Origin of the sequence: Mesorhizobium sp. Pch-S (assembly GCF_004136315.1) — a bacterium.
Lineage (GTDB): Bacteria > Pseudomonadota > Alphaproteobacteria > Rhizobiales > Rhizobiaceae > Mesorhizobium.
Window position 1 is genome coordinate 6,246,081 of the sequence record NZ_CP029562.1, and the last position, 53,562, is coordinate 6,299,642.

Consider the following 53,562-nt stretch of genomic DNA (forward strand, 5'->3'; position numbering starts at 1 on the left):
ACCGGCTTTGTCGGTTGCTGATGGAACTCGGCGCCTATGCCCGTTCCGACGCCGCCTATGCCGCGCGTCACATCACGCTGTTCGAGCGGCAGGTCGCCATTTATGTCGGCATCCTCGAGGCTGGCGCCATCACCGGCACGTTCAAGCTTTCCGATGCCAGCGACACGCTGGCACGCAGCCTTGTCATTCTGGAGGACGGTCTCGGCCTACACCTTCTCAACATCGTGCCCGCAGTCGACCATCCGACCGCGCTCCGCCTCCTTACCGCCTACGCCGAGACGGCAACCGGCTGCCGCCTCTCCTGACCATTCTCCAACAGCCAACCTTCAAGGAAGATCGTATGAGTGAGACCTCGCATGTCACGCCCGCAGGCAAACTGCGCGCCCGGGCGCTCGGCATCCCCTTCACCGGCAGCCCGGGTCGATTCAACGCGATCACCGATGTGCCGGAGGTCGAGGTCGGCTACACCACGCTGATATCCGGCGACGGCAACATGGAAATCGGCAAAGGGCCGGTGCGAACAGGCGTCACCGCCATCCTGCCGCTCGGCCGCGAAGGTGCCGGCCAGGCGATCGCCGCCGGCTATCACTCCTTCAACGGCAATGGCGAGATGACCGGCGTGTCATGGCTGGAAGAGTCCGGCGCACTCAACATGCCGATCCTCATTTCCAACACACATGCAATCGGCCCCTGCCATCGTGGCACCATAGACTGGATGGTACGAAACAAGCCGGAGGTTGCCAGCCAGTGGATGCTGCCGGTGGCAGCGGAGACCTGGGACGGCTACCTGAACGACATCAACGGCCCGCATGTCACCAGCGGCCATGCTATCGCGGCGCTCGATGCCGCAAGGAACGGCGCTATCGAGGAAGGTTCGGTCGGCGGCGGCACCGGCATGAACTGCTATGCCTTCAAAGGCGGCAACGGCACCGCTTCGCGCGTCGTGGATTACGGCCATCGCAGCTACACCGTTGGCGTCTTTCTGCAGACCAATTTCGGCTCCCGTAACGAACTCACCATTGCCGGGGTGCCGCTGGGCGCGGAACTCTGCGACGACAACCCGATGGAGGCCTTTGCAGCCAGCCTGCCCGCGGGGGCCGGCTCCTGCATCGGTATCGTTGCCACCGATGCCCCCCTTCTGCCCGGCCAGTGCAAGGCACTCGCCAGGCGCGTACCCCTTGGGCTTGCCCGCACGGGAACTGCAGGTTCGCATTTCTCCGGCGACATCTTCCTTGCCTTCTCGACCGGCAATCGGGATGCACTGAACGGCCGCTTTCCGAGGGGCGAACCTGATGCCGGCACCTACAGCCACATGGATTTCATCCCCTGGGGCCGCATGGATGATTTCTACACCGCGGTGGTGCAGGCTGCCGAGGAAGCAGTGGTCAACGCGCTGGTCGCCAATGCCGAGATGGTTGGTCGCGATGGCCATCGCAGTCCCGCCCTGCCACACGATCGGGTCGTAAAGGCGCTCAAGGCGCGCGGCGCAATCGCAAGCTGACGGCTGATCCGTCCCCGTCCCCATGGCAGCGCGCCGGTCTTCGTCGGCGCGCCAGCCAGCGGCAAGCCCAAGCCGAAGGTCGAGCTTTCGCGACAAGCTTCCGGCATTCTGTTAGCATGCCCGCAGCAACACCCGCTTGATAATTTGAACTTAAAAGTTCCGGGAAGGGAATATTAGCTCTCCCGTGATAGGGTGAAGCCAGCTTGGGGACCATTCCATGAACAAGAGCGATCCGGGCAGCCGCTTTTCAGCAGATGCGGTGCGCAAGTTCGAAGATCCGGACGCGGACAAGACGTCTTCCGCTGGCTTGAGCGAGCTTGCCCGTCAGGTGGCTGCGCAGTACCGCAGCGATACGATGTCGCCTGTCATGGTCATCGGCACGTTGCGGCTGATCGAATTTTCTTTGCTGTTCGTCTCCGGTATAGCCCTCTACGTCTTCTATGAAGGCTTTTTCCAGAACCTCGCCTGGCAATACACGCTGACTTTTGCCTCTGCCTCGTTGCTTGCAATCGTCCTCCTCGAGGTTGCCGACTGCTATCAAGTTCCCCGGCTGCTCAGGCCCGTCGCCAATTTGGGCCGCCTCCTGTCGGTCTGGGCCGGCACTTTCGCCGCGCTCGCCGTCGCCGCCTTCTTCCTCAAGATCTCAGAGGACTACTCGCGACTTCTGTTCGCCACGTGGTTCATCGTCGGCTTCGTGCTCACCTTCCTGATGCGACTGGTCACCGCACGCCTGTTGCGCCGCTGGGCGCGAGACGGACGTATGGAGCGCCGCGCCGTCATCGTCGGTGGCGGCAAAGCGGCAGAGACGCTTATCCGCTCGATCGAGAAGCAGCCGGACAACGATATCCGTATCTGCGGCATCTTCGACGACCGTGACGACAGCCGTTCGCCGCCGGTAGTTGCGGGCTACCCCAAGCTTGGCACCATCGCCGAACTGCTCGAATTCGCCCGCGTCGCCCGCATCGACATGCTGATCGTGTCATTGCCGATCTCGGCAGAGGCGCGCGTGCTGCAGCTTTTGAAGAAGCTCTGGGTGCTGCCGGTGGACATCCGCCTTTCCGCGCACAGCAACCAGCTGCAGTTCAGGCCACGCTCCTACTCATACATCGGCTCCGTGCCGATGCTCGATATTTTCGACAAGCCGATCAACGACTGGGATTCCGTCGCCAAGCGGGCCTTCGACATCATCTTCTCGATCCTCTTCATCGTCGCATTCTCGCCAGTCATGCTGGTGACAGCGATTGCCATCAAGCTCGACAGCAAGGGACCGGTGCTCTTCAAGCAGAAGCGCCACGGTTTCAACAACGAGGAGATCGTGGTCTACAAGTTCCGTTCCATGTACACGGACAAGTCCGATCCCAGCGCCAAGAAAACAGTCACCAAGAACGATCCGCGCGTAACCCGCGTCGGACGCTTCATCCGCAAGACCTCGCTCGACGAGCTGCCGCAATTCTTCAATTCGCTGTTCGGCACGCTTTCGCTGGTCGGCCCACGGCCCCATGCTGTCGCGGCACAATCCCACAACCTTCTCTACAACGAAGTGGTCGACGGCTATTTCGCACGCCATCGCGTCAAGCCGGGAGTGACCGGCTGGGCGCAGATCAATGGCTGGCGTGGAGAGATGGACACCAACGACAAGATCCGCATGCGTACCGAGTATGATCTTTATTACATCGAAAACTGGTCGATGCTGTTCGACCTGAAGATCCTGCTGTTGACGCCGGTACGCCTGCTCAACACGGAAAACGCCTATTGAACACGCTGACCCATGAGCTGCCTTCGGGAGCAGTCAATGCCAAGCTGATCGCCCTGCTGTCGTCAGGGGCCATCATCCTCGGCATTCTGCTTTCTGGCTTTGTCATCGAGGAACCCGCTCCGTACGAGCTTTACATGGCCGCGCTGATCGGCGTGTGGGCGCTGTTCGGCCTGTACATCTCGCGACCGGTCGTGCCACTGCTCGTCCTGCTGGTGTCGATGAACATCGGCGGTATGATCGCCATGACGCAGATGGCGGACCTGTCATGGACGCCGCTTTATCTGGCCGTTTCGCTGTTTCTTGCCTTCACCGCCGTCTTCTTCGCTTCCGTGCTCGAACGAAAGCCCGACCTCTACAGGCTCATTTTCCTGGCCTATGTGACCACTGCAGTCTTCACCTCGGTCCTCGGTATCGCCGGTTATTTCAAACTGTTTCCGGGAGCCGAAATCTTCACCAAATACGAGCGCGCGGCCGGCGCCTTCCAGGATCCGAACGTCTTTGGCCCGTTCCTTGTCCTGCCCGGCATCTACCTGTTCTACAGATTGCTGACCGGACCGGTACAGCGCATGCCCCTCATAGCGATACCGTTGCTGATCGTCGTCGGCGGAATTTTTCTGTCTTTCTCGCGCGGTGCCTGGGGCCTTTTCGGTGTGGCCGTCATCCTGCTGACCGGACTGGTGTTTCTGGAGAACACCAGCGGTCGCTTCCGCCTGCGCGTTGTGATCATGACCATTGCGGCGCTGGCACTGCTGATGGTTGCGATGCTGGTGGTGCTGCAGATTCCGGGCGTGTCGGAGATGCTGACCACGCGCGCAAGGTTGGCGCAGGACTATGATTCGGCACGCCTCGGTCGGTTTGCCCGCTATGGGATCGGCTTCATGCTGGCCCTGGAGAAACCGTTTGGCATCGGCGCGCTGGTGTTCGGCAAGATCTATGGCGAAGACACCCATAACATCTGGCTGAAGACGCTGATGGATTATGGCTGGCTGGGTTTTGTGTCCTACCTGACGCTGACGATCTGGACGATCGCGGCTGGCTTCCGCCTGCTGCTGCGCAACAGGCCCTGGCAGCCTTATGTGCTGTGCGCCTATGTCGTCTATGTCGGCCATATCGGACTGGGCAGCGTGATCGATATCGATCACTGGCGCCATTTCTACCTGCTGCTGGGCATGGTCTGGGGTGGCATCGCGCTGGAATACCGTTATCAGCGCGGATTGATTACCTTGGCCGATGCTGGTCCCACGCTGCCGAGCCGCCAGCGGGGCACCGGACAAATGGCCCTCCCCGCAGTTCGCTCGGTGTCGCTGCTGTCCCTGGCACCCGCGAAGTAGAAAGCCGGAGAGCCAGCCCTTGCGGACACCGGTGATCGCCGATGCGAAAACCGGAAATGGGGTCAAGTCTATCTGTTGGAAAAATGGTCGGAGTGGCCGGATTCGAACCGACGACCCCTTGACCCCCAGTCAAGTGCGCTACCGGGCTGCGCTACACTCCGAGCCGGTCGCGATGTACGTGATACCCCTGCGCCGGTCAACCTGTTTCGCAAGCGATTTTGCGAGGCGACAGCCAGGCCTCTTCACAGGAACACTATCTGCCGACATCGCTGTCGATCCGGCAGACTGTCACCGCACCTGATCGAGCAGGCGCTTGCACTCCAGCAGGTCGAACAGCGCCTCCTGCAACAATGCGCGATTGTCGCGCGAGAGCTTGCCGGAGCCGGCCTGCACGGGGCCCTCGTCGTCGGCCTTGCCGAGACCAAAGAAACGGCGATTTGGCTTGGCCGTTGGCTGGCCGACCAGCATCTCATCGTCGGTGCGCGGCTGCGCTGCCGGCGTCAGCGGCACTTCCTCGGCCTGCCGGCGCTGCGCGATCGCCTCGACGGCCGCGACGTCACCATGACCAACGGCGATCAGGAACTGGTTGCCGTTCTCGCGCAGCAGCTTCTGCACACCCTTGATGGTGTAGCCCTGGTCGTAGAGCATATGGCGGATGCCTTTGATCAGCTCGACATCCTGCGGCCGGTAATAACGACGGCCACCGCCGCGCTTCATCGGCTTGATCTGGTTGAAACGTGTTTCCCAGAAGCGCAACACATGCTGTGGCAGATCAAGGTCTTCGGCGACCTCGGAAATCGTGCGGAAGGCGTCGGGGCTCTTGTCCATGGGTGGATCCTCGCGCTGGGCATCGGATCGGACGCGTCGTCACGTGCGTTGGTCAATCCAATGCGCAAAGAACAGACGAACCGAAGATTCGACACTATCCCGTCGAATCGCGGTCCATTTCAGCGATTTATCACCCGACATTCAAGCCCGGCAGAAAGCCAGGGCCGGTTTTCAACCGCAGAGTCGGACTTTCGCCTATTTGCCTGATTTCGTCTTGCCGGCTTGATGAGAGCGCAGGATGCGGCTCTTCAGCACATTCGAGGCCTTGAAGGTCATCACCCGGCGGGGCAGGATGGGCACTTCCTCGCCTGTCTTGGGGTTGCGCCCGATACGCTCGTTCTTGGAACGGACATGGAAGGTGGCGAAGGATGACAGCTTGACCGTCTCGCCACGAACGATGGCCTCGCATATTTCGTCGAGCACCGCTTCGACCAGTTCGGCCGACTCTGTACGCGACAAACCGACCTTGCGATAAACGGCCTCAGCAAGGTCAGCACGTGTCAGTGTCTTTCCCCCCATCAGAGACCGTCCTATCAGCTTGTGCTCAAATGTATCGACTAAACGAGGCGGAGCCTAAGTAATTGACTCGACAAGGTCAAGAACCGAACCGTGCGGTTCGCTTCACCATCTGACGAGAACGGCACCCCAGGTGAATCCACCCCCCATCGCCTCCAGAAGCACGAGGTCGCCACGCTTGATGCGACCATCAGCGGCAGCGATCGAAAGCGCCAGCGGCACCGAGGCGGCGGATGTGTTGCCGTGTTTGTCGACGGTGATCACAACCTTCTCCTCGGCGATGCCGAGTTTCTTGGCGGAAGCGTCGATGATGCGTTTGTTGGCCTGATGCGGCACGAACCAGTCGAGGTCGTCTGCCGTGATCCCCGCCTGCGAGAACGTCGCCTCGATCACGTCCGTGATCATGCCAACGGCATGCTTGAACACCTCGCGCCCTTCCATCCTGAGATGACCGACCGTTCCGGTGGTCGAAGGACCGCCGTCGACATAGAGCTTTTCCTTGTGCGAGCCGTCGGAGCGCAGGCTGGCTGCCAGCACACCACGGTCGGCGATGGTACCCGCCGCCTCCGCTGCCTCCAGCACCAGCGCGCCAGCGCCGTCGCCGAACAGGACGCAAGTCGAGCGGTCGTTCCAATCGAGAATGCGCGAGAAGGTCTCCGAGCCTATCACCAGAACACGCCTGGCCAGTCCGCCGCGAATGTAGGCATCAGCCGTGGTAACCGCATAGACGAAACCTGAGCAGACTGCCTGCATGTCAAAGGCATAGCCATGGCGCATGCCCAGCCGCTGCTGGATCTCGACAGCCGTGGCAGGAAACGTGTTGTTGGGCGTTGAAGTCGCCAAGACGATGAGGTCGATATCGTCCGGCGTAAGACCGGCATCGGCCAGGGCCGCGCGCGCAGCCCCCTCGCCGAGCGAAGCCGTCGTTTCGTCGTCGGACGCGATATGGCGCTGGCGGATGCCGGTGCGCTGGGCGATCCATTCGTCCGACGTTTCGACCATGCCCTCGAAATCGGCATTCTTCATGATACGGCGGGGCAACGCCTGGCCCGTGCCGCGCACGACTGATCTGATCAAGCTGCTTTATCCTTCTTCGTCGACCGCGACGTCAGACTTTCTGGGTGCCGGAGACTGCGGGTTGCGGGCATGAAACAGATCGAGATCCGCTTCGATGCGATCCAGCAAACGATTGCGCACCATGTCGTAGGCCAGTTCCACCGCCGCGGCAAACCCTGCCGAATCGGCGCCACCATGGCTTTTTACCACGACGCCGTCCAATCCGAGGAAGACACCGCCGTTGGAACGGCTGACATCCATCTTTTCGCGCAGCAGGTCGAAAGCACCTTTTGCGAACAAATAGCCGATGCGCGCCATCAGCGTCCGCCCCATGGCGGCCCGCAGGTAGCCGCCGATCTGGCGGGCAGTGCCTTCGGCGGTCTTCAGCGCGATATTTCCGGCGAAACCTTCCGTCACCACGACATCGACCGTACCCTTGCCGATGTCGTCACCCTCGACGAAGCCGTGATAGACAAGCGAGTTCATATTGGCCTCGCGCAGCATGCGCCCAGCCTCCTTGACCACTTCCTGCCCCTTGATCTCCTCGACGCCGACATTGAGAAGGCCGACAGTCGGCCGCTCCACGCCGAAGACCGCTCGTGCCATGCCTGTGCCCAGAATGGCGAAATCGACCAGCTGATGGGCGTCGGCACCGATGGTGGCGCCGACATCCAGCACCACGCTCTCGCCACGCATGGTCGGCCAGATGGCGGCGATCGCCGGCCGGTCGATCGTCGCCATCGTGCGCAGGCAGAATTTCGACATCGCCATCAGCGCGCCGGTATTGCCTGCGGAGACGCAGGCATCGGCTGAATTGGCCTTCACCGCTTCGATCGCCTTCCACATCGACGATTTCCAGCGACCATGGCGCAAGGCCTGGCTCGGCTTGTCGTCCATACGGACGGCAACTTCACAGTGGAAGAATTCGCTCTTCTCGGCCAGGCCGGGAAATTTGGCCAATTCAGGCCGCACCACGTCTTCGCGGCCATAGATAATGAAACGGATGTCCGGGCGACGGGTGGCGACAGTCTGGAGCGCCGGAATGACCACACCGGGACCGTGGTCACCGCCCATGGCATCAATGGAGATTTTTATCACGCGTTGTTCATCTCGTGGGTTGGCTTGGGACCATCGTGACTTTCCGGCGAAAATAGCGGTTTTGAGTCACCGCACAACCGGCTTTTGTCGTCGATCCATGGCTTTCAAGATTTTCCGAGCAGGGATTTCAGCTTTTTCTGGAATTCGCTTTCGGGTTCGGCCCCATCCGGCGCAGTCTCCAGAGATACGCCGGCCTTGCGCGGATAGGGATCGATCGCCAGGCCGAAGAACTGCTCGGCCAGAGCGCCGACATCGATCGTGTCGCCGATGAAGGTTTCCGGGCTGTCGGGGCCGTCGGCATCGAGCAGAATCTCGCCGCCACCCTCGAAACCCTGACGGCCCAGTTTCGAATCTTCGGGCAAAAACAGGCCCTCGACCTCCTCGTCGATATGGGCCGTCAACGGTTCCAGCGTCACCACGCAGGCCTGGGTGATGTCACCCTCGACCCGGCCTTTGACCTTCACGCCGTGGCGTTTCCAAGGCGTGACCACGAGATCGGCGACATAGCGCTCGACGGAAACCAGTCCATGGTCCTTGGCAAGAGCCTCGCGCTGGGCGGCATCGGCTTCGATACGCACCGGCATACCCTTTTGCGGCAGGCGCGAGACATGCGCCTCGAACGAAACCGAACTCCGTGGTTCCTCTTGATGATTCATCGCAGTCATCCTTCAACCTGCAGCGGCTGGAAAGGCAAGCTCGCCAAGGCAGATCGCTTCCGATGATTGCAAAGCAAGCGCCTCCTTGGCCCGCAGCACATAAGCCGCCATATCCGGCGCCTCCGGCCAGTCCGCGACATCCGGGCGGACGTTGCGGGACAAAGCAGTGGCGAGATCACCTTTGTCGTCGCGATTCAGCGCATCCGCGTAGGCAGCGGTGCGGCCATAGTACATCTTCGCCAGCTTTTTCATGCGTTTCGGGACACCCACGTCGCTGATGCCGAGTTCACGCAGCGAATGATCGACCTCGGTGAAGAACTCGTCGATCAATGTCTGTGCCAATTCCGCCGGCACGCCACTCTCGCCATGCAACCGGTGCTGGAACAGGAACATATGCAGCGACAGCATCTCGAAACGGCCGAGCGGCGTATCGGGCACATTCCAGTGCGAATAAAAGAAAGTTTGCCGCGCCGCCGCCACGATTTGTGCGTACAGCGCCTCGACAATAGCGCGGTTGGCATGGCGTTCACGGCCGAACAGGCGCTGAAACATTGGGGACGGTCTCCCGGGGACCTGTTTGTTAAGGCAGAATTGTTGCATCGGCGGCTAAGCTGGTTTACCGGTTTTGCCGCCTCGCGCAAGCCGGTGCCCGAGAGCGGACTATGGAGTTGTCGTTGCGCGCATTGAAATTCAAGTCGACCGCCTTGGCAGGTCCTGCATCCGTCGCATCGATGCTTGTCATCGCGGCGGCACTGACCGGCTGCAACTCATCAAAGATGTTCGGGGACCTGACGCCCGGCGAGACACTCACCCAGGGCTACATCGTCGACCAGCAGACGCTGGATTCGGTTCCTGTCGGCTCCAGCCGCGAGCAGGTGCTGTTGGCGCTCGGTACGCCGTCCACTACGGCGACCTTCGACAACGAGGTCTTCTATTACATCTCGCAGACGCGGCGCCGTTCGGTCGCCTTCGCCAATCCGAGCGTCGTCGACCAGAAGGTACTGGCCGTCTATTTCGGCCAGGACGGCCGTGTCGCACGCCTGGCAAATTACGGAATGAAGGACGGCCGGGTGTTCGACTTCATCTCGCGCACGACGCCGACCGGCGGCAAGGACCAGAACTTCCTCGGCCAGATCATCTCCGGCGCCGGCAAGCTCAAGCCCAATCCGGCTGCCGGGCTCTAGTGGCGCCGCAGGCGCGGCTGCCTGCCATACAATCCTACAAAAAGAAAACCCGCAGGATCGCTCCCGCGGGTTTTCTTTTTAGCAGATACCGCCGTCAGCCGTGCGCGAGCACCGCAAGCAGCAGCAGAGCCACGATGTTGGTGATCTTGATGGCCGGGTTCACAGCTGGACCAGCCGTGTCCTTGTAGGGATCGCCAACCGTGTCGCCGGTGACGGAAGCCTTGTGTGCCTCCGAACCCTTCAGGTGCTTGACGCCATCCTTGTCTGTGAAGCCATCCTCGAACGACTTCTTGGCATTGTCCCAGGCGCCACCGCCGGAAGTCATCGAAATAGCCACGAACAGACCATTGACGATGACGCCGAGCAACGATGCCCCCAGCGCCGCGAAAGCCGAGGCCTTGGAACCCGAGATCAGGAGCACGCCGTAGTAGACGACCAGCGGCGCCAGCACCGGCAGCAGCGACGGAATGATCATTTCCTTGATCGCAGCCTTGGTCAGAAGATCGACCGCCCGTGCATAGTTGGGCTTGGAGGTGCCCTTCATGATACCTGGATCCTCGCGGAACTGGCGGCGTACCTCCTCAACGATCGAGCCGGCTGCGCGTCCCACCGCGGTCATCGCGATGCCGCCGAACAGATACGGGATCAGACCGCCGAAGATCAGACCGGCGACCACATAAGGATTCGACAGGTCGAAGGAGACCGTGCCGAGATCGGAGAAGTAGGGATATTGCGCGGCATTGGCGGCGAAATATTGCAGGTCGTTCGAATACGCCGCGAACAGCACCAGCGCACCGAGGCCAGCCGAACCGATGGCGTAACCCTTGGTGACGGCCTTGGTGGTGTTGCCGACAGCATCAAGCGCATCGGTGGAATGACGCACTTCCTTGGGCAAGCCGGACATTTCGGCAATGCCGCCGGCATTGTCGGTGACCGGACCAAAGGCGTCGAGCGCCACGATCAGCCGGCAAGACCAAGCATGGTGGTGACGGCGATCGCGGTGCCGAACAGGCCCGCCAGCTGGAATGTGGCGATGATGCCGCCGACGATGACGATTGCCGGCAGCGCGGTCGATTCCAGCGAAACCGCGAGGCCCTGGATGACATTTGTGCCGTGGCCGGTGACCGAAGCCTGGGCGATCGAATTGACCGGGCGCTTGTTTGTACCGGTGTAGTATTCGGTGATCACCACGATCAGCGCCGTCACCAGCAGGCCGATCAGGCCGCAGATGAACAGGTTCGTTCCAGTCACGACATGCGCACCGGCACCGACCTGGCCCCAACCAATGGTCATGGACGTGGCGGCACCCAAGCCGACGATCGACAGTATGCCCGTGACGATCAGCCCCTTGTAGAGGGCTCCCATGATCGAACCATTGGCGCCGAGCTTCACGAAGAAGGTGCCGATGATCGAAGTCACGATACAGGCGCCGCAGATGACCAGTGGATAGAGCATCATGCTGGAAAGCACGTCCGTGCCGGCAAAGAAGATTGCAGCCAGGACCATGGTTGCGACCACGGTCACGGCGTAGGTCTCGAACAGGTCGGCAGCCATGCCGGCGCAGTCACCAACATTGTCACCGACGTTGTCGGCGATGGTGGCGGGGTTGCGTGGATCATCCTCCGGGATGCCGGCTTCGACCTTGCCGACGAGATCGCCACCAACGTCAGCACCCTTGGTGAAGATGCCGCCGCCCAGACGAGCGAAGATCGAGATCAGCGAGGCGCCGAAGCCAAGGGCTACAAGCGAGTCGATCACGGTGCGATCGCCAGGCGCCAGGCCGAGCGGACCGGTCAGCACCCAGTAATAAACGGAGACGCCGAGCAGCGCGAGGCCGGCAACCAGCATGCCGGTAATGGCCCCCGACTTGAAGGCGATGTCGAGGCCGGCTGAAAGGCTGTTCGACGCGGCCTGCGCCGTGCGCACATTGGCGCGCACCGAAACGTGCATGCCTATGAAGCCTGCCGCGCCCGAAAGCACGGCACCGATCAGGAAGCCGATGGCGGCGGTACCCGACAGCAGCCACCATGCCAGCAGGAACACGACGACCCCGACGATGGCGATGGTGGTGTATTGGCGCGCCAGATAGGCTTGTGCGCCCTCGCGGATTGCCGCGGCGATTTCCTGCATGCGTGCGTTGCCCTGGTCGGACGCCAGCACGGACTGTGTAGCCCAGATGGCGTAGACGATTGAGAGCACGCCGCAGAGGATGACGACATAAAGCATGGTCATTTGCGGATTATTCCTCGATCTGTGGCCCGGCAGACCTCCTCCCCAGGCCGTGGAACCGAACCGGGATTCCCGAGCGGAATCCCGACCCCTCGATCGATTTATGCAAAGCCGTGGTCTCGACCGTCAAGCCGGCATGCGACATTTGCCCGCATTTCGCTGCGACAGTTTACCGCGCCCGACGCATCGCCCAGCCCGAATGCCTGCGCGCACTTCACCTTGAAGCAGGTGGTGCGGTCCAACGCTACCGCTGCAGGTCGCGGTCCGGTTGCATGATGAAGATCAGCACCGCGAGCATGGTCATATAGAACTTGAAGGCGGCTTCCTGGCCGTTCCAGGTTTTCGACTGCCACATGGCAAACCACTCTCCACCGATGACCATGAAGCCGAAATACCAGACCAGAAAGCCCATGGTTGTGGCGATAATCGCGAATTTCTTGGCGTTGTTGAACGTTTCGCCACTTCCCTTGCGGGCGCTCCACAAATTCCAGGCGGCGATCAGGAAGAGCACGCAGGTCAGTGCCTCACCGAAGATGATCAGCCAGTAGCCCATGGTCCAGAGCGTTGGGTTGGTGATCGAACGATACATCAGGGCATTGCCCGGAAAGGTTGTGTCCATGGACAGCACATGCTGGACAAAGGCGAAGTTCGAGCCATAGTCGGTGATGTTGCCAAAGGCGACGAGGAAGGCGAAGGCCGCCAGACACAGGCACATGGTGATCTTGGAAAGACGTGACGTCATGGCAAAAGCCCCTTCTGCTTTCGATGATTCTGGTCACGGCAAAGCAAGATCACCGAGTCCCGGCGAACACGCAATGAGCGTCGCTTCGATTGTCCTGACCGCGAGCGCGGAGCGACACGCCGGAAGGCATCAGCTGACGACGACGCTGCTGTTGCTGCGACTGCCGGTGAGCTGCGCGACCGGAGATCTTGTATCCCTGGAGACTGGCAATGCTGGGCGTCATGATTTTTCGATCATCCGGCGCCGATGGATCGTCGCAGCAAACACCACGGAACTGGAAATAACCCTCGACCATCCGGCAGGGCGTTAAACGACGAACCCCAGTCGGCTGCAGACTATCGGGCAGCCTGCCCCATCCGGCGTGCCGCAACACGTTCGAGAGCCATCAGCCCGTCGTAGATGAAGACTGCAAGCCCGGCAACGATGAGCCCTCCCTGGACGACGAAGGCGAGGTTGTTGGAGATCAATCCGGCAATGATGACCTCGCCCAGTGTCTTGGCCGCGACCGTGGACCCGATGGTGGCGGTGGCCAGGCTGATCACCACCGACAGCCGGATGCCGGCAAGGATCACCGGCAGGCTGAGCGGAAGTTCCACCCGGAGCAGTTTCTGGCGATTGGTCATGCCGGCACCACGAGCCGCCTCCACGACATTGGCCGGCAGCGTGGTAAGTCCGGTCAAAGCGTTCTCGAAGATCGGCAGCAGGCCGTACAGGAAGAGCGCGATCAAGGTCGGCTTCTCGCCGAAACCGACAGCAGGCACGGCCAGCGCCAGCACAGCGACCGGTGGAAAGGTCTGGCCGATGTTGACCAGCGAACGCGACAGCGGCAGGAATTCAGCGCCGAAGGGCCGTGTCACCAGGATGGCAAGGCCGATCGCGACAATGATCGCGGCGATCGTTGCCACGGCGACGGTGCCCAGATGCTGCAAGGTCAACGACAGCAGGCTTCCCTGGTTGTAGATCGCCGGCGCATTGTTTTCCGTGAGCGGCTTGAACAGCGGTTCGAACCAGCCCGGATAAACGATGAACGCCACCAGGAGCACCAGCAGAACGACACGCAACGCTGCCGGCAGGAAAACCTTCATGCCGGCCTCGCCGCGAGCTTCACCAGGCCGTCGACGGTGACCCGGCCAAGCGCCTTGCCATCGGCCCCCTTGACCGGTAGCGCCGGCTTGCCGGTCCAGAGCAGTTCAGCCAGTGCATCGCGCTGGCTGGCGTCGGCGGGTATTGCTTCGCCTTCCGCACTGCCCTTCTCAACCGCATCGCCGACGCGGCCAAGCGACAGCAGCCGGAACGGCCGCTCGGACGAGCCGACCAGCGTTTCGACGAAGGAACTGGCGGGCCTCGCCAGGATCTCGGCGGGTCTGGCGTACTGCACCAGCTTGCCCCCGTCCATGACGGCAATCTTGTGACCCAGATGCACCGCTTCTTCCATGTCGTGGGTGACCAGGATGATGGTGGTGCCGAAATGTTTCTGGATGGCGAGCAGGTCTTCCTGTGCCTTGGTGCGGATGATCGGGTCGAGCGCGCCGAACGGCTCGTCCATCAACAGCACATTGGGTTTGGCGGCGAGCGCGCGCGCCACGCCGACACGCTGCTGCTGGCCGCCCGACAATTCGTGCGGATAGCGCGGGCCGAAAGCGGCGGGATCGAGCTGGAAAAGCTTCAGCAGTTCATCGACGCGTTCATCGATGCGTTCCTTGTCCCAGCCGAGCAGCAGCGGCACCGTTGCGATGTTCTGTGCCACGGTACGATGCGGAAACAGGCCGTGGCCCTGGATGGCGTAACCGATCGAGCGGCGCAATTCGTAGTCGGGCAACGAATGGTTGTCGACGCCATCCAGCTTGATCGTGCCGGAGGTCGGTTCGACCAGCCGGTTGATCATGCGCAGCAGCGTGGTCTTGCCGGAACCGGAAGTACCGACGATGGCCGCGATGGTGCGTGGCTCGATTACCATCGAGACGTCATCGACCACGGTCTGCTTGTCGTAGCGCTTGGTGATGTTCTCGATTTCGATCATGCGACCGCTTCCCTGCGCTTGGCTGTTGCGGTGAGTTCGATGACGGCATCAAGCACGATGCCTGCCGCGAAGGCCAGCGCCACCGTCGGCACGGCACCGAGCAAAACCAGATCCATCGCAGTCTGTCCGACGCCCTGAAAGACAAAGACGCCGAAGCCGCCGCCACCGATCAGGGCGGCGATGGTGGCGAGGCCGATGTTCTGCACCAGAACGATGCGGATCCCGGTCAGGATCACCGGGAAGGCAAGCGGGAACTCCACGCCGAACAGTCTCTGGCGGTCCGTCATGCCCATGCCGCGCGCAGCCTCATTGGCCGCCTTCGGCACTCCGGCCAGCCCCACCACCGTGTTCGCCACAACCGGCAGCAGCGAGTAGAGGAACAGCGCCACGAAAGCCGGCGCTGTGCCGATACCGCGAATGCCGAGCGCGGCGGCTCCTGGCACGTGCAGTGCCACCCAGCCGAGCGGGCCGATCAACATGCCAAACAGCGCGATCGACGGGATGGTCTGGATGATGTTGAGCACGTTGAGGACCCCGGCCCGCAGCACGTCGACCCTGTGGCAGAGAATGCCGAGCGGCAGGCCGACCACGACGGCGGCGGCCAGCGAACCCAGCGCCAGGGCGACATGCTTACGTGCCTCGGCCCAGAAACTGTCGGCCCTGTTGGCGTATTCTTTCAGAATGGAAAGGCTGTCCCAGCTGCCGGATGCCAGAAGGGCGCCAATCGCCACTGCGGCGACCAGGAGAATGCCAATGCGCACAAACGGCGACAGATCGAGCCGCGTCAGCACGTCGGCCAGCAACAGGGCAAAGGCAAAAAGCAGCAACCAGAAACCGGAAGCCGGTGACACGCGCGCGAAGGTGTTGCCGGGTGGTGTCAGAAAACTGCCGGCCATGCCGATGGCCAGAGCAAGCGCCACCAAGAGAACCACACTCGCGACAAGCCGCCAGGCCAATGCCGTCTTCAACAGCGCCACGATGATGGCGGCGATGATCAGCGCCAGCAGCAAGGGCCCACTGACGGAGGGAAGCGCGTCGAGTATGGAGCGCCCTTCCCCCGGCACGATGCGGTTGGCACGAAAGGTAGCGAAGGGTGCAAGGAAAGCCGCATAAGCGGCGATCGCGGCAATCACCACGCCCAGCTTGTCAAAGCGAATGCCCACGATCCCCAGTCCTTCAGATCCGGCGCGCCCAGTGGATTCGATCCAGCCGGCGCGCCGGAACCGCTCCCTACTTGAGGAAGCCGTTCTTCTTCAGGAAGTCCTCAGCAACTGCCTTGGCCGGCTCACCGCCGACCTGGACGCGACCGTTCAACTCCTGCAGCGTGACCAGGTCGAGCTTCTCGAACACCGGCTTCAGCACTTCCTCGATCTTCGGGTTTTCCTTCAGCACCGCCTCGCGGATGATCGGGGTCGGCTGGTAGACCGGCTGGACGTTCTTGTCGTCGGCGAGAACCACGAGGCCCGACGGTGCGATACCGCCATCGGTGCCGTAGACCATGGCAGCATTGGCCCCATTGGTCTGATTGGCGGCAGCACCGATGGTTGCAGCCGTGTCTCCACCCGATAGGGTGATCAGCTGATCCGGCTTCAGGGTGAAGCCGTAAGTTGTCTGGAAAGCCGGCAAGGCAGCGGCCGAATTGACGAATTCGGCTGAGGCGGCCAGCACCACCTTGCCGCCGCCCGCCACGTATTTGCCAAAGTCGGAGAGCGTGGCCAGCTTGTTGGCGTCGGTGACATCCTTGCGCAACGCGATCGCCCAGGTGTTGTTAGCCGGCGACGGTGTCAGCCAGACAAGCTTGTTGGCGTCGTAGTCGAGCTTCTTGGCTTCGGCATAACCCTTGGCGGCATCCTTCCAGACCGGATCGTCGGCCTTCTCGAAGAAGAAGGCGGCGTTGCCGGTGTATTCGGGATAGATGTCGATCTCGCCTGCAATAATCGCCTTGCGTACCACAGGCGTGGCACCAAGCTGAATGCGATCAACGGTCTTGATGCCGTTGGCATTCAGAACCGACTGGATGATGTTGCCAAGAACCCCGCCCTCGGTGTCGATCTTGGATGATACGACGACATCGGCAGCGTTGGCGGAGGCGACGGAGAGGCCGAGCGCCACAAGCGCACCGGCTAAAAATCTGGTTGAAGACATGGCGGCAAATCCCTCTGATAAAACCGATGACGATGCTTGCTATCGCACGCCCCAGACGGGCAGTCGGGGCATACGGTTTCATAAGATGGAGGGTAAGCGCAATATTTTTATCCGCAATGGGCGTTCGACCCGCGCCTATCCCGACAGCGTTCTGTCAGTTGGCCTGGCGCAGCTTTGTCCGCTAATTGCCGGCCGGATCCTCCTGGCTCCGAAATTGTGATCCCGCTATCCGGCTTCATAGGAAGCCGCACCTTGGGTGCGCGAACCGGCAAACAGCAAACCTGTCAATCCGAGGATGACAACACCCAGAACCATGATCTGGAGTCCGGTGACGGTTTCGTTGAAAAGCAACGCCGACAGGACCATCGTCACCGCAGGCGCGGGTACGGTGATGGAACTGGCCACTGAAACGTCGATATGGCGGACGGCGTAGAACCACACGATCAGTTCAACATAATAGGCAAGTCCCATCGCCACCGCGAATATCTGGAACTGAAAATCCAAACCTAACAATGGGATGCTGTCAAAACCCTCGAGTGAAACTGCAAGCACCGACAGAAAGATGGTCGAAACGACCAAGCGCGACGTTGTGACCTGGCTTGGCGTGATCGGGGTCGATAGCAAGGCCTGCCTGACGATGATGTGAGCAACACTCCAGACCAGCGGAACCGCGAGCGCCAGCAGGAACCAGAATGACAGCCCAGCCAGCTGCCAAGTGCCCTGCGTGGCAAGATAATAGAGTGCGACAACCACCAAAAGCATGAAGCCTAGCTCGAGAGCACTCTTGCGGCGGCGCAGGAACACCGCTTCGAGCGCGGCAGCAAAGAGCGGATAGGCCTGCAGGGCAATCGCCGCATTGACCGCTCCCGCCTTTTCGAAGGCCAGAACATACATCCAGGTGGACAGGCTGAAGAGCCCGCCGGTGAACAGCGTAACGCCAAGCACACGCCATCGTTCTGCTCGAGGCATATGTTCACCGAACAGGCCATGTTCACCCGAACGCCATTCGAGTGCCAGCAGCGGAAGTGAAAACAGGAGCTGCCAGACCGATAGCCAAAGCGCGAATGAAAGCGCACTGGAACCAGCAGGGCGGCCGATTGCGATGATCGGCATCAGGCCAAGCACGACGAGGCAAATGAAAGCGAGTGTGATGCCGGTGCCGCGCCGCGGACTGAAGGGCTGGTCCATGCAGAGCTCCGGATGCCGGCATTGCCGAGAGGTTGGCACCAGAGGTCAATACAGAGATACCGGCAGCTAGCCATAGAGGCAGCTCGTGATGGATTCTGCTCCAGCCAACACGTCATCAGCCCGGTGTTGGGACGTGACTATCGGCTCGGCTAAAATCGCATGAAGACAGTGCCATCGGGGCCGAATGTCACGACATCGTAGGCTTCGGGTTCAACGCCCGGCATCTCCATGCCCGGCGAGCCAACGGGCATGCCTGCAACAGCAAGGCCCTTGACGGCCGGCCGCTCGGCAAGCAGTTTCCCGACCGCCTTGGCCGGCACATGCCCTTCAAGCACATAGCCGGATACCAGGGCGGTGTGGCATGACTGCAGGGCCTGAGGTATCCCCTGCTCCGCCTTGAATTTCTCAAGCGTTGAGCTCTCCACGACCTTCACTGTGAAACCTGCCTTTGCCATGTGATCTGCCCATGCGCCACAGCAACCGCATGATGGGTCCTTGTATACCGTCACCAGAGCCTGCTCCGCAGCGAAGGCCGACGGGCCTGCCAGCAAAGCCGCGGTCGCGATGAAAAACGTCCGGCGTCTCATTACCATCTCCTTTGGTACGATCAGCATGGAGCCAGACATCGGCTCCATGCTGATCGGTTGGTCTAGCGATAGCGCTTACTTGGCCTTTTCGATCCTGGTTACCGTCAGGCGGCCGTTGACGCGGTCGGCCTCGAATTTAACCTTGTCACCGACCTTGACGGTTTTCAAAGCTGCCGGATCGGCTGCCACGAAGACCATGGTCATCGCATCCATATCCAGGTTGGTGATCGGGCCATGCTTCAGCGTGATCTTGCCTTGAGCCTGGTCGATCTTGGTGACCTGACCGTCGACCGGTGCTGCCTCGGCGGACGTGACCAGCGCGATCAAGATCGCTGTGGCTGCTGCTAGTTTACGCATCGTGTTTCTCCTTCGTTGCGATGGTTATTTGACGACAATGGTGCCGGCCATGCCGGCTTCGCGGTGCCCGGGGATGAGGCAGGAGAAGTCGAACTCCCCCGCCTTGGTGAATTTCCAGACGATCTCGCCGGTTTTCTTTGGAGCCAGACGCTTGGCGTTCGGATCGTCGTGTTCCATGTCGGGATTCTTGGCCATCTGCTCGCCGTGCTTCAGGTTCTCGGCCAGCGTGCCGAGCACCAGTTCATGGTCGAGCTCGCCGTTGTTGCGAAGCATGAATTTGACCTGCTCACCAGTCTTGATCTCGACACGGTTGGGCAGGAACTCCATGCGGCCGTCGGCCTCACGCATGACGACCTGGACGACGCGTGCCGGCTTTTTCGGATTGCCCGGTTCACCGTAGGCGCGCTCACCATCGTGGCCCGCATCGGCAAAGGCCGCAGCCGGCGAGGCCAACATGGCCAGGGTGGTAACAAGGACTCGGATATTCATGAACAGACTGTCCTTCAGTGGTTGTTGTGCTGGTTCTTGGACGATGGATGACCGCCGGGTTTCACCACGGTGACTTCGGCAGTCTGCGACTTGTCGAAGGCGGGAGCCTCACGGCGTTCCGCCTTCTGGCTTTGACCGGTCCACTCGTAAGCGACCGTACCCGACGGGTGCTGGTACCAGCCGGGATCCTTGTAGTCCCCGCGAGCCAGGCCCTCGCGGACCTTGACCACCGAGAACATGCCACCCATCTCGATCGGCCCGAACGGACCGAAGCCCGTCATCATCGGCAGGGTGTTGTCGGGCAGCGGCATTTCCATTTCGCCCATGTCGGCCATGCCGGCGGTGCCCATCGGCATGTAGTCCGGCACGAGACGCTTGATCTTCTTGGCCACCTCCTTCTTGTCAGCGCCGATGAAGGTGGCGAGTTCGTGCCCCATGGCGTTCATGGTGTGGTGCGATTTGTGGCAGTGGATGGCCCAGTCGCCGGCGTAGTCGGCCACGAAATCGAATGCGCGCATCTGGCCGACGGCGCAGTCGATGGTGACTTCGGGCCACGCCGCGGCTTCCGGCACCCAGCCACCATCCGTGCACGAAACCTTGAAGTCGTATCCGTGCATATGGATGGGATGGTTGGTCATGGTGAGGTTGCCGAAACGCACCCGCACCTTGTCGCCCCTGGCCACCACCAGCGGGTCGATCCCCGGGAAAACACGGCTGTTCCAGGTCCACATGTTGAAGTCGGTCATCTCCGCCACCCGCGGCACATAGGCGCCGGGTTCGATGTCGTAAGAGGACATCAGGAAGACGAAGTCGCGGTCGACGCGGCGGTAGGCGGGATCCTTCGGATGAACGACGAAGAACCCCATCATGCCCATCGCCATCTGCACCATCTCGTCGGCGTGCGGGTGGTACATGAAGGTGCCGCTCTTCCGCAGCTGGAACTCGTAGACGAAGGTCTTGCCGACGGGGATGTGCGGCTGGGTGAGCCCGCCGACACCGTCCATGCCACTGGGCAAAAGCTGGCCATGCCAGTGGATGGTCGTGTGTTCTGGCAGTCGATTGGTGACGAAGATGCGCACCCTGTCGCCTTCCACCGCCTCGATGGTCGGCCCCGGCGACTGGCCGTTGTAGCCCCACAGGTGCCCGACCATTCCCGGAGAGAATTCGCGCACCACAGGCTCGGCGACGAGATGGAATTCCTTCCACTCGCCGTTCATGCGCCACGGAAGCGTCCAGCCGTTCAGCGTGACGACAGGATTGTAGTCGGGTCCGCTTGTGGGCACGAGCGGCGGCCGCGTCACGGCCTCTGTCATCGTCGGCGCCTCCGGTACCGAGGCAAAGGCCGTACGACCCGACACCACACCGGCGCCGAGCAGCGTCATGGCGCCAGTCGCGCCGAGGAAGTTGCGGCGGGAGACCGTCATGGCCTGTTTCTCCTTTGGACTATTCATCGCCACCTCCCGCGCCACCACCAATGATGGCGCTCTGGAAATCGACACCGGCGACGAAGACGTCGCGTTGCGCCTCGATCGCCGCGACATTGGTCTCGATGCCTTCGCGCGTGGTCGTCAGAAGCTCGAACACGTCGATCAGCATGCCGTTGTATTGAAGCTGCGCTTCCTCGGAGATCACCTTGCGCAACGGTATGATGCTGGCGCGGTACTGCCGGGCGATATCGTTGGACGCACGATAGGCAAGCAAAGCCGAGCGAGCCTCGGAGCGGATAGCGATCGCCTTGGCAGCGAAGCGGTTGACGGCCTGCATGTAGGTCTCGACATTTCGCCGTCTGGTCGTCTCGCCGAAATCGAAGATCGGGATCTCCAGTTCGAGATCAAGCGTGACGCCTTTCGGATAGTCCTTCTCGACCTCGCCGTGATCATTCTTGCTGCGTTCGAAATTGGCAAAGCCGGCCAGCTGAAAGGCCGAGACATACCGGGTCGCGTTGTCGAGCTTGAGCGAACGGGCCAGAGCGTCGAGTTCGAGCCGTGCCACGATCAGATCGACACGTTTGCGAATGGCTTCCGTCTCGGCCTGATCCGATGTCTGCAGTTTCTTTGGCAGGGACGGCAGCCTGTTCGGGATCTTGTAGCCGGCATCCGCGCCCCACAAGCCGAGCTCACGCGTGAGCGCCTCGCGCGTAACGCCTGCTTCAAGCCTGGCGGCGGCGAGTTGGCTGGAGGTTTCGGCATTGAAGGCACCCGCGCGTGCCTGATCCAGTTTGGTTGCCGCACCGGTCTCGCCAAGCTTGCGCGTGAGGTCGGCCGCTGCGTCCGTCGAGGCTCTCGCCTGCTCGAGATAGGTCACCCGATGCCGGGCGGCTACGGCTCGATAATACGCCTTGCGTGCACTGGCCGCCTGACGAAACGTTGCCTCGATGGCACGATATCGCGCCGCCTCGAATTCCTTCTCGGCAATCGCCTTGCGTGCGGGCAAGGTGAGCAGCGCCAGCAGCGAACCGACCAGCCGGCGTTCGATGTCCAGCGATCCTTGCTGCAAGGTGCCGCCAAGCGAAATGCTCGGATTGGGCGGCAGGCTGGCTTCCACGAAGGCTGCTTCGGAAACGCCGAGCGCATTGTATTCGGCCTGAAGGTTCCTGTTGCTTAGCAATGCCACCTGGACGGCACTGTCGGCGTTCAATGGCTGGGTCAAAAGTACCTTCACACGCGACGCCGCCGCCTTGGCATCGGCCTTCGAGGCGATCTTCAAGGTTTGCGCGCCGATTGCGGACGATACCTGCGCACCCACCGGCTCCATGCCGGCGTCCTTGCTGAAGGTTGCGCAGCCTGCCAGCGTCAGCGCGAGCAGGCTGACACCTCCGAGTTTGACGAACTTGCCGTTCTGGACAGCCGGCAAGACGGAAGAAGCAAAGGAGACGATCGGCATCATTTGCCTTTCTCCTTCGGCGCCACTTGGCGGTTGCTGTCGACCCAGGATTTGGGCGCAACAGGACGGTAGTCGACCGTGCCGGCGAGCACCGGCGTGTACCGCGCAGGCGGCACGGCAATGGCAGGGTCGGCTGGCGACGGCCCTGTGCCGATCTCAGGCAAGGCCGTGCAGGCGGAAAGGATGATGGCGGGTGCCATCACGAACGGAGACCTCATGAATGATCCTCAACGACGGAGATGAATGGAGAACGCGGGCCTGACGGAGCACGGGCTCCAGGCCAGGCCATACGACGAGTGGCGAGAGCCGCCATGCCGGTTCTCCGCGAGGATTCCGGGCACTGACGCTCAGTCGGCGCGCACGATCTCGCCGGCGCATGGGCCGGACCGATCGTCAAGGTCGATCAGAAACAGGAACTGGGTGCGTCAATCGAGCGGAGACTTCCGCCCGGGACGCAACAATCCAACCTACGCCGACGTTTCAGGCGTGGGCCGGACGGGGAGGACGTTCAAGCCGGAGGGTCGCAGAGCCTTCCAGCACGTCGGCCAGCTGGCGGTGCTTGATCTGCCAGGTCAGGAAGCTGACCGGCGCGACACAATCGACGGAAAGAATGGCGGTGTGGCAGGCCATGGCGCAGCAGGTTTGCGCCAGATCCTGCGGTTGATGGTGCGAGCCGCTGCAGCTGCTGCCCTCGCAGGCGGCCGAACTGTCTTCTTGTTTGCCGCCGCTATGGTCGTGGTTTCCGGCGCTCGGATGGTCCATAGCCGAGGCTTCGCCGACCACGACGTCACCAGTCGCGGGCAAGACCGCGCCTGCGGCCCAGCCCGTGCTGCTTATCGCCACCGCCACCATGACAAGCGCAACCGATAGCATCCTGCCCATGTGAAAAAACACAGACAAAAGGCTGGCCGCAACATTTGCTATGGCTTGGCGAACAGTCATCAGGCGCAATTCCAACGGCCTTGGTTTCTCACCTTGACGCCGAAGTTCCGACGCGGATCAGACAACGGCTACCGGATGAAGGTATTGCCGGGATATCGAAGGGCCAACAAGTTTTTTTATACATATTTGTATTCGTCTCTCGTCGACCGGCACGATGCGTGGTCAGCCAACCCGACACCGTGAGAATCATCAACCCGACAGCGGGTTGCAAGCGCGACTTTTGTGACGGCGGTCCAGTGGCGCGTCAAGCAGCAGATGATTGCTAGTACAGAACCGTCACGACGTTCGACCTCCATGGTGACAAGAATCACAAAATTGTAAATCGGGCGGAAAGTGACGGTGAAGTCACGCGCCTAGCCTCTGATCGTCGGGCCCCCAAGACGCCCGCGTTCGACAAGAGGAACAATCATGCACAAGACCATCGGATATGCTTTGATCATCGTGGCCGCCACGGCGACCGGCGCTTTTGCCAACAGCGGTTCCAATCCAACAAATTCCGAGCTCGACAGGATCTTGCAAGGCCATGGATCGGCTGGCGAGGCGGCCGGATCGGTGTCGAATCCGGACATCTCCTACAGGGTTCTTGCCAACGGAGACCTTGAAAAGACCAACACACGTTACAACCGCGTCGAGATCGTGAAGCCCTCCTGGTCGCAGGGCCAGCGTGCCAGCTGGGCGGGACGGAGGTAGCCGTCGACACCGTCCCTCCGCGGAACGATTTGACGCAAGGAGCGATCCGACCGACGGATCGCTCCTGAAGCTGCTTCACCTCTTGCCCGGCTCATGGAGCCAAGCTCACGACTGCGTTGGGCGGCGTTGCAACTTCCTCGGCCGTCACCAATCCGTGATCGCAGTTCCACAATCTGCCTGGCTGAAGACCCAGATTGAACACAGTTGTTGCAGATGCCGATAGCCACCATCGGAATCGAACCAACTTCAACGGCTTAGAGTGACCACCATGAGACGAATTCGGCGGAGGGGCGAGAATTTGCAGGACCAAACGAAACTTGTCTCAACAGCCAATCTCCGCCGCGCCGCCGAGCAATCCAAGACGGCGATGCGACCATAACAGACGTCGAGCGGGAATACCCGCTGACCAACAATTCATTGAGACATGGTTCGTGCAGGAAGCGGACGAACCGAACCAACCTTTGAGGTCATCAACGCTTGGACAACCAAGCCAGATGAGAGCCATTCGTCATGAGAATTCTTCTGGTCGAAGATGATGAACAGATCAGCCAGTACATCCAGAACGGACTGAAATCGTCCGGCCATGTCGTCGACATCCTGAGCGACGGGCGCGACGCCCTGTCGGTAGGACTGCGTGAGCCCTTCGATGTGGCAATCATCGACCGGATGATCCCGGGGCTTGATGGTCTTTCGCTCGTGCGCGGTCTGCGCGGCGCGGGTGGCAAGGTTCCGATCATCTTCCTGACCTCGATGGGCGGAGTCAACGATCGCGTTGAAGGTCTGGAGGCCGGTGCCGACGACTATCTGGTCAAGCCGTTTGCGTTTTCGGAACTGCTGGCAAGGGTGAATGCCCTGTCGCGCCGTCCGCCGATCACCGCCGGCAAAGCCAAGCTGCGCGTGGCGGATCTGGAACTGGATCTGTTCAGCCGGCTGGCCAGCAGAGGCGGCACGAGCATCGAATTGCTGCCGCGCGAATTCGCCCTGCTTGAACTCCTGATGCGCAACGAAGGCCGTATCCTGACAAAGACGATGCTGCTGGAGCGCATCTGGAACTTCAATTTCGATCCGCAGAGCACGGTCGTGGAAACCCATATCAGCCGCTTGCGCGCCAAGATCGACAAGCCCTTCGACGTGCCGCTGCTGCACAATACGCGCAACACCGGCTACAGCATTCATGGCCAACGCTAGCATAACGCGCAGTACGTCAATCCGACTCGCCGCCTTTTACATCTCGCTTTTCCTGCTGTCGTTTCTGGGCGCCAATGCGGTGGGTTACAATATGGTTGCCTCCTATCTCTACGAGCGCCTGGACTCGAACGTGATGGAGCGATTCAGGGAGATCGAGACCGCCTACGACAAGAACGGGATTGATGGCGCTGCCGCCATGATCCGAAGCCATGGTCCGGCGATACGTGGTCAGGAAACGCTCTATACCCTCAAGGATTCTGGCGACACCGTCCTGGTCGGAAACATCGACATGGTTGACGTGCCGCCAGGTTTCTCGACACGGGCGCCCACGAGCCACGACAAGCCCCCGACCAATTATCGGCTCTATCGCAGGAACCTCGACCAGTACGACCTGACCGTCGGCGTCAGCTACGACGATACCAACCGCCTGCGCTGGATCGCACTTGTGAGTTTCGGATGGGCGACGGCCATTGTCCTGGCAGCCGGCCTGGGTGGCGGCGCAATACTCGCCTTCCGCACGCGTCGCCGGATAGCCAGATTCTCGGAGGCCATGAAGGCCGTCGGCGCTGGTGCACTTGCCACCCGACTGCCGATTTCGAGGCGCCATGACGACATCGACGCTCTGGCAATCGAGGTCAACGACGCGCTGGGGCAATTGCAGGCAAGTGTCGCGGCCATGACCCAGGTCACGACCGATATCGCCCACGATCTCAAAACGCCCATCGGACGGCTATACCTGACGCTTGAGGCAGCTTCCGAAAGCAGGGATCAGGCATCGGCGCTACCGCTTATCGAACGAGCGATGAATGAAGTCGCGCGCATCACTGCGACGTTCGAGGGACTGCTGCGCATCTCCCAGATTGAATCCGGCGCACGCCGGTCGCGATTTGCCAAAGTAAACCTGACGGCGCTGGTTCGCGACATCGACGATATCTATCGCGATATTGTCGAGGACAGTGGGCGTTCGCTCCGCTTTTCAGACGACAAGCGCAACAGCTCCGCCTTCGTGTGGGGCGATGCCGATCTTCTGAAGCAGATGTGCGTCAACCTGATCGTCAATGCAATGCGTCATACACAGGCGGGCGCACGCATTGTTGTCGGCGTCAGAGTTCGGGGCGGCTCGTGCGTGGTCATTGTCGGCGACAACGGACCTGGCATCCCCGAGCTTGAACGCCAGAAGGTATTCAAGCGCTTCTATCGGCTGGAAAAGAGCCGTACGACGGAAGGCACCGGGCTGGGGCTCAGTCTCGTCAAGGCGATAGCCGATATCCACGGCGCCAACATCTCCCTGAATGACAACAACCCGGGCCTGATCGTTTCGATTTTCTTCCCGACCGTTCACTAGAGCCGCGGAACTGCTGCGCATTTTCCTGGAAAATCTCCGCCCGTGGAGGTCAGACGCACGGGCGGATAGGCAGGCATGCGTTTCGTCATTGAGACGCTCCCTTGATAAGGCGCCGCCTTTGAGCCCGTTTGAGCCGGGATATACAAATCTGTAATTCGGCTATTGCCTTCCCCGCTCGGTGCATCGTTTTCTCTGGAGCATCACCGACCAGAAGCCGGCAAACAAATGTTGCGAGCAGGCAACAGTTGCGGTCGTCCTGCAACACTGCGTGTCGGTCTTACAGATATGTAAGCCTCGTGTTCGGCGCAGGAAAAACTCGTGCCCGCAGATCAATTCGGCCGCACCGACGACCGGTACGGCGTTACTCGAATTGAAAAGGTGGGAAATGAAAAAATCCATTCTGTCGGCCGTACTCGCCGTGCCGGCGCTCGGTTTCAACGGTGCCTATGCCGCTGATCCGGCAGTTGTTGCCGAACCGGAACCAGCGGAATTCGTCAAGATTTGCGACGTCTATGGCGCCGGCTTCTTCTACATCCCCGGGACCGAAACCTGTCTGAGGATCGGAGGGTACGTCCGCTACGACATCGGCTTCGGCGAAAACCTCGGTTCGGATGTCGATGGCGATGGGCTCGGCGACACCTACTACAAGCGCGCGCGCTTCTCGCTGCAGACCGATGCGCGAAGCCAGACCGAACTCGGTACCTTGCGCGCCTATGCCAAGATCAACTTCGACCGCGACACCAATGGTTCGATCTGGAACTACAACTCGTTCGGGTCGCCGGTCGGCGACAACATCTACATCAACGATATTTATGTGGAACTCGGCGGTTTCCGGATCGGCATGACCGACTCCGTCTTCACCACGCTGACGGACTATGCCGGAAACGTCATCAACGATTGGCTGCTGGGCTACGGACCATTCCGTACCAACCAGGTTTCCTACACCTACACAGGCGGCAACGGCTTTGCGGCCACCGTCGCGCTGGAGCAGGGAGCAGGCTCCTACACCATCGACAACTATGTCCCCCATGTCGTCTTCGGCGGATCTTACACCCAGGGCTGGGGCAAGGTTTCGGCAGTTGGCGCCTATGACAGCGTCAACGAGGTCTGGGCGGGCAAGGCAAGACTGGACATCAAGGCAACGGATGCCATCTCACTGTTCGTGATGGCCGGCTACAAGTCCGACAAGAACATCCAGAACTACTATGGCGACTGGGGTGGTTCATGGGCTGTCTGGGGCGGAGGCACGGCAAAGGTGAACGACAAGACCAGCCTCAATCTGCAAGTCGCCTACGACGACAGCAAGGCCTTTGCGGCGGTTGCCAATGTCTCCTATGCGGTTGTCCCAGGTTTCTACGTGACGCCTGAGGTCGTCTATACGAGCAAGCTCGACTACATAACCAACGGCAAGGGCTCTCTCGGCGGGTTCATCCGCTTCGAACGGAACTTCTAGTCGATCGGCCTGCTGCCCAGAAAGGTCAGCAGGCCTTTCCATTATCCGAGGATCTGGCTGAGGAAGAGTTTGGTGCGCTCGTGGCGGGGATGATCGAAGAACTCCACCGGCGTGTTCTCTTCCACGATCTGGCCCTGATCCATGAAGATCACGCGGTTGGCCACCTTGCGCGCGAAGCCCATCTCGTGCGTCACGCACAGCATCGTCATGCCCTCTTCGGCAAGACCGACCATCGTCTCCAGAACCTCCTTGATCATTTCCGGATCCAGCGCCGACGTCGGCTCATCGAACAGCATGATGCGCGGGTTCATGCACAGCGAACGTGCGATCGCTACGCGCTGCTGCTGGCCACCCGACAGCTGGCCCGGATACTTGTGCGCCTGCTCCGGGATCTTGACCCGCTTCAGGAAATGCATGGCCGTCTCTTCCGCCTGCTTCTTCGGGATCTTGCGCACCCAGATCGGCGCCAGCGTGCAGTTCTCCAGGATCGTCAGGTGCGGGAACAGGTTGAAGTGCTGGAACACCATGCCGACCTCGCGGCGCACTTCATCGATCTTCTTCAGATCGTTGGTCAGTTCCTTGCCGTCGACGATGATCTTGCCCTTCTGGTGCTCTTCCAGACGGTTGATGCAACGGATCATCGTCGATTTGCCCGAGCCCGAAGGACCACAGATGACAATGCGCTCGCCACGCATCACCTTCAGATTGATGTCCTTCAGCACATGGAACTCGCCATACCACTTGTGCATGCCGACGATTTCGCATGCAACCGAACTGTCGGAGATCGGCGGGAGCGAAGTCTGATCGGTCGTCATATCCGAAAATGCCGTCATGGGGTGCTCAATGGGAAACCGGGCCGCGTCTCTCCAGGAAGTCGGCGAAACGGGCGAAGGAGAAGGATAGCGTAAAGAAGATCGCGCCGATGAAGAGGAAGGTTTCGGCAGCTGGCGAAGGCCATTCAGGATCGGCGAGCGCGGCTTTGCCGGAGCTGATCAGGTCGAACAGGCCCACCACCAGGACAAGGCTGGTGTTCTTGATCATGACAATGATGGTGTTGGCAAGGGCCGGGATGACCACCCTGATCGCCTGCGGCAGGATGACGAGGTACTGCGTTCGCCAGAACGGCAGACCAAGCGCCGCCGCCGCCTCGTATTGACCCTTCGGGATCGCCTGAAGACCACCGCGGATCACCTCGGCGAGATACGCCGCCGCAAAGATGGTCAGCGCAACCAGGGCACGCACGAACTTGTCGGGCAGGAGCGCCTCGGGCAGGAACAGCGGCATCATGATCGAGGCCACGAACAGGATCGAGAGCAGCGGCAGGCCACGCACGGATTCGATCAGCACGACAGCGCCAATCCGCACCATCGGCATTGCCGAGCGCCTGGCCAGCGCAAGGAGGATGCCGATCGGGAAGGCCGTGCCGATGGCGACAACCGTCAGGATCAATGTCACCGGCAAACCGCCCCAGGACGAGGTGGGCACCTCGACGAGGCCGAAGCCACCCCCCATCAGCCAGACGATCAGTGCGAATGCAGCAATCCACAGCGCAAGCAACCGGGCTGTCCAACTCGCCGGCCGAACAGACCAGGCCAGCAGCGCCACGATCAGCAAACAGACGATCGCAGGGCGCCAGCGTTCGTCGACCGGATAGATGCCGAAGAGCAATTGCCCGGACTTCGCATAGACAAAGCTCCAGCAAGCCCCGGTGGCTGTACGGCAGGCGTTGGGATCTGGATTGAACCACACGGCATCGATCACCAGCCAACGCAGCATGGGTGGCACTGTGACAATGAGCAAGGCGCTGAACACGAGCGTGAGGGCTGCGTTGAGCGGCGAGCCTAACAGAAGCTTGCCGAGGCGCTGCAGGGCTGCAAAGCGCATTTTGCGCGGCAGGGTCTCGGGCGGCATGGGAAGGGATACTGCCTTCATGGCTTATCGCTCCACGATGGCGATGCGGCGATTGTACCAGTTGGCCGCGCTCGACAGGGTGAGATTGAGGGCGAGATAGACGCCAAGAATGATGAAGACGCCTTCGATCGAATGGCTGGACTTGCTGATGATGGTGTTCATGACGGCAAGGAAGTCCGGGTAGCCGACGGCAATAGCCAGGGTCGAATTCTTGACGACGTTGATGTATTGGCTGTTGAGCGGCGGCACGATCACCCGCAGCATTTGCGGCACGACGATCAGGCGCAATATCTTACCACGCGGCAGACCGAGCGAGTTGCCGGCATCCCATTGCCCGCGACCGACGGACAGAATGCCGCCGCGCACGATCTCCGCCACAAAGCCTGTGGTGTAGATGGTCAATCCGACGAGGATCGTGCTGAGCTCCGGCGTCAATTCCTTGCCGCCCTGGAAGTTCGAGCCGGCAAAACTTGGCCAGTCGACCGCAAAGCGCACGTCGGCCAGCCAAACCCCTGCAAGCCCTGCCACCAGGGCAGCAGGCACCATCCACGGCCGCGGCCTGGCCCTGCGCGCCGTCACCCAGGCAGCGGCCAACAAGGCAAGGGCCGCCAGGAGAATGATCAGGCCAGTCGTGCCGATATCGACGCCGATGGCGGGCACCACGAAACCGCGCATCGATGCATAGACGCCCGGCAGCGGGTTGAGCGCCTCGCCGACTGGTGGCAGCACTTTCCACCACAGGGAATAGAGAAAGATCAGCAGCACGATCGGCGGTGAGTTGCGCGCCAATTCAACCCAAACCCGGCAAGTGCCTGCAGCCAAAGGGTTGCTGCTCAGTCGGGTGATACCGACGATGAGGCCGAGCACGGACGAAAAGAGAATGACCAGGACGGAAATGAAAACCGTGTTGGCCAACCCGACGACGATTGCCCAGTAATAGGGATCGCGCGACTTGTAGGTGAGGATCGCTTCTGAAATGACGATCCGCGACGGCGTCGTCAGAAAATCGAAACCAATCGGAATACCTCTCGCCTTCAGATTGTCGAAGGTCGTATCCACCAGCAGGACAACGAAGGCGACGAAAGCCAGCACCAGCGCAGCCTGGATGATCGTCGATCGGGTCTTGACGTCGCTCAGCATTCCGGCCTCGCAGGTTCACAGCGTTGGGAGGTCAAGAGGAGCTGCGCCCCTCTGGATGCGGCTCACTCCCAGGGATAAGGATAGTTGAGACCTCCATCCTTCCAGAGCTTGTTGAGCCCCCGATCGACCTTCAACGGGCTGTCCTTGCCGAGATTGCGATCCCAGATCTCGGCGTAGTTCCCGACCTGTTTGATGACGTTGTAGGCCCACTTGTCGTCCAGCCCGAGCGGCTTGCCAAAGCCGGCCTCCCCTCCAAGGACGCGCTTGATATCCGGCCCACCGGAAGCGAGCTTTTCATCGATGTTCTGCGATGTGATGCCATTGAGTTCCGCCCAGAACAACGCGTTCACAGTCCAGCGCACAACGTCGAAGAGCTGATCGTCGCCACGTGCCACGGCAACACCGTTAGGCTCGGCGCCATGGCCTGCCTTGATGATGTCGTAGTCGTCCGGGTTCTTGGCAACGGAGGCACGCTGGCCAGCCGCAGCGGTTCCGTCGGTGACGTAGGTGTCGCAGCGACCACCGAAGAAGGCGTCACGGGCCTGGATGGTCGAGTCGTAGTAGACCTTCTTCATGGTGATGCCATATTCCTCCTCGGTCTCCTCGATGGCCTTTTCGGTCAGCGAACCGCCGCTCTGCAGGCATACCGTCTTGCCGTCCAGTTGCTTTGCATCGGTGATGTTGTCGGACTTGCGCACCAGAACACCATCGGTGTCGTAGAGCGTGATCCACACGAAGCGTACGACCGAGTCACGGCTGTAGGTGATCGTGGAGGTGCGCGACAGCACGTCGATCTCACCGGTCTGCAGTGCCGGGAAACGCTGGCCGGCATTCAGCGGCACGTAGCGGATCTTTTCCTTGTCGCCGAGGATTGCCGTCGCGAAGGCGCGGCAGATGTCGGAATCGAAGCCACGATAGTAACCCTTCTCGTCCGGCCGGGAGAGGCCGGGCACACCTTGGCTCGCGCCGCAGCTCAGATAGTCACGCTCCTTGATCTTGCCGACCACGCTCTGCGCGCTGGCAGCGTTTGCGCCCGCCACGAGCCCAGCCAGGCCGAGCGCCATCACGGCAAACCGTTTGAAGTTTCTCGCACACATGTTCATTCCCCTTGTTCTTTGTTGTCATTGTCCGTCAGCGGCGCTGTCCTGGCTCAGAGCCAAGGCAGGTTGTTTTTTCGCGAACAGCTCGAAAGCGTGCATAAGGTCGGTCAGAAGGTCGCTTGCTGCCTCGAGACCAATCGACAGTCGCCAGACCGGACCGGGTTTCAGCCAATCGAGGCTGGTTCGCCCCTTTCGCGGGTCGTTGACCGCGATCAGCGAATGCACTCCACCCCAGCTCGCGCCAAGTTTGAACAGGCGCATGCGGTCGAGCGCTTCGGCCTGAAACGGCGCCAGGTCAGGCCGCAGCACGAGGGAAAAAACACCTGCCGCACCCGCGAAATCCCGTTTCCAGACGCCATGCCCCGGATGCGCCGGCTGGGCCGGATGCAGGATCTGAACGACTTCGGGTCGGGATGCCAACCAGGCCAAGATTTCTCGCGCCGTGGCATCGGCCTGTCGCATGCGGACCGGCATGGTCATCAGCCCGCGCTCGCACAGCGCGCAGTCATCCGGCGAAACCCCGTAGCCAAGGAAACGCGCTGTATCTTTCAGGCGCCTGAACAGCGCGTCGTCACGAACGGCGACGGATCCCATCAACAGGTCGCCATGACCACCGACATGCTTGGAGAGAGCCTGCATGGAAATGTCGACGCCATGATCGAGAGGCTTGAACAGGAGATGCGAAGCCCAGGTGTTGTCGGTAGCGACAAGCGCGCCGGCTTCGTGAACAGCGGCGACAATGGCCGGCACATCCTGCACCTCGAACGTGGCGGAGCCCGGTGACTCCACCCAAACCAGTTGCGTCCTTTCATCGATGAGTCCGACAAGATCTGCGTCAAGCCGCGGATCGTAGGAAACGGTATCGATCCCCAATGGTCCAAGGAACCGCAAGGCCATGTCGCGTGCCGGTGCATAGAGGGTCTCCGGCACGAGCACACGGTCCCCTCCCTTGCATGTCGCCATGGTCGCCAGGGTGATGGCCGCCATGCCGGAAGGCACGACAAGCGCGCGACTGCCGCCTTCCAGCGCGGCGATGTGATCCTCCAGCTGGCGGCTCGTCGGCGTGCCGTAAAGCCCGTAGCTGAAACCGTCGTAGAGGCGTTCGGTGCGGCTTTGGAAGGCTTCCAGATTGTCGAAGACCACAGTCGACGCACGCTCGACCGACATGGCCAGCGCCCGGAAGGGCTCCCGGGAGCGTAGCGGAGGATGAATGTGTGCGGTGTCGTCCTGTCGGGTCATGGACGAAACCCTAGTCGACTCACCCATTGCCATCTATGGCCATGACGATAGAGTTCATCCACTTATGATATGAGCTGTTCATGAACCCGCGCGATATCGACGTCTTCAATGCGATCATGATCACGGGAGGTGCCGGGGCGGCCGCGACGCTGCTCGACACTTCGCAACCAGCGATCAGCCGCTCGCTCGCCAAGCTGGAGGCCGAACTCGATTTTCGTCTGTTCGACCGCATTCGCGGCAGACTCGTGCCGACGCGGGAGGGCGAACTGTTCCATGCCGAGGTCAAAGCCAATCTGGTCGGGCTTGATCGGCTCAAGCTGCGGGCAGCCCAGATCAAGGAAGTCGGCACGGGTACGATCCGCGTGGCCAGCCTATCGGCATTGGGGCATGGGCTGGTCCCACGCGCCATCGTTGCTTTCTCGAAAAAGCACCCGCAGGTGCGCATCAGTTATCAGGTCCGCACCTCCCATGTCGTCCGTGATCTTGTAGCGTCCGGCAGTTTCGACATCGGGCTCGCTGCCGACGAAGTGGATACCACAGGGGTTTTGCACAGTGTCTTCACCACACCACGCGCGGTCTGTGTCATGCCAAAGAACCACCGACTGTCCGCCAAATCCGTCGTCACGCCTGCCGATCTTGCCGATGAGAACTTTCTGGCTCTGTCGCCGGAGGACACGGTGCGTTTGGCGATGGACAGGATCTTCGTCGAACACGGTGTGCGGCCACGTGTCCTCATCGAGACACCCTATGGCCTCACCATTGCCATCCTCGCCGCGAAGGGCATGGGGGTGGGACTGGTCAATCCCTCTGTCATAGCCGACGGGATGATCGCAGGCATCGTCGCCAGGCCATTCGAGCCGGCTGTTCATTTCCGCGCGCTGATCCTGCGTCCACCGGATGGCATCAATTCCGCGCTTGTCACCGACTTCACCGCGGAACTCTATGCCGCACGCAATGCACTGGGAGACTAGACGCCCGGTCGTTGCCCGGCTCTCGACCGCAAGCCGCTTACGACTTCCTGAGAGAGACGAAAGGCACGCTTCGTCAGGCCTGACGCAAAGCCGTGCTGCGCAGCGCTCCAAGTGCCACGAGGCAGAGAATCGAGACCGGAAAGACGATCCATGCAAGCATCGACCAACCCCAGGCGTTGTAGACTGCCCCGGACATCAGTGAGGCAAACGCCACCGAGCCGAACAGGATCAGGTCGTGGAAGCCCTGTATCGTACCCTTCTCCTCAGGCCGATAGCTTTCCGTCACCATGGCGGTTGCGCCGATGAAGCCAAAATTCCAGCCCAGGCCAAGCAGGATCAGCGTGGTCCAGAATTGCCAGAGCTGGATGCCTGACAACGCGATCACCGCACATCCGATCAAGAGCACGAAGCCGACGGCGACGATGCTTGGTGCGCCAAAACGGTGGATGAGCCGACCGGTGAAGAAGCTCGGCCCGAACATCGCCATCACGTGCCAGGAGATGCCCAGCGTAGCTTCATCGGAGGAAAAACCACAACCGACCATGGCCAGAGGCGCGCCGGTCATGACGAAGGTCATCATCGTGTAGGAGCCGACGGCACAGAAGAGCGCGATGAAGAAGCGCGGCTGGCTGATGATCTCGGCGAGAGGCCTGCCACCATGGGCGGCGGCGTGTTCGGCTTGCGACGGTCTTGGCGTGTTGAGGAAAAACAGGATCGCACCGCCCGCCACCGAAAGGGCAAGGATAGACGCGAAGGCGCCGGCAAAAGGCACCGGGGCCAGCAGGTCCTTGGTGAAGATCACCACCTGCGGGCCGAGAATTGCCGTGACGATACCGCCCGCCAGCACGAAGGAAATGGCACGTGCCTTGAATTCCGGAGGTGCATTGTCGGCGGCAGCAAAGCGGAACTGCTGCACAAAGGCGGCCCCCACCCCTATCACCAGCAGCCCGAACACAAAGATCCAGAAACTCGACTGGAACAGCGCCAATGTGGCAATCAAGCCGCCCAGCGCGGTCACCACGGTGCCGAGGAGAAAGCCGTCGCGATGGCCCAGGCGGCGGATCAGCGCAGCAGAAGGGAGCGCGCCCACCGCCAGGCCGACGGAGAACCCTGTGAGCGGTGCCGTGGCAAGCGACTTGTCGGGGCCAAGCAGGAATTCGCCCGCCAGCGCGCCGAGCGCGAAACAGATCGGGCCGGCCGAGCCCAGCACCGCCTGAGCCGCGGAGAGGATGAAGGCGGTACGGCGCGCCTCGTTTTCAGCGGCGGCCGTCACGACGCTCATCGTGCGTCCTTTCCCCTGCCCTCGCCGCGCACGCGGCGTGCGACACGGTCGAGCACCGCATTGACCAGCTTGGGCTCTTCTTCGGAGTAGAACGCCTTGGCGATGTCGACATATTCCGAGACGATCACCGCGACCGGCACGTCCTCGCGCTTCATCAACTCGTAGACGCCGGCGCGCAGGATAGCGCGCAGCGTGGAATCCAGGCGGGACAGCGGCCAGTCTTCTGTCAGCGACTGGCGGATAACCGGATCGACAGTCTTCTGGTTCTCGACCACACCAGCCAGGATCGCACGAAACCACTGTGCGTCCGCCTCACGGTAGAGCGCGCCGTCGACTTCCTTGCCGAGCCGAAACGCCTCGTATTCGGCGGTGATCTCCAGCAAGCCGGAGCCGGCGACATCCATCTGGTAGAGCGCCTGCACTGCTGCCAGGCGCGCAGCACCCCGCTTGTTGGCCTGGCGCGGAGCAGAATCGGACGGTTCGGTCACGATGGCGCTCCCAGTTTTTCCTTGAGCGCAATCATGGTCAGCGCTGCGCGCGCCGCGAACCCGCCCTTGTCGCCTTCGCTCTTCTTGGCGCGTACCCAGGCCTGTTCCTCGTTTTCGGTGGTCAGGATACCATTGCCGATTGCAATCGACTCCTGGACAGAGAGATCCATCAGCGCACGGCTCGACTCGTTCGCCACGATGTCGAAATGATAGGTATCACCGCGAATGACGGTACCGAGCGCCACGAAGCCGTCATAGATCTTGCCGCCCTCGGCCATGCCGTCGAGCGCGAAGGCAATGACGCCGGGGATTTCGAGCGAGCCAGGAACGGTCACCACGTCGTAGGTCGCGCCCGCTTCGCCGAGTGCGCTCGCGGCGCCGTCAAGCAGCGCGTCCGCGAGGTCGTCATGGAACCTCGCCTCGATGATGAGAAGGTGGGCGTTCTTCTGCGGCTGAATGAACGCCTTGCCGTGTTGGGATGTGCCAGCCATGAAGGTCTCCGGAATTGTCGGTGACTTAGGCCGAAGCGACGGCGGGCGCAAGCGACGTTTGAGCATGCCTGCCATCACATGCGCTCACCGACAGCCATGCGCCGACGCCGGGACTTCGCAGGGACACCCTTTTATTGTTTTAGGGATAAAATATAATCCCGCGCCAGAACACATGACGGACGAAGGTATTCCATGGAGAAGCGGGCAGACAGCTCAGAGACCGCAAGGCCACGACGCCCGCGGCTCGACGAGATCGAGGCAGCGCGGACTCGGCTGGCAGCCTACATGCCCCGCACGCCGTTGCTTCAGCTCGATCTCGGGCTGCCGGATCGGCGCATCTTCCTCAAACTGGAAACACTCTCCCCCATAGGGGCCTTCAAACTGAGGCCGGCACTCAACGCGCTGTTGTCGCGTGACATCAAGACCTTGCGCAACGGCGTTGCGACGGCAAGTTCCGGCAACATGGCCTATGGCATGGCCTGGGCGGCGCACAGGCTTGGTGTCCCGATGGCCGCCTACATGTATTCGGGAGCACCGCGTGCCAAGATCGACGGCGTCCGCAAGCTCGGCGGCGAGGTCCGCTTCATCTCCATGGAAACCTGGTGGCGTTATATCGTCGACGCCGAGCGTCCCGAGCTCGACGAGCTTCTCATCAATCCGGTGACGGATCAGGCAGTGCTGATCGGTAACGGCACGATCGGCCTCGAGATCGTCGAGGATCTACCCGAGGTCGATGTGGTGGTGACACCCTTCGGCGGTGGCAGCCTGACGACGGGTGTCGCCAGCGCAGTCAAGGCTTTGTGCCCGGGAACGAAGATCATCGCCGCCGAAGATGAACAGGCCGCGCCTGTCACCGCTGCTCTTGCTGCCGGGCGCATTGTCGAGATCGACACAAGGCCGTCCTTCGTGAAGAGCATTGGCGGCCCGTCGCTCGTGCCGCAGTTGTGGCCGGTTGTGCATCCTCTCATCGATGGAGCTGTTGCCGTCAGTCTCGACCAGATCACGGATGCGATGCGGCTCTTGTTCTCGAAAGGCAAGATCGTGGCGGAAGGTGCCGGCGCCGCTTCGCTGGCGGTTGCCCTTGCCAGCGACAGCATCAAAGGCAATGTGGTGTGCGTCATATCGGGCGGCAACATCGACACGAGGGCTTATTCGCAAGTGCTGGCTGGTGTCATTCCGGAGCCATGATCTGCGATCCACCTAAACAACCGGGCAGCCGACAGACAGCGATGAATATGCAAGGCCTGGACGCCTAGCGCTGTGCCGACCGGACTGTCATTGCGACAGAAACCATGTCACCTGCAGTCAGATCGAGTTCTCGCCTTACCTTGTCCTTCAAAGGCAGAAGATAGCCCTCGTTCTTTGGGAACAACGACGAGGAAAACGTGAAACCACGGATCGTGGCCTCGACCGGGATCATCCCCCAGCCATAAGTCACGAACTTCGACATTTGCCGTATCTCTTCGCCGCAATGTGGAGGTACCGGCGCAAAGAAAAACGGAGACGGGCCTCGCCAGTGAATTATCTGGGCTTCGAATTGAAACTCAGACATGGCGCTCCCTCCGGTAAAAAGGGCTGGAACCCCTCAAAGCCCTTCTTTTGCCGCCTCGGCCAGCCGCGCCGCGTAGCGTGCCATGGTGTCGATCTCGATGTTGATGCGATCGCCCACCTGCCGATCCGCCCAGGTCGTCACCTGCAGTGAATGATGGATCAAAAGCACGTCGAAATGCGTGCCCTCCACCTTGTTCACGGTAAGCGAGGTACCGTCCAGCGCCACGGAACCCTTGGGCGCAATGAATTTGGCCAGTTCGCGCGGCGCCTCGAGCGTGAAACGCACGGCATCGCCCTCGTCCTCGCGCGCCACGACCAGTGCGGTACCGTCGACATGGCCTGACACGATATGACCGCCCAGTTCGTCGCCTATCTTCAACGCGCGCTCAAGATTGATGCGGGTGCCGGCCTTCCAGTCCGACGCCGTGGTGAGCCTCAGTGCCTCCTCCCAGGCCTCGACCTCGAACCAGCGTGCGTTGGACCCCTGCTCCGGCAGCGCCGTCACCGTCAGGCACACGCCGCCACAGGAAATCGAAGCGCCGATGTCGATGGTCGCCGGATCGTAGCTGGTATCGATGCGCAGGCCGATGCCTTCCTTGCGCGGAGCAACCGCGGCCACAGTGCCAATATCGGTGACAATGCCGGTGAACATCAGAGATTATCCCTTACCCATTCTGCGCAACGATCCTCGCCGAAGCTGGTCTCGCGCAATTTACGGTATCCTGCCGGAATGCCGGTCGCGTCGATAGGCGACGCAATTCCATCCGCGCCGATCGAGGCAGGCCCGGTGAAGAGAATGATCCGGTCAACCAAACCCTCGTCCAGAAATGCCTTGGCGATCTCCGCGCCGCCTTCAACCAGCACGCTCGCCATACCGAGCGCGGCCAGGTCCTCCATGAGTTCTGGCAGCGCGATACGGCCATCGACCGTTTCAGTGCCGATAAAGCGCACGCCGCGCCGTTCCAAGGCTGCCTTGCGCTGAGTATCCACTTCGGCGCAGGCGGCGATGTAAAGGGGCACACGGTCCACATCGGCCAGGAGCTTGGCTGCTTCCGGCAAACGGATGTGACGATCAAGCACCACCCGCGCCGGCGAGCGCCCTTCCAGCCCAGGCAGGCGCACAGTCAAAGCAGGATCGTCCTCGAGGGCCGTACCGATCCCGATCAGAACCGCGTCCGCTTCCGCGCGGATCAGATGCACCTCGCGGCGCGCTGCATCACCGGTGATGGAGATCTGGCCGGCGCCTTTGCGGCCGATCATGCCGTCCGCGGAAAGGGCAAGTTTCAGAATCACTTCCGGGCGCTTCCTGAGAGAGCGCATCAGGTAGCCGGCCATCTGCTCGCCAGCCTCCGTGGCCATCACATGCTCGATCACTTCAACGCCGGCATCACGCAGGATGGCATAACCCTTGCCCGACACGCGCGGATCCGGGTCGCTCGCTGAACCAACCACCCGCTTGATGCCTGCGGCAACCAGTGCGTTGGCACAGGGTGGCGTGCGGCCATGATGGGCGCAAGGTTCGAGTGTCACATAGGCGGTCGCACCGTTGGCCAGCACACCCGCCTCGGCCAGAGCCTCGGTTTCGGCATGCGGACGCCCGCCGACCGCGGTCACACCGGTGCCAACGATCATCGGGCCGGCGCCATCATCCCGTACGATGATCGTGCCAACCGAAGGATTGGTAGCCGTGCGGCCGAGATTGCGTCGCGACAGCCGGATCGCCGCGGCCATGAAACGACGGTCGAGAGCCTGCTGTTCTGGACTGCTATGCGACGTCACGTCTTACTCAGCGTCCTCGTCGCCCTTCAGTTCGCCAAGCACCTCGTGGAAGTCCTTGGCTTCGCGGAAATTGCGATAGACCGAAGCAAAACGGACATAGGCAACATCGTCCAGCGACTTCAGCGCGTCCATCACCAGGCGACCAACTTCCGCCGACGGGATTTCGGTCTCACCCGAGCTTTCCAGCTGACGCACGATACCAGTGACCGCGCGGTCGATCCGATCGGGATCGACATTGCGCTTGCGCACCGCGGTCTCGACCGAGCGCGCAAGCTTGTCACGATCGAATGGCACCTTGCGGCCTGATTTCTTGACGACGACGAGGTCGCGCAACTGCACGCGCTCGAACGTGGTGAAGCGGCCGCCGCAATCGGGGCAGACGCGGCGACGGCGGATGGCGGCGCCATCCTCAGCGGGACGCGAATCCTTCACCTGCGTGTCTTCGGACTGGCAATAGGGACAACGCATGGCGGGCCTTGGCTAACGATTCTGATTGGGCGCGAGGCTAGAGTGTTTCCGACAAAGTAGGAAGCGCGGAAGCAGAATCCAACACCATCCTCTACCTCCAATTTTCCTGACCGGGACAAGTCGTTTCACACCCGACCTCCTTTGAAGAACCGGCTCAACCCGAGGGCGTGATGACATAAACAAGAACTGGCGGTTTTCATCATGAAAACCGCCAGTTCCCCGGCACCGAAATGGTTTTCGTTCTGAAATTCACGGCAGGCGCAATGTCAGATGCTTTACACTCCAGTCAGTAGATCGATCGGCGCCCTTCCCTGACCGCCGGGAAGGGCAAAGTCTGCTCAGTCGGCCAGCTTCAGCGCATCACGGATGGTGAAGAACATGTCAGTCTGGTCCGTCAGGCCGGCAAAATTGGCCGCATGCGGACCATAGGCCGCGACACGGAGCTGCGCACCAGTATGTTCCTGATCGTTTTCGTCTTCCGACGTGCCGTAGTTGATGGTGAGGACCGTGCCATCCTTGGTGTTCAGAGCCTGGGTCAGACCGGTGGACTTGGTCTCGTTCGGAATGATCTGGCTGGTGTGGGCGTGGTCGGCGGTAACGATGACCAGTGTCTTGCCGTCGGCCTTGGCGAAGTCGAGCGCAACCTGCACGGCTTCGTCCAGATCGACCGTCTCGCCGATCTGGCCGCATGGATTGGCAGCATGATCCTGCTTGTCGATCGAAGCACCTTCGACCTGCAGGAAGAAACCCTTCTCGTTGGTCTTGAGCAGCTCGATCGCCTTGGTCGTCATCGCGGCCAGCGTCGGAACGGTGGCGGCGCGTTCGCTGTTCGGTTCGCAGGTCACGACCGGTTGGTCGATGTTGCCATGGTGGGTGGCCTTCGGGCCCTTCCAGCGCACCGGCATGTTACCCTCCGAGAACAGGCCAAGCACCGGCTTGTCGTTGTTGGCGGCGGTCAGAGCCTTGAGTTCGTCGGCATTCGTCACGATCTGGAAACCGCGCTCCTTGGCCTGGTCGAGCAAGGTCTTGTCCTTCCAGTCGCCGGCCTTGGCGGCCTCGGCAAAGCTCTTTGCACCACCGCCCAGCACAACATCGGCGCGGGTGTTCAGCAATTGCTCGGAAATCGATCCGAGGCCACCGTTCTCCAGCGCATTGGTCGGGCATTTTTCGGTGGTCGCTGTCGGGCCGTAGCATTTCCGCTGCGTGACGTGGGCGACCTGCACCGCAGGCGTGGCGTCCTGGATCTCGGCGGTCGAGACGTTACCCGTGCCGATACCCGCCGCCCTGGCCAGCTCGATCAGGGTCTTGTGAGACTTTTCCTGGATGTCGACGGAGATGGCGCCGTTGTAGGTCTTGGTGCCCGTTGCCCAGGCCGAGCCTGAAGCCGCGGAATCGGTGACATAGCTCGGCTTGCCGCTCTTCTTGTCGAGCGCATAGTGCGTGTACTGACCGGTAACCGGCAGCGCATCAATGCCCTTGAAGAACCCGCCGGCGCCTTCGGCAACATTACGCGCCACCGTGATTTCGGAATCGCCCATGCCGTCGCCGATGAGAAGGATGACATTCTTCACGTCACCGCCCTGGATGTATTTCTGAAATTCAGCGGTGGCCTCTCCGGTCAGACGCCGGGCACCACCCTGCTGGGTAATGTCACCCTTGGCGCCGCGCTGCAGAAAGGCATCGGCAGCACCCTGCCCGTAAACGGTGCCGGACACGAGAAGCGCCGAAAGCGCTGCGGTAGCCATCAGCGAACGCCTGATGAGATTGGTCATGGTCATCCATCCTTCAAAACGGTGATAAGGTCCCCTGAGACCCGCCCCCTTACCCGTTTTGTTGGAAAGCCATGACCGGCGGATGACAGACGGGCAATGGCTGGATGATCATCCCCTGTTCCGCGCTGAAAAGCCGATTTCAGGCTGACGCGCCAACCGCAAGTGATGCAGTCTCCAAAAACAAAAAGGGACCCACAAGGGGTCCCTGAATGTCTTCGACTGATCCTAACGGATTAGGCCGCTTCGGTCTCGGTCGCTTCGGCTTCGACGCGAGCGCGGTCGGCAGCGCCCTTGGCCGAGGTATCGCGGTCAACGAACTCGATGACCGCCATGGCAGCGTTGTCGCCCTTGCGGAAACCTGCCTTCATGATGCGGAGATAGCCGCCGTTGCGCTGCGCATAACGCGGCGCGATCGTGTCGAACAGACGCTTCACGACCGGCTCGTTGCCGATCTGTGCGATGACCTGACGACGAGCGTGCAGGTCGCCGCGCTTGCCGAGCGTGACGAGCTTCTCGACGATCGGACGCAGGTCCTTCGCCTTCGGCAGAGTGGTGACGATCTGCTCGTGCTCGATCAGAGACACTGCGAGGTTGGCGAACATCGACTTGCGGTGGCTTACGCTGCGGGCGAAGCGACGGCCTTTGAAACCGTGGCGCATGGCTCTTTTCCTTCTTCAGTTGTTCAAGAGGCCACGGCCTCTGATGGTTTTCCGCATGACCGTCGGATCAGCGGCTATCGCCGCCGATCCTTGGAATTCATGCTCAATATTGGTCTTCGTAACGCTTTGCGAGGTCTTCGATATTTTCCGGCGGCCAGTCCGGCACTTCCATACCGAGGTGCAGGCCCATCGCCGCCAGTACTTCCTTGATCTCGTTCAGGGACTTGCGGCCGAAGTTCGGCGTGCGAAGCATCTCCGCTTCCGTCTTCTGGATGAGGTCGCCGATGTAGACGATGTTGTCGTTCTTCAAGCAGTTGGCCGAACGCACCGACAGCTCCAGCTCGTCGACCTTCTTGAGGAGCGACGGGTTGAAAGCGAGTTCAGTGACGGCCTCGGCAGCGACTTCCTTCTGCGGCTCGTCGAAGTTGACGAACAGCGAGAGCTGATCCTGCAGGATGCGTGCAGCGAAGGCCACCGCGTCCTCACCGGTAACCGAACCATCGGTCTCGATGGTCATGGTCAGCTTGTCCTTGTCGAGTTCCTCGCCGTGGCGGGTGTTCTCGACCCTGTAGGAGACCTTCTTGACCGGCGAGTAGAGCGAGTCGACCGGAATAGCCCGATCGGCGCGTCTTCAGCGCGGTTGCGCTCAGCCGGCACATAACCCTTGCCGGTGTCGACGGTGAACTCCATACGGATCTCCGCGCCCTCGTCGAGGGTGCAGATGACGTGGTCAGGGTTCAGGATCTCGACGTCGCCAACGGTCTGGATGTCACCAGCCGTGACGGCACCCGGGCCCTGCTTGCGCACGACCATGCGCTTCGGACCATCGCCTTCCATCTTGATGGCGATTTCCTTGATGTTCAGCACGATGTCGGTCACGTCCTCGCGCACACCGCCGATGGACGAGAATTCATGCAGTACGCCGTCGATCTGCACGGCGGTAACAGCCGCACCACGCAGCGACGAAAGCAACACGCGACGCAGCGCGTTGCCCAAGGTCAGACCGAAACCGCGTTCCAGCGGCTCTGCGACCAGCGTCGTCAGCGTCTTGCCCTTCGACGAAAAGTCGATCTTGTTGGGCTTGATCAGTTCCTGCCAGTTCTTCTGGATCATTTTCTACCCTTCCGTTTCCCCACCACCATCCAATCGTGGTGGGCGACCTGGAAACCATTCGGGAACGCGCGAGGCGTTCCCGGTGGCATTCGAAAAGCTGTTAGACGCGGCGCTTCTTGCGCGGACGGCAGCCGTTGTGCGGGATCGGCGTCACATCACGGATCGAAGTGATGGTGAAGCCCGCAGCCTGCAACGCGCGAAGCGCCGACTCACGACCCGAACCCGGACCGCAAACCTCGACCTCGAGCATACGCATGCCGTGTTCCTGCGCCTTCTTGGCGACGTCTTCGGCGGCCATCTGGGCAGCGAACGGGGTCGACTTGCGCGAACCCTTGAAGCCCTGGGCGCCAGCCGACGACCAGGCAATCGCATTGCCCTGTGCGTCGGAAATGGTGATCATGGTGTTGTTGAAGGTCGAGTTGACGTGAGCGACACCCGACGAAATGTTCTTGCGTTCGCGGCGACGGACGCGTGCGGCTTCCTTGGCCATGGTAGTCCTTTCAGTTGATCTCTACACCGCCGTAATGCCAGCGGCTCCACCTGGAGGCAGTCGGACTTCGGCAGTCGGCAGTCGTGTTATCCGACTGCCCATTGCCTACTGGCGACTGCCGCCAAATTACTTCTTCTTGCCGGCGATCGCCTTCGCCGGACCCTTGCGGGTGCGGGCGTTGGTGTGGGTACGCTGACCGCGCACCGGCAGCGAACGACGGTGACGCAGGCCGCGGTAGCAGCCGAGGTCCATCAGACGCTTGATGTTCATCGAGACTTCACGACGCAGATCACCTTCGACCTGATAGTCGCGGTCGATCGTCTCGCGGATCTGCAGCACTTCGGCATCGGTCAGCTGGTTGACGCGGCGCTCGGCCGGGATGCCGACCTTTTCGACGATCTCCTGGGCGAACTTCTTGCCAATGCCGTGAATGTACTGAAGCGCGATGACGACGCGCTTGTTGGTCGGAATGTTAACGCCGGCTATACGAGCCATGTCTTCTCTTTCTCCATTTGGGCCGGACGACGACGTCGAACCGGCGCTTTGCGTGAACCCGCGTCCGGTGGAGGCCGGCCCATGCGGGAGTTCCTGTTCAAAGCGGCTGCCTTGTCCTCACGGACAAGCAAAGCTCATGCCTGATAGGGAGACGGGCCGCCTTACTCCAGCAGCCCGGCCCAGTCAAGCTTAATTGTTCATTTCTGGACAGCCGTTGCCAGAATGGTCTCGATCTGACCGGTCACGGCATCGATGTCGGCCATGCCGTCGACGCCTTTCAACATGCCCTTGGCATGGTAATAACCGATGAGCGGAGCAGTCTTCTTGTAATATTCGCGCAGACGCTCCTCGAAGACTTCGGGGTTGTCGTCCTTGCGCACCGGCTGTCCGGCGGCCGCTGCTTCCTGCGCGCGCTTGACGATTCGGCCGACAAGCACCTTGTCGTCGACAACGAGTTCGATGACGGCGTCCAGCTTCAGCTTGCGCTCCGCCAGCATCGCCTCCACAGCGTCGGCCTGCGCCAGCGTGCGCGGATAGCCGTCAAGGATGAACCCTTTGGCGCAATCGGCCTGGTCGATGCGCTCGGCAACGATGGCGTTGACGATAGCGTCGGACACCAGTTCACCGGCGTCCATCACGGCCTTGGCCTTGAGACCTACGGGTGTTTCCGCCTTGACCGCAGCACGCAGCATGTCTCCGGTGGAGAGTTGCGGAATGCCATGTTTTTCAACCAGTCGCTGCGCTTGCGTCCCCTTGCCCGCACCAGGCGGGCCAAGCAATATCAACCTCATCTACCCCTCTTACCTCCGCGCAGCTTCGACTTCTTGATCAGACCCTCGTACTGATGCGCGATCAGATGACCCTGAATCTGCGCAACGGTGTCGAGCGTTACACTGACCACGATCAGAAGCGAAGTGCCACCAAGGTAGAACGGTACGCCAGTCGCCGAAATCAGGAATTCCGGCATCAAGCAGATGACAACCAGATAGATGGCGCCGATCACGGTGATGCGGGTAAGCACGTAGTCGATGTACTCGGCAGTCCGCTCTCCCGGACGGTAACCGGGGATGAAGCCGGAATGCTTCTTCAACTGGTCGGCGGTGTCCTTCGGATTGAAGACGATCGCCGTATAGAAGAATGCGAAGAACACGATCATGGCCGCATAGAATGCCATGTAGAGCGGCTGGCCGTGACCCAGCGACGCCAGCACGGTGTTCGCCCAGGCCGGCAGGTTGGTCGTGCTTGAGAACCCGGCAACGGTCGCCGGCAGAAGCAGCAGCGACGAAGCGAAGATCGGAGGAATGACGCCCGACGTATTGAGCTTCAGCGGCAGGTGCGACGTGTCGCCCTGGAACATCCGGTTGCCAACCTGACGCTTCGGATACTGGATCAAGAGCCGGCGCTGGGCCCGCTCGAAGAAGACGATCAGCGCGATGACCACGACAGCCAGGATGATGATGGCCAGGATAAGCGGAGTTGACAGCGCACCGGTGCGGCCGAGTTCCAACGTGCCTGAAATCGCGCTTGGCAGGCCGGCGACGATACCGGCGAAGATGATCAGTGAAATGCCGTTGCCGATGCCGCGTGCAGTGATCTGCTCACCCAGCCACATCAGGAACATGGTGCCGCCCACCAGTGTAATCACGGTGGAAATGCGGAAGAACATGCCCGGATCGGTGACGATGCCGTTGCCGTTCTCGAGCCCCGCCGAAATGCCGTATGCCTGCACGATGGCGAGCAGCACTGTGCCGTAGCGGGTGTATTGATTGATGATCTTGCGACCCTGCTCGCCTTCCTTCTTCAGCGCTTCGAGCGACGGAATGACCGACGTCATCAGCTGCATGATGATGGAAGCGGAGATGTAGGGCATGATGCCCAGCGCGAAGATCGCCATGCGCTGCACGGCGCCGCCGGCGAACATGTTGAACATGCCCAGCACGCCCTTGGACTGCGACTGGAAAGCCTGCGAGAACGCGGCTGGATCGATGCCTGGAAGCGGGATGTACGTGCCAAGGCGATACACGAGGAGAGCGCCGATCGTAAACCAGATGCGCTTCTTGAGATCCTCGGCCTTGGCAAAGGCCGCGAAATTGAGATTGGACGCCAGTTGTTCAGCAGCCGAAGCCATGGAAATTTCTCCGCCAGATGACGCGGGAGCGCCCGCTTCGGGCAGCGCCTATCACCGAGCTCCGGACATAGGCTCGGCAATGCCAAGATGCAAGCGGCCGCGTCGTGCGCGGCCGCTTGTCTAAGATATTATTCGGCAGATGCCTTTTCGGGCAGCTTCACCGAACCGCCGGCCTTCTCGATCTTCTCGATGGCCGCCTTTGAAGCGCCGGCCACGTCGAAGCTGAGCTTTGCCTTGAGTTCGCCATCCGAAAGGACGCGCACGCCATCCTTGAGGCGGCGAATGACGCCGGCCTTGACGAGTGCCTCACCGGTCACGGTTTCCTTGGCATCAAGCTTCTTGGCATCGATCGCCGTCTGGATACGGGCGAGCGACACCGTGGCGAAGCTCTTGGCGAAGATGTTGTTGAAGCCGCGCTTCGGCAGACGGCGGTAGAGTGGCATCTGGCCACCCTCGAAGCCGTTGATGGCAACACCGGAACGGGCCTTCTGACCCTTCACGCCGCGGCCAGCGGTCTTGCCGGAGCCCGAGCCAATGCCGCGTCCGAGACGCTTGCGAGCCTTGGTCGCGCCGTCCTTGTCACGCAGGTCGTTGAGTTTCATGATTCTTCTCCTGCGGCTTACTTCTCGTCCACAACGCGGACGAGATGCTGGACAGCCGCGATCATGCCGCGCACGGAAGGCGTATCTTCCAGTGTGCTCTTGCGGTGCATCTTGTTGAGGCCGAGGCCGACCAGCGTTGCACGCTGTTCCTTCGGACGACGGATCGGCGAGCCGATCTGCTCAACGGTGACAGTCTTGGTAGCTTTCTTGGCCATGTTGGTGGTCCCTCTAAGCTATCGACTATTCATCAGCCGCAACGGCATTGCCGCGGCGGGCCTGAAGGGTCGAATACTTGATGCCACGCGCAGCAGCCACATCCTTCGGATGCATCTGGCGCTTCAGGGCGTCGAAGGTGGCGCGAACCATGTTGTAAGGGTTCGACGAGCCCATCGACTTGGCGACGACGTCATGCATGCCGAGCGTCTCGAAGACAGCGCGCATCGGGCCGCCGGCGATGATACCGGTACCCTGCTTGGCGGTGCGCAGCAGAACGCGGCCGGCGCCCCAGCGTCCTTCGACGTCGTGGTGCAGCGTGCGGCCCGAACGCAGTGGCACGAAGATCATCTCGCGCTTGGCGGATTCGGTCGCCTTGCGGATTGCCTCAGGCACTTCGCGTGCCTTGCCATGGCCGAAGCCGACGCGGCCCTTCTGATCGCCGACGACGACGAGTGCGGCGAAGCCGAAGCGACGACCACCCTTCACCACCTTGGCGACGCGGTTGATGTGTACGAGCTTGTCGACGATGCCGTCGTCGCGCTCTTCGCGGTCACGGCCACGCTCGCGGCCGCCTTCCCTACGTTCCTGTGCCATATCCTAGTCCTTGTTCTTTTCCGGAAGCACGGGTTGCTGAAATGCCGGCGCCTCTTTACGAGGTCGCCGGCGGCGAAAAACTTGTGCCTTCTGCACGATCCGTTCCGAAATGTCAGCCCCTTTTCGAAGCCGGCTTTCGGAAAGGTGCGAACTTAGAAGTTCAGGCCACCTTCACGGGCGGCTTCGGCCAGCGCCTTGACGCGGCCATGATAGATGTAGGAGCCGCGGTCGAAGACGACATCCTTGATGCCAGCCTTGATGGCGCGCTCGGCGACGAGCTTGCCAACGGCAGCGGCAGCTGCTGCGTCGGCACCGGTCTTCTTGGTCGCCTTGAAATCCTTCTCGAGCGTCGACGCAGCAGCGATGGTGTGGCCGCTGGCATCATCGATCACCTGGACGTAGATGTTCTTTGAAGTGCGGTGTACCGAAAGACGCGGGCGGCCGTTGGCGACTGCCTTGATCTGGCGACGGATGCGCGACGAGCGGCGCAGAGTGGCTTCTTTGGTTGCCATGGTCGTAGTTCCTGCCTTGTAAGACGGGGGTTGCCCTGTGCGGTAGGTTTTTCTCCTCCCGCGGCAACATCCCGTGGCGTTGCATTTCGTTGGTCCGGCCCTGTGCGAACAATCCGTTCAGGGCCGAGCCGATTACTTCTTCTTGCCTTCCTTGCGGACGATCTTCTCGCCAGCATAACGCACGCCCTTGCCCTTGTAGGGTTCTGGGCCGCGGTATTCGCGGATCTCAGCAGCGACCTGGCCGACCTGCTGCTTGTCGATACCCGAAACGGTAATTTCGGTCGGCTTGCCTACCGTGATCGTGATGCCCTGCGGGGTCTCATAAACCACATCGTGCGAGAAGCCGAGCGCGAGCTGCAGGTTCTTGCCCTGCATGGCGGCGCGGTAACCGACGCCGGTGATCTCGAGCTTCTTCTCGAAGCCGTCCTTCACACCGGTCAGGATGTTGACGATCTGGGTGCGCGACATGCCCCACTTGGAGCGTGCGTCCTTCGACTGATCCCGCGGTTCGACGGCGATCTGGCCTTCGTCCAGCTTGACCAGGACTTCGTCGTTGACCACGAACTTCAGTTCACCCTTCGGGCCCTTGGCTGTCACGGTCTGGCCGTTGACAGAAGCGGTTACACCGGCCGGTACCGAGACGGGTTTCTTACCAATACGAGACATTTTCTCTCGTCCTTCCTATCTCAACTCGCCGATCAGAAGATCTGGCAGAGGACTTCGCCGCCGACGTTCTGCTCGCGTGCTTCGTGATCAGCCATAACGCCCTTCGGGGTCGAAAGGATGGCGATACCGAGGCCATTGGCAACCTGCGGGATCGACTTGGCCGAAACGTAGACGCGGCGGCCCGGCTTCGAAACGCGGGAAATTTCGCGCACGACCGGATTGCCGTCGAAATACTTCAGTTCGATCTCGATTTCCGACTTGCCGTTGTCGAAGTCGGTCTGGCTGTAATCGCGGATGTAGCCTTCCGACTTCAGCACGTCGAGAACGCGGGCGCGCAGACGCGACGCCGGGGTCGACACCGACGACTTCTTACGGCCGTAGGCGTTACGGATACGGGTCAGCATATCGCCGAGAGGATCACTCAATGACATTTCTTGTCCTCCTTACCAGCTCGACTTGACCAGGCCCGGGATCTGGCCAGTATTGCCGAGATCGCGAAGCGCGATACGCGAGACCTTGAGCTTGCGATAGAAGGCGCGCGGACGGCCCGTGACTTCGCAGCGGTTACGGATGCGGATCTTGGCCGAGTTACGCGGCAGAGCCGAGAGCTTCAGCTGGGCGCGGAAGCGCTCGTCCATCGGCTTGGACTGATCCATGACGATTTCCTTGAGGGCCTTACGCTTGGCAGCGTACTGGTCCACAAGCTTGCGGCGCCGGTTGTTCTTTTCGACTGAGCTGGTCTTTGCCATTTCAGATTTTTCCTTTGCTCGCTGCCGTTACTGGCGGAAGGGGAAGTTGAAAGCCTTGAGCAGTGCCCTGGCTTCGTCGTCCGTCTTCGCAGTCGTACAAACGATGATGTCCATGCCCCAGATCTGATCGACCTTGTCGTAGTTGATCTCCGGGAACACGATGTGCTCCTTGATGCCCATGGCGTAGTTGCCACGACCATCGAAGCTCTTCGGATTCAGGCCGCGGAAGTCGCGAACGCGCGGCAGCGCGATGTTGACCAGGCGGTCCAGGAATTCATACATGCGCTCCTTGCGAAGCGTTACCTTGGTGCCGATCGGCATGTTCTCGCGAACCTTGAAGCCGGCGATCGACTTGCGAGCGCGAGTGATAACCGGCTTCTGGCCAGCGATCATCGCGAGATCTTCGGCAGCCACCGAAGGCTTCTTGGAGTCGCCGGTGGCTTCGCCGACACCCATGTTCAGCACGATCTTGTCGATGCGCGGAATCTGCATCTCGTTGTCGTACTTGAACTGCTCCTGCAGCGCCTTCTTGATGGTCTCGTTGTAGACCTGCTTCAGGCGCGGCGTGTTCTGCGCGGTTTGTGCTGCCTTAGCCATTGATGACTTCTCCCGAGCGCTTGGCGACTCGTACCTTCTTGCCGTCCTTCTCAAGCTTGAAGCCAACGCGGGTCGGCTTGCCATCCTTGGGATCGGCAACGGCGATGTTCGAAAGGTGGATCGGCGCTTCCTTGCGGATCAGACCGCCCTGCTGGGCCTGGGTCTGACGCTGGTGGCGAACCACAATGTTAATACCGCGAACAATCGCGGTGTCTTCCTTCGGCTGGACGGACAGGACTTCGCCGGAGCGGCCCTTGTCCTTGCCGGAAAGCACGACGACCTTGTCGCCTTTGCGGATCTTTTGCATTTCTCCGGCTCCTTACAGCACTTCAGGTGCGAGCGAGATGATCTTCATGTGGTTCTTCGCACGAAGTTCGCGCGGAACCGGCCCGAAGATACGGGTGCCCACCGGCTCTTTCTTGTTATCGACGAGAACGGCTGCGTTCTTGTCGAAACGGATCACGCTGCCGTCCGGACGACGGATGTCCTTGGCCGTGCGAACCACGACCGCCTTCATCACGTCACCCTTCTTCACGCGGCCGCGCGGAATGGCTTCCTTGATCGACACCACGATGATGTCGCCAACGGAGGCGTACTTCCGCTTCGAGCCGCCCAGCACCTTGATGCACATGACACGACGGGCGCCGGAGTTGTCCGCGACGTCGAGGTTTGTTTGCATCTGAATCATGACTGGCCGCCTTCTTCTTCGCTATCGGGACGGACTCAAAAGCCCCTCCCCGGTCTGTCCAAAATTCGTTTCGTTACGCCTGATCGGAACCGATCACGACCCAGCGCTTATCCTTGGAAATCGGAGCCGATTCCTGGATGGACACCTGGTCGCCCACCTTGTGGGTGTTGTTCTCGTCATGCGCCTTGTACTTCTTCGACATGCGCACGGTCTTCTTCATCACCGGATGGGTGAAGCGACGCTCGACCTTGACGACGACCGTCTTCTCGTTCTTGTCGCTGACGACGGTGCCCTGCAGGATGCGCTTTGGCATGATTCTCGTCCTTATGCCTTCTTGGCCGCTGCTTTTTCAGCAGCGATTGTCTTGATGCGCGCGATGTCCTTGCGGACCTGCTTCACGCGCGCGGTCTTTTCGAGCTGGCCGGTAGCCTTCTGGAAGCGCAGGTTGAACTGCTCCTTCTTCAGGTCGGCAAGATCAGCGTCGAGCTCGTCGACGGTCTTCATACGTACATCAGAGGCCTTCATCTCTTAGCCCTTCCTTATTCTGCAATGCGCTGCACGAAGCGCGTGCGAACCGAGAGCTTGGCGGCGCCGAGGCGAAGGGCCTCGCGAGCGATCTCTTCCGACACACCGTCGATCTCGAACATGATGCGGCCTGGCTTGACGCGGCAAGCCCAGTAGTCGACCGCGCCCTTACCCTTACCCATGCGGACTTCGGTCGGCTTCGAGGTCACCGGAACGTCCGGGAACACACGGATCCAGACCCGGCCGGCGCGCTTCATCTCGCGGGTGATCGCGCGGCGGGCCGCCTCGATCTCACGCGCGGTGACGCGGTTCGGCTCCAGCGCCTTCAATCCGAAGCCGCCGAAATCCAGGTTGGTGCCGCCCTTCGCGGTGCCGTGGATGCGGCCCTTGAACTGCTTACGGAACTTTGTGCGCTTTGGCTGCAGCATCGTTCTAACTCCAAATTCCTATGCCAATCAGGCGTTTTCGCGACGACGGCTGCGCTCGGAGCGCTCACCGCCCTGCGAATGATCGCCTTCGGTGGCACGACGTTCCGAGGCCATCGGGTCGTGCTCGAGGATCTCGCCCTTGAACACCCACACCTTCACGCCGCAGATACCATAAGCGGTCTGGGCTTCGGCGGTGCCGTAGTCGACATCGGCGCGCAGCGTATGCAGCGGCACGCGGCCTTCACGGTACCATTCCATGCGGGCGATTTCGGCGCCGCCGAGACGGCCCGAGCAGTTGATGCGGATGCCTTCGGCACCGAGGCGCATCGCCGACTGCACGGCGCGCTTCATGGCGCGACGGAAGGCAATACGACGCTCGAGCTGCTGGGCGATCGACTGGGCGATCAGCGTCGCGTCGGTCTCCGGCTTGCGCACTTCAACGATGTTGAGGTGCGTTTCGGACTGCGTCATCTCGGTCAGCTTCTTGCGCAGCTTCTCGATGTCGGCGCCCTTCTTGCCGATGATCAGACCCGGACGAGCAGCGTGAATGGTCACGCGGCACTTCTTGTGCGGACGCTCGATGACGATCTTGGAGATCGCGGCCTGCTTGAGTTCCTTCTCAAGATATTCGCGGATCTTCAGGTCTTCATGCAGCAGCTTGCCGTACTCGCCGGTGTTTGCGTACCAGCGGGAATCCCAGGTGCGGTTGATGCCGAGACGGAGA

Annotated in this window: 63 protein-coding genes, 1 tRNA gene and 2 pseudogenes (2 of these 66 running past the window's edge); 12 read left to right on the plus strand and 54 right to left on the minus strand. The window is 61.2% G+C overall.

Annotated features, from left to right (window positions below):
* The 4 genes from C1M53_RS29475 to C1M53_RS29490 form a co-directional block, all read left to right on the plus strand.
* On the plus strand, window positions 1-305 hold the 3' portion of the coding sequence (locus C1M53_RS29475; protein WP_129415610.1) for a TetR family transcriptional regulator C-terminal domain-containing protein. It extends 298 nt beyond the left edge of the window; the window shows 305 of its 603 coding nt (coding positions 299-603); the start codon falls outside the window, past its left edge; its stop codon occupies window positions 303-305.
* Between the two features lie 35 nt (window positions 306-340).
* Window positions 341-1,501 carry a P1 family peptidase gene (locus C1M53_RS29480; protein WP_129415611.1) on the plus strand — a complete coding sequence of 387 codons (1,161 nt, stop codon included), beginning with the start codon at window positions 341-343 and terminating at the stop codon, window positions 1,499-1,501.
* A gap of 217 nt (window positions 1,502-1,718) precedes the next feature.
* The gene (locus tag C1M53_RS29485; RefSeq protein WP_129415612.1) at window positions 1,719-3,257 is read left to right on the plus strand and encodes an undecaprenyl-phosphate glucose phosphotransferase; all 1,539 of its coding nucleotides are present in this window, start codon (window positions 1,719-1,721) and stop codon (window positions 3,255-3,257) included.
* A complete protein-coding gene (locus tag C1M53_RS29490) occupies window positions 3,254-4,588 on the plus strand; it encodes an O-antigen ligase family protein (RefSeq protein ID WP_129415613.1) in 1,335 nt (444 codons plus the stop codon). The genes C1M53_RS29485 and C1M53_RS29490 overlap by 4 nt, the downstream gene beginning before the upstream one ends.
* 84 nt (window positions 4,589-4,672) lie before the next feature.
* Here C1M53_RS29490 and C1M53_RS29495 read toward each other — a convergent pair.
* The 7 genes from C1M53_RS29495 to C1M53_RS29525 all read right to left on the minus strand — a co-directional run bounded on the left by C1M53_RS29495 (window position 4,673) and on the right by C1M53_RS29525 (window position 9,294).
* Window positions 4,673-4,749, minus strand: a tRNA-Pro gene (locus C1M53_RS29495).
* Window positions 4,750-4,876: 127 nt separating this feature from the next.
* On the minus strand, window positions 4,877-5,416 hold the full coding sequence (locus tag C1M53_RS29500) for a MerR family transcriptional regulator (RefSeq protein ID WP_129415614.1): 540 nt from the start codon (window positions 5,414-5,416) through the stop codon (window positions 4,877-4,879).
* Between the two features lie 195 nt (window positions 5,417-5,611).
* Entirely contained in the window at window positions 5,612-5,935 is a 324-nt protein-coding gene (locus C1M53_RS29505; protein ID WP_054311518.1) for an integration host factor subunit alpha, read from the minus strand.
* Window positions 5,936-6,037: 102 nt separating this feature from the next.
* Window positions 6,038-7,009, minus strand: coding sequence for a beta-ketoacyl-ACP synthase III (locus C1M53_RS29510; protein ID WP_129415615.1), 972 nt, complete (start codon window positions 7,007-7,009; stop codon window positions 6,038-6,040).
* A gap of 6 nt (window positions 7,010-7,015) precedes the next feature.
* A complete protein-coding gene (gene plsX / locus C1M53_RS29515; RefSeq protein ID WP_129415616.1) occupies window positions 7,016-8,086 on the minus strand; it encodes a phosphate acyltransferase PlsX in 1,071 nt (356 codons plus the stop codon).
* A gap of 104 nt (window positions 8,087-8,190) precedes the next feature.
* Window positions 8,191-8,742 (minus strand): DUF177 domain-containing protein, encoded by a 552-nt coding sequence (locus C1M53_RS29520; protein WP_129415617.1) that lies wholly within the window; start codon window positions 8,740-8,742, stop codon window positions 8,191-8,193.
* A 12-nt stretch (window positions 8,743-8,754) separates the two neighbouring features.
* Window positions 8,755-9,294 (minus strand): ubiquinol-cytochrome C chaperone family protein, encoded by a 540-nt coding sequence (locus tag C1M53_RS29525; protein ID WP_129415618.1) that lies wholly within the window; start codon window positions 9,292-9,294, stop codon window positions 8,755-8,757.
* A gap of 122 nt (window positions 9,295-9,416) precedes the next feature.
* Here C1M53_RS29525 and C1M53_RS29530 point away from each other — a divergent pair, with 122 nt between their 5' ends.
* Complete coding sequence (locus C1M53_RS29530) at window positions 9,417-9,926, plus strand: outer membrane protein assembly factor BamE (RefSeq protein WP_129415619.1); 510 nt, start codon at window positions 9,417-9,419, stop codon at window positions 9,924-9,926.
* 94 nt (window positions 9,927-10,020) lie between these two features.
* Here C1M53_RS29530 and C1M53_RS29535 read toward each other — a convergent pair.
* A pseudogene (locus tag C1M53_RS29535) lies at window positions 10,021-12,158 on the minus strand (sodium/proton-translocating pyrophosphatase).
* A 241-nt stretch (window positions 12,159-12,399) separates the two neighbouring features.
* Window positions 12,400-12,897 (minus strand): DUF2165 domain-containing protein, encoded by a 498-nt coding sequence (locus C1M53_RS29540; protein WP_129415620.1) that lies wholly within the window; start codon window positions 12,895-12,897, stop codon window positions 12,400-12,402.
* A 73-nt stretch (window positions 12,898-12,970) separates the two neighbouring features.
* Here C1M53_RS29540 and C1M53_RS32270 point away from each other — a divergent pair, with 73 nt between their 5' ends.
* Window positions 12,971-13,207: a hypothetical protein gene (locus tag C1M53_RS32270; RefSeq protein WP_245488349.1), complete on the plus strand. Its 237-nt coding sequence runs from the start codon at window positions 12,971-12,973 to the stop codon at window positions 13,205-13,207.
* A gap of 25 nt (window positions 13,208-13,232) precedes the next feature.
* On the opposite strand, the gene C1M53_RS29550 is transcribed toward C1M53_RS32270, so the two are convergent.
* The 12 genes from C1M53_RS29550 to C1M53_RS29605 all read right to left on the minus strand — a co-directional run bounded on the left by C1M53_RS29550 (window position 13,233) and on the right by C1M53_RS29605 (window position 23,508).
* Window positions 13,233-13,982, minus strand: coding sequence for an ABC transporter permease (locus C1M53_RS29550; RefSeq protein ID WP_129415622.1), 750 nt, complete (start codon window positions 13,980-13,982; stop codon window positions 13,233-13,235).
* On the minus strand, window positions 13,979-14,917 hold the full coding sequence (locus C1M53_RS29555) for an ABC transporter ATP-binding protein (protein ID WP_129415623.1): 939 nt from the start codon (window positions 14,915-14,917) through the stop codon (window positions 13,979-13,981). The genes C1M53_RS29550 and C1M53_RS29555 overlap by 4 nt, the downstream gene beginning before the upstream one ends.
* Window positions 14,914-16,080, minus strand: a complete 1,167-nt coding sequence (locus tag C1M53_RS29560) for an ABC transporter permease (protein WP_129415624.1) — start codon at window positions 16,078-16,080, stop codon at window positions 14,914-14,916. The genes C1M53_RS29555 and C1M53_RS29560 overlap by 4 nt, the downstream gene beginning before the upstream one ends.
* Before the next feature lie 67 nt (window positions 16,081-16,147).
* On the minus strand, window positions 16,148-17,062 hold the full coding sequence (locus tag C1M53_RS29565) for an ABC transporter substrate-binding protein (protein WP_129415625.1): 915 nt from the start codon (window positions 17,060-17,062) through the stop codon (window positions 16,148-16,150).
* Window positions 17,063-17,287: 225 nt separating this feature from the next.
* Window positions 17,288-18,250, minus strand: a complete 963-nt coding sequence (locus tag C1M53_RS29570; protein WP_129415626.1) for a DMT family transporter — start codon at window positions 18,248-18,250, stop codon at window positions 17,288-17,290.
* 149 nt (window positions 18,251-18,399) lie between these two features.
* On the minus strand, window positions 18,400-18,837 hold the full coding sequence (locus tag C1M53_RS29575; RefSeq protein WP_245488351.1) for a DUF411 domain-containing protein: 438 nt from the start codon (window positions 18,835-18,837) through the stop codon (window positions 18,400-18,402).
* Between the two features lie 75 nt (window positions 18,838-18,912).
* On the minus strand, window positions 18,913-19,194 hold the full coding sequence (locus tag C1M53_RS29580; protein WP_129415627.1) for a copper-binding protein: 282 nt from the start codon (window positions 19,192-19,194) through the stop codon (window positions 18,913-18,915).
* Window positions 19,195-19,218: 24 nt separating this feature from the next.
* Window positions 19,219-19,683 carry a cupredoxin family protein gene (locus tag C1M53_RS29585; protein WP_129415628.1) on the minus strand — a complete coding sequence of 155 codons (465 nt, stop codon included), beginning with the start codon at window positions 19,681-19,683 and terminating at the stop codon, window positions 19,219-19,221.
* A gap of 14 nt (window positions 19,684-19,697) precedes the next feature.
* Entirely contained in the window at window positions 19,698-21,107 is a 1,410-nt protein-coding gene (locus C1M53_RS29590) for a copper oxidase (RefSeq protein WP_129416418.1), read from the minus strand.
* Window positions 21,108-21,126: 19 nt separating this feature from the next.
* Window positions 21,127-22,569 carry a TolC family protein gene (locus tag C1M53_RS29595; RefSeq protein ID WP_245488352.1) on the minus strand — a complete coding sequence of 481 codons (1,443 nt, stop codon included), beginning with the start codon at window positions 22,567-22,569 and terminating at the stop codon, window positions 21,127-21,129.
* On the minus strand, window positions 22,566-22,784 hold the full coding sequence (locus C1M53_RS29600; protein WP_129415629.1) for a hypothetical protein: 219 nt from the start codon (window positions 22,782-22,784) through the stop codon (window positions 22,566-22,568). The genes C1M53_RS29595 and C1M53_RS29600 overlap by 4 nt, the downstream gene beginning before the upstream one ends.
* A 262-nt stretch (window positions 22,785-23,046) precedes the next feature.
* Window positions 23,047-23,508 (minus strand): hypothetical protein, encoded by a 462-nt coding sequence (locus C1M53_RS29605; protein ID WP_165358282.1) that lies wholly within the window; start codon window positions 23,506-23,508, stop codon window positions 23,047-23,049.
* A 408-nt stretch (window positions 23,509-23,916) separates the two neighbouring features.
* Here C1M53_RS29605 and C1M53_RS29610 point away from each other — a divergent pair, with 408 nt between their 5' ends.
* From C1M53_RS29610 to C1M53_RS29625, 4 genes are all read left to right on the plus strand, one after another.
* Window positions 23,917-24,198 (plus strand): hypothetical protein, encoded by a 282-nt coding sequence (locus C1M53_RS29610; RefSeq protein WP_129415631.1) that lies wholly within the window; start codon window positions 23,917-23,919, stop codon window positions 24,196-24,198.
* 510 nt (window positions 24,199-24,708) lie between these two features.
* Entirely contained in the window at window positions 24,709-25,386 is a 678-nt protein-coding gene (locus tag C1M53_RS29615) for a response regulator transcription factor (RefSeq protein WP_129415632.1), read from the plus strand.
* Complete coding sequence (locus C1M53_RS29620) at window positions 25,373-26,731, plus strand: HAMP domain-containing sensor histidine kinase (protein WP_129415633.1); 1,359 nt, start codon at window positions 25,373-25,375, stop codon at window positions 26,729-26,731. The genes C1M53_RS29615 and C1M53_RS29620 overlap by 14 nt, the downstream gene beginning before the upstream one ends.
* Before the next feature lie 385 nt (window positions 26,732-27,116).
* Complete coding sequence (locus tag C1M53_RS29625) at window positions 27,117-28,184, plus strand: porin (protein WP_129415634.1); 1,068 nt, start codon at window positions 27,117-27,119, stop codon at window positions 28,182-28,184.
* Window positions 28,185-28,225: 41 nt separating this feature from the next.
* Here the strand turns inward: C1M53_RS29625 and C1M53_RS29630 are convergent, their stop codons facing one another.
* The 5 genes from C1M53_RS29630 to C1M53_RS29650 all read right to left on the minus strand — a co-directional run bounded on the left by C1M53_RS29630 (window position 28,226) and on the right by C1M53_RS29650 (window position 33,574).
* Window positions 28,226-28,999, minus strand: coding sequence for an amino acid ABC transporter ATP-binding protein (locus tag C1M53_RS29630; protein ID WP_129416420.1), 774 nt, complete (start codon window positions 28,997-28,999; stop codon window positions 28,226-28,228).
* A 25-nt stretch (window positions 29,000-29,024) separates the two neighbouring features.
* Window positions 29,025-30,116: an amino acid ABC transporter permease gene (locus C1M53_RS29635; RefSeq protein ID WP_129415635.1), complete on the minus strand. Its 1,092-nt coding sequence runs from the start codon at window positions 30,114-30,116 to the stop codon at window positions 29,025-29,027.
* 3 nt (window positions 30,117-30,119) lie between these two features.
* Entirely contained in the window at window positions 30,120-31,235 is a 1,116-nt protein-coding gene (locus C1M53_RS29640) for an ABC transporter permease subunit (RefSeq protein ID WP_129415636.1), read from the minus strand.
* 62 nt (window positions 31,236-31,297) lie between these two features.
* Window positions 31,298-32,332, minus strand: coding sequence for a transporter substrate-binding domain-containing protein (locus C1M53_RS29645; RefSeq protein ID WP_129415637.1), 1,035 nt, complete (start codon window positions 32,330-32,332; stop codon window positions 31,298-31,300).
* Window positions 32,333-32,356: 24 nt separating this feature from the next.
* The gene (locus C1M53_RS29650) at window positions 32,357-33,574 is read right to left on the minus strand and encodes an aminotransferase class I/II-fold pyridoxal phosphate-dependent enzyme (protein ID WP_129415638.1); all 1,218 of its coding nucleotides are present in this window, start codon (window positions 33,572-33,574) and stop codon (window positions 32,357-32,359) included.
* A gap of 80 nt (window positions 33,575-33,654) precedes the next feature.
* On the opposite strand from C1M53_RS29650, the gene C1M53_RS29655 reads away from it, so the two are divergent.
* Complete coding sequence (locus C1M53_RS29655; protein WP_129415639.1) at window positions 33,655-34,545, plus strand: LysR substrate-binding domain-containing protein; 891 nt, start codon at window positions 33,655-33,657, stop codon at window positions 34,543-34,545.
* Between the two features lie 73 nt (window positions 34,546-34,618).
* Here the strand turns inward: C1M53_RS29655 and C1M53_RS29660 are convergent, their stop codons facing one another.
* From C1M53_RS29660 to ribH, 3 genes are read right to left on the minus strand one after another with little or no spacing between them, the layout of a single operon-like run.
* Entirely contained in the window at window positions 34,619-35,827 is a 1,209-nt protein-coding gene (locus tag C1M53_RS29660; protein WP_129415640.1) for an MFS transporter, read from the minus strand.
* Window positions 35,824-36,315 (minus strand): transcription antitermination factor NusB, encoded by a 492-nt coding sequence (gene nusB, locus C1M53_RS29665; RefSeq protein ID WP_054311506.1) that lies wholly within the window; start codon window positions 36,313-36,315, stop codon window positions 35,824-35,826. The genes C1M53_RS29660 and nusB overlap by 4 nt, the downstream gene beginning before the upstream one ends.
* Window positions 36,312-36,806: a 6,7-dimethyl-8-ribityllumazine synthase gene (ribH, locus tag C1M53_RS29670; protein WP_054311505.1), complete on the minus strand. Its 495-nt coding sequence runs from the start codon at window positions 36,804-36,806 to the stop codon at window positions 36,312-36,314. Before ribH ends, nusB begins: the two co-directional genes overlap by 4 nt.
* A gap of 192 nt (window positions 36,807-36,998) precedes the next feature.
* Between ribH and C1M53_RS29675 the strand changes: the two genes are divergently transcribed.
* Complete coding sequence (locus C1M53_RS29675) at window positions 36,999-37,994, plus strand: pyridoxal-phosphate dependent enzyme (RefSeq protein ID WP_129415642.1); 996 nt, start codon at window positions 36,999-37,001, stop codon at window positions 37,992-37,994.
* A 64-nt stretch (window positions 37,995-38,058) separates the two neighbouring features.
* On the opposite strand, the gene C1M53_RS29680 is transcribed toward C1M53_RS29675, so the two are convergent.
* The 25 genes and pseudogenes from C1M53_RS29680 to rpsC all read right to left on the minus strand — a co-directional run.
* Window positions 38,059-38,358: a DUF1905 domain-containing protein gene (locus C1M53_RS29680; RefSeq protein ID WP_129415643.1), complete on the minus strand. Its 300-nt coding sequence runs from the start codon at window positions 38,356-38,358 to the stop codon at window positions 38,059-38,061.
* A gap of 33 nt (window positions 38,359-38,391) precedes the next feature.
* Window positions 38,392-39,009, minus strand: a complete 618-nt coding sequence (locus tag C1M53_RS29685; RefSeq protein WP_129415644.1) for a riboflavin synthase — start codon at window positions 39,007-39,009, stop codon at window positions 38,392-38,394.
* The gene (gene ribD / locus C1M53_RS29690; RefSeq protein WP_129416421.1) at window positions 39,009-40,088 is read right to left on the minus strand and encodes a bifunctional diaminohydroxyphosphoribosylaminopyrimidine deaminase/5-amino-6-(5-phosphoribosylamino)uracil reductase RibD; all 1,080 of its coding nucleotides are present in this window, start codon (window positions 40,086-40,088) and stop codon (window positions 39,009-39,011) included. Before ribD ends, C1M53_RS29685 begins: the two co-directional genes overlap by 1 nt.
* Before the next feature lie 51 nt (window positions 40,089-40,139).
* Window positions 40,140-40,604 (minus strand): transcriptional regulator NrdR, encoded by a 465-nt coding sequence (gene nrdR, locus C1M53_RS29695; RefSeq protein ID WP_129415645.1) that lies wholly within the window; start codon window positions 40,602-40,604, stop codon window positions 40,140-40,142.
* A 338-nt stretch (window positions 40,605-40,942) separates the two neighbouring features.
* Window positions 40,943-42,349: an alkaline phosphatase gene (gene phoA / locus C1M53_RS29700; protein ID WP_245488657.1), complete on the minus strand. Its 1,407-nt coding sequence runs from the start codon at window positions 42,347-42,349 to the stop codon at window positions 40,943-40,945.
* A 260-nt stretch (window positions 42,350-42,609) separates the two neighbouring features.
* Window positions 42,610-43,035 carry a 50S ribosomal protein L17 gene (gene rplQ / locus C1M53_RS29705; RefSeq protein WP_129415647.1) on the minus strand — a complete coding sequence of 142 codons (426 nt, stop codon included), beginning with the start codon at window positions 43,033-43,035 and terminating at the stop codon, window positions 42,610-42,612.
* Between the two features lie 103 nt (window positions 43,036-43,138).
* Window positions 43,139-44,148, minus strand: a pseudogene (locus C1M53_RS29710) (DNA-directed RNA polymerase subunit alpha).
* Between the two features lie 100 nt (window positions 44,149-44,248).
* On the minus strand, window positions 44,249-44,638 hold the full coding sequence (gene rpsK, locus C1M53_RS29715; protein WP_024924781.1) for a 30S ribosomal protein S11: 390 nt from the start codon (window positions 44,636-44,638) through the stop codon (window positions 44,249-44,251).
* A 126-nt stretch (window positions 44,639-44,764) separates the two neighbouring features.
* Entirely contained in the window at window positions 44,765-45,133 is a 369-nt protein-coding gene (gene rpsM, locus C1M53_RS29720) for a 30S ribosomal protein S13 (RefSeq protein WP_129415648.1), read from the minus strand.
* A 197-nt stretch (window positions 45,134-45,330) separates the two neighbouring features.
* Window positions 45,331-45,924: an adenylate kinase gene (locus C1M53_RS29725; protein WP_129415649.1), complete on the minus strand. Its 594-nt coding sequence runs from the start codon at window positions 45,922-45,924 to the stop codon at window positions 45,331-45,333.
* Window positions 45,921-47,261 (minus strand): preprotein translocase subunit SecY, encoded by a 1,341-nt coding sequence (gene secY, locus C1M53_RS29730; RefSeq protein WP_129415650.1) that lies wholly within the window; start codon window positions 47,259-47,261, stop codon window positions 45,921-45,923. Before secY ends, C1M53_RS29725 begins: the two co-directional genes overlap by 4 nt.
* Window positions 47,262-47,389: 128 nt before the next feature.
* On the minus strand, window positions 47,390-47,863 hold the full coding sequence (rplO, locus tag C1M53_RS29735; RefSeq protein WP_129415651.1) for a 50S ribosomal protein L15: 474 nt from the start codon (window positions 47,861-47,863) through the stop codon (window positions 47,390-47,392).
* Between the two features lie 17 nt (window positions 47,864-47,880).
* Window positions 47,881-48,078, minus strand: coding sequence for a 50S ribosomal protein L30 (gene rpmD / locus C1M53_RS29740; RefSeq protein WP_054311493.1), 198 nt, complete (start codon window positions 48,076-48,078; stop codon window positions 47,881-47,883).
* Between the two features lie 25 nt (window positions 48,079-48,103).
* On the minus strand, window positions 48,104-48,673 hold the full coding sequence (rpsE, locus tag C1M53_RS29745) for a 30S ribosomal protein S5 (RefSeq protein ID WP_129415652.1): 570 nt from the start codon (window positions 48,671-48,673) through the stop codon (window positions 48,104-48,106).
* Window positions 48,674-48,825: 152 nt separating this feature from the next.
* Window positions 48,826-49,185 carry a 50S ribosomal protein L18 gene (gene rplR, locus C1M53_RS29750; RefSeq protein ID WP_129415653.1) on the minus strand — a complete coding sequence of 120 codons (360 nt, stop codon included), beginning with the start codon at window positions 49,183-49,185 and terminating at the stop codon, window positions 48,826-48,828.
* Between the two features lie 132 nt (window positions 49,186-49,317).
* A complete protein-coding gene (rplF, locus tag C1M53_RS29755) occupies window positions 49,318-49,851 on the minus strand; it encodes a 50S ribosomal protein L6 (RefSeq protein WP_129415654.1) in 534 nt (177 codons plus the stop codon).
* 32 nt (window positions 49,852-49,883) lie between these two features.
* Complete coding sequence (gene rpsH, locus C1M53_RS29760) at window positions 49,884-50,282, minus strand: 30S ribosomal protein S8 (protein WP_101934556.1); 399 nt, start codon at window positions 50,280-50,282, stop codon at window positions 49,884-49,886.
* Window positions 50,283-50,294: 12 nt separating this feature from the next.
* Window positions 50,295-50,600 carry a 30S ribosomal protein S14 gene (gene rpsN, locus C1M53_RS29765; protein WP_129415655.1) on the minus strand — a complete coding sequence of 102 codons (306 nt, stop codon included), beginning with the start codon at window positions 50,598-50,600 and terminating at the stop codon, window positions 50,295-50,297.
* A 27-nt stretch (window positions 50,601-50,627) separates the two neighbouring features.
* Complete coding sequence (rplE, locus tag C1M53_RS29770) at window positions 50,628-51,197, minus strand: 50S ribosomal protein L5 (RefSeq protein ID WP_129415656.1); 570 nt, start codon at window positions 51,195-51,197, stop codon at window positions 50,628-50,630.
* Window positions 51,190-51,504 (minus strand): 50S ribosomal protein L24, encoded by a 315-nt coding sequence (rplX, locus tag C1M53_RS29775; RefSeq protein ID WP_054311486.1) that lies wholly within the window; start codon window positions 51,502-51,504, stop codon window positions 51,190-51,192. The genes rplE and rplX overlap by 8 nt, the downstream gene beginning before the upstream one ends.
* Window positions 51,505-51,516: 12 nt before the next feature.
* Window positions 51,517-51,885: a 50S ribosomal protein L14 gene (gene rplN / locus C1M53_RS29780; RefSeq protein WP_024924768.1), complete on the minus strand. Its 369-nt coding sequence runs from the start codon at window positions 51,883-51,885 to the stop codon at window positions 51,517-51,519.
* A 73-nt stretch (window positions 51,886-51,958) separates the two neighbouring features.
* Window positions 51,959-52,198, minus strand: a complete 240-nt coding sequence (gene rpsQ / locus C1M53_RS29785) for a 30S ribosomal protein S17 (RefSeq protein ID WP_054311485.1) — start codon at window positions 52,196-52,198, stop codon at window positions 51,959-51,961.
* Between the two features lie 11 nt (window positions 52,199-52,209).
* Complete coding sequence (gene rpmC, locus C1M53_RS29790) at window positions 52,210-52,410, minus strand: 50S ribosomal protein L29 (protein WP_054311484.1); 201 nt, start codon at window positions 52,408-52,410, stop codon at window positions 52,210-52,212.
* A 14-nt stretch (window positions 52,411-52,424) separates the two neighbouring features.
* Entirely contained in the window at window positions 52,425-52,838 is a 414-nt protein-coding gene (gene rplP, locus C1M53_RS29795; protein WP_129415657.1) for a 50S ribosomal protein L16, read from the minus strand.
* 27 nt (window positions 52,839-52,865) lie between these two features.
* A protein-coding gene (gene rpsC / locus C1M53_RS29800) for a 30S ribosomal protein S3 (RefSeq protein ID WP_129415658.1) crosses the window boundary here: on the minus strand, window positions 52,866-53,562 show its 3' portion. The gene runs 26 nt beyond the window's last position; 697 of the gene's 723 nt are visible here — the last part of the coding sequence; the start codon falls outside the window, past its right edge — the gene reads right to left on this strand; it ends in the stop codon at window positions 52,866-52,868.

Excerpts from the sequence above, each read along its gene's own strand:
- rplF (WP_129415654.1), bottom strand. The coding sequence starts at position 49,851 with ATGTCTCGTATTGGTAAGAAACCCGTCTCGGTACCGGCCGGTGTAACC.
- C1M53_RS29585 (WP_129415628.1), bottom strand. The coding sequence starts at position 19,683 with ATGAATATCCGAGTCCTTGTTACCACCCTGGCCATGTTGGCCTCGCCG.
- rplP (WP_129415657.1), bottom strand. The coding sequence starts at position 52,838 with ATGCTGCAGCCAAAGCGCACAAAGTTCCGTAAGCAGTTCAAGGGCCGC.
- C1M53_RS29610 (WP_129415631.1), top strand. The coding sequence starts at position 23,917 with ATGCACAAGACCATCGGATATGCTTTGATCATCGTGGCCGCCACGGCG.
- rpsK (WP_024924781.1), bottom strand. The coding sequence starts at position 44,638 with ATGGCCAAGGAAGCCGCACGCGTCCGTCGCCGCGAACGCAAGAACATT.
- C1M53_RS29505 (WP_054311518.1), bottom strand. The coding sequence starts at position 5,935 with ATGGGGGGAAAGACACTGACACGTGCTGACCTTGCTGAGGCCGTTTAT.
- C1M53_RS29635 (WP_129415635.1), bottom strand. The coding sequence starts at position 30,116 with ATGAAGGCAGTATCCCTTCCCATGCCGCCCGAGACCCTGCCGCGCAAA.
- rplX (WP_054311486.1), bottom strand. The coding sequence starts at position 51,504 with ATGCAAAAGATCCGCAAAGGCGACAAGGTCGTCGTGCTTTCCGGCAAG.
- C1M53_RS29680 (WP_129415643.1), bottom strand. The coding sequence starts at position 38,358 with ATGTCTGAGTTTCAATTCGAAGCCCAGATAATTCACTGGCGAGGCCCG.
- C1M53_RS29575 (WP_245488351.1), bottom strand. The coding sequence starts at position 18,837 with ATGAGACGCCGGACGTTTTTCATCGCGACCGCGGCTTTGCTGGCAGGC.
- rpsN (WP_129415655.1), bottom strand. The coding sequence starts at position 50,600 with ATGGCAAAGACCAGCTCAGTCGAAAAGAACAACCGGCGCCGCAAGCTT.
- phoA (WP_245488657.1), bottom strand. The coding sequence starts at position 42,349 with ATGGCTACCGCAGCGCTTTCGGCGCTTCTCGTGTCCGGCACCGTTTAC.
- C1M53_RS29640 (WP_129415636.1), bottom strand. The coding sequence starts at position 31,235 with ATGCTGAGCGACGTCAAGACCCGATCGACGATCATCCAGGCTGCGCTG.
- C1M53_RS29650 (WP_129415638.1), bottom strand. The coding sequence starts at position 33,574 with ATGACCCGACAGGACGACACCGCACACATTCATCCTCCGCTACGCTCC.
- ribH (WP_054311505.1), bottom strand. The coding sequence starts at position 36,806 with ATGGCTGGCACATCCCAACACGGCAAGGCGTTCATTCAGCCGCAGAAG.
- C1M53_RS29555 (WP_129415623.1), bottom strand. The coding sequence starts at position 14,917 with ATGATCGAAATCGAGAACATCACCAAGCGCTACGACAAGCAGACCGTG.
- C1M53_RS29660 (WP_129415640.1), bottom strand. The coding sequence starts at position 35,827 with ATGAGCGTCGTGACGGCCGCCGCTGAAAACGAGGCGCGCCGTACCGCC.
- rpsQ (WP_054311485.1), bottom strand. The coding sequence starts at position 52,198 with ATGCCAAAGCGCATCCTGCAGGGCACCGTCGTCAGCGACAAGAACGAG.
- secY (WP_129415650.1), bottom strand. The coding sequence starts at position 47,261 with ATGGCTTCGGCTGCTGAACAACTGGCGTCCAATCTCAATTTCGCGGCC.
- C1M53_RS29570 (WP_129415626.1), bottom strand. The coding sequence starts at position 18,250 with ATGGACCAGCCCTTCAGTCCGCGGCGCGGCACCGGCATCACACTCGCT.
- C1M53_RS29605 (WP_165358282.1), bottom strand. The coding sequence starts at position 23,508 with ATGACTGTTCGCCAAGCCATAGCAAATGTTGCGGCCAGCCTTTTGTCT.
- rplE (WP_129415656.1), bottom strand. The coding sequence starts at position 51,197 with ATGGCTAAGGCAGCACAAACCGCGCAGAACACGCCGCGCCTGAAGCAG.
- rpsM (WP_129415648.1), bottom strand. The coding sequence starts at position 45,133 with ATGGCTCGTATAGCCGGCGTTAACATTCCGACCAACAAGCGCGTCGTC.
- C1M53_RS32270 (WP_245488349.1), top strand. The coding sequence starts at position 12,971 with ATGAGCGTCGCTTCGATTGTCCTGACCGCGAGCGCGGAGCGACACGCC.
- C1M53_RS29685 (WP_129415644.1), bottom strand. The coding sequence starts at position 39,009 with ATGTTCACCGGCATTGTCACCGATATTGGCACTGTGGCCGCGGTTGCT.
- C1M53_RS29600 (WP_129415629.1), bottom strand. The coding sequence starts at position 22,784 with ATGAGGTCTCCGTTCGTGATGGCACCCGCCATCATCCTTTCCGCCTGC.
- C1M53_RS29655 (WP_129415639.1), top strand. The coding sequence starts at position 33,655 with ATGAACCCGCGCGATATCGACGTCTTCAATGCGATCATGATCACGGGA.
- C1M53_RS29625 (WP_129415634.1), top strand. The coding sequence starts at position 27,117 with ATGAAAAAATCCATTCTGTCGGCCGTACTCGCCGTGCCGGCGCTCGGT.
- rplR (WP_129415653.1), bottom strand. The coding sequence starts at position 49,185 with ATGGCAACCAAAGAAGCCACTCTGCGCCGCTCGTCGCGCATCCGTCGC.
- C1M53_RS29590 (WP_129416418.1), bottom strand. The coding sequence starts at position 21,107 with ATGACGGTCTCCCGCCGCAACTTCCTCGGCGCGACTGGCGCCATGACG.
- C1M53_RS29725 (WP_129415649.1), bottom strand. The coding sequence starts at position 45,924 with ATGAGGTTGATATTGCTTGGCCCGCCTGGTGCGGGCAAGGGGACGCAA.
- ribD (WP_129416421.1), bottom strand. The coding sequence starts at position 40,088 with ATGGCCGCGGCGATCCGGCTGTCGCGACGCAATCTCGGCCGCACGGCT.
- rplO (WP_129415651.1), bottom strand. The coding sequence starts at position 47,863 with ATGAAACTCAACGACCTGCGTGACAAGGACGGCGCGACCAAGGCTCGC.
- C1M53_RS29550 (WP_129415622.1), bottom strand. The coding sequence starts at position 13,982 with ATGAAGGTTTTCCTGCCGGCAGCGTTGCGTGTCGTTCTGCTGGTGCTC.
- rpmC (WP_054311484.1), bottom strand. The coding sequence starts at position 52,410 with ATGAAGGCCTCTGATGTACGTATGAAGACCGTCGACGAGCTCGACGCT.
- C1M53_RS29480 (WP_129415611.1), top strand. The coding sequence starts at position 341 with ATGAGTGAGACCTCGCATGTCACGCCCGCAGGCAAACTGCGCGCCCGG.
- C1M53_RS29595 (WP_245488352.1), bottom strand. The coding sequence starts at position 22,569 with ATGATGCCGATCGTCTCCTTTGCTTCTTCCGTCTTGCCGGCTGTCCAG.
- C1M53_RS29645 (WP_129415637.1), bottom strand. The coding sequence starts at position 32,332 with ATGTGTGCGAGAAACTTCAAACGGTTTGCCGTGATGGCGCTCGGCCTG.
- C1M53_RS29485 (WP_129415612.1), top strand. The coding sequence starts at position 1,719 with ATGAACAAGAGCGATCCGGGCAGCCGCTTTTCAGCAGATGCGGTGCGC.
- C1M53_RS29580 (WP_129415627.1), bottom strand. The coding sequence starts at position 19,194 with ATGCGTAAACTAGCAGCAGCCACAGCGATCTTGATCGCGCTGGTCACG.
- rpmD (WP_054311493.1), bottom strand. The coding sequence starts at position 48,078 with ATGGCCAAGAAAGCTACCAAGACTGTCACCGTTGAGCAGATCGGCTCG.
- rplN (WP_024924768.1), bottom strand. The coding sequence starts at position 51,885 with ATGATTCAGATGCAAACAAACCTCGACGTCGCGGACAACTCCGGCGCC.
- rpsH (WP_101934556.1), bottom strand. The coding sequence starts at position 50,282 with ATGTCATTGAGTGATCCTCTCGGCGATATGCTGACCCGTATCCGTAAC.
- C1M53_RS29540 (WP_129415620.1), bottom strand. The coding sequence starts at position 12,897 with ATGACGTCACGTCTTTCCAAGATCACCATGTGCCTGTGTCTGGCGGCC.
- C1M53_RS29615 (WP_129415632.1), top strand. The coding sequence starts at position 24,709 with ATGAGAATTCTTCTGGTCGAAGATGATGAACAGATCAGCCAGTACATC.
- C1M53_RS29520 (WP_129415617.1), bottom strand. The coding sequence starts at position 8,742 with ATGAATCATCAAGAGGAACCACGGAGTTCGGTTTCGTTCGAGGCGCAT.
- C1M53_RS29565 (WP_129415625.1), bottom strand. The coding sequence starts at position 17,062 with ATGTCTTCAACCAGATTTTTAGCCGGTGCGCTTGTGGCGCTCGGCCTC.
- C1M53_RS29500 (WP_129415614.1), bottom strand. The coding sequence starts at position 5,416 with ATGGACAAGAGCCCCGACGCCTTCCGCACGATTTCCGAGGTCGCCGAA.
- C1M53_RS29630 (WP_129416420.1), bottom strand. The coding sequence starts at position 28,999 with ATGACGACCGATCAGACTTCGCTCCCGCCGATCTCCGACAGTTCGGTT.
- nrdR (WP_129415645.1), bottom strand. The coding sequence starts at position 40,604 with ATGCGTTGTCCCTATTGCCAGTCCGAAGACACGCAGGTGAAGGATTCG.
- C1M53_RS29620 (WP_129415633.1), top strand. The coding sequence starts at position 25,373 with ATGGCCAACGCTAGCATAACGCGCAGTACGTCAATCCGACTCGCCGCC.
- C1M53_RS29675 (WP_129415642.1), top strand. The coding sequence starts at position 36,999 with ATGGAGAAGCGGGCAGACAGCTCAGAGACCGCAAGGCCACGACGCCCG.
- rpsE (WP_129415652.1), bottom strand. The coding sequence starts at position 48,673 with ATGGCACAGGAACGTAGGGAAGGCGGCCGCGAGCGTGGCCGTGACCGC.
- rplQ (WP_129415647.1), bottom strand. The coding sequence starts at position 43,035 with ATGCGCCACGGTTTCAAAGGCCGTCGCTTCGCCCGCAGCGTAAGCCAC.
- C1M53_RS29525 (WP_129415618.1), bottom strand. The coding sequence starts at position 9,294 with ATGTTTCAGCGCCTGTTCGGCCGTGAACGCCATGCCAACCGCGCTATT.